Annotated in this window: 45 protein-coding genes and 1 pseudogene (2 of these 46 running past the window's edge); 18 read left to right on the forward strand and 28 right to left on the reverse strand. The window is 55.6% G+C overall.

The window, feature by feature from the left end:
- From JFU37_RS23170 to JFU37_RS23210, 9 genes are all read right to left on the reverse strand, one after another.
- A protein-coding gene (locus JFU37_RS23170) for an acyl-CoA dehydrogenase family protein (RefSeq protein ID WP_201119246.1) crosses the window boundary here: on the reverse strand, positions 1–709 show its 5' portion. Its footprint begins 452 nt before the window's first position; only the first 709 of its 1,161 coding nucleotides appear in the window; it begins with the start codon at positions 707–709; its stop codon lies beyond the left edge, outside the window.
- 51 nt (positions 710–760) lie between these two features.
- Positions 761–1,552 (reverse strand): enoyl-CoA hydratase/isomerase family protein, encoded by a 792-nt coding sequence (locus JFU37_RS23175; RefSeq protein ID WP_201119248.1) that lies wholly within the window; start codon positions 1,550–1,552, stop codon positions 761–763.
- Positions 1,553–2,385: 833 nt separating this feature from the next.
- A complete protein-coding gene (locus JFU37_RS23180) occupies positions 2,386–3,798 on the reverse strand; it encodes an amino acid permease (RefSeq protein WP_201119250.1) in 1,413 nt (470 codons plus the stop codon).
- 194 nt (positions 3,799–3,992) lie between these two features.
- Positions 3,993–6,254, reverse strand: a complete 2,262-nt coding sequence (locus tag JFU37_RS23185) for an ATP-binding protein (RefSeq protein WP_201119259.1) — start codon at positions 6,252–6,254, stop codon at positions 3,993–3,995.
- Positions 6,251–7,024 carry a substrate-binding periplasmic protein gene (locus JFU37_RS23190; protein WP_201119261.1) on the reverse strand — a complete coding sequence of 258 codons (774 nt, stop codon included), beginning with the start codon at positions 7,022–7,024 and terminating at the stop codon, positions 6,251–6,253. The genes JFU37_RS23185 and JFU37_RS23190 overlap by 4 nt, the downstream gene beginning before the upstream one ends.
- Positions 7,025–7,029: 5 nt before the next feature.
- Positions 7,030–7,746 (reverse strand): response regulator, encoded by a 717-nt coding sequence (locus JFU37_RS23195; RefSeq protein WP_201119263.1) that lies wholly within the window; start codon positions 7,744–7,746, stop codon positions 7,030–7,032.
- Between the two features lie 92 nt (positions 7,747–7,838).
- Entirely contained in the window at positions 7,839–8,486 is a 648-nt protein-coding gene (locus JFU37_RS23200) for a TetR family transcriptional regulator C-terminal domain-containing protein (RefSeq protein ID WP_201119273.1), read from the reverse strand.
- A 248-nt stretch (positions 8,487–8,734) separates the two neighbouring features.
- Positions 8,735–9,529: a class II aldolase/adducin family protein gene (locus tag JFU37_RS23205; protein ID WP_201119275.1), complete on the reverse strand. Its 795-nt coding sequence runs from the start codon at positions 9,527–9,529 to the stop codon at positions 8,735–8,737.
- 75 nt (positions 9,530–9,604) lie between these two features.
- A complete protein-coding gene (locus JFU37_RS23210) occupies positions 9,605–10,654 on the reverse strand; it encodes an ABC transporter substrate-binding protein (protein ID WP_201119277.1) in 1,050 nt (349 codons plus the stop codon).
- A gap of 214 nt (positions 10,655–10,868) precedes the next feature.
- Here JFU37_RS23210 and JFU37_RS23215 point away from each other — a divergent pair, with 214 nt between their 5' ends.
- Both JFU37_RS23215 and JFU37_RS23220 read left to right on the forward strand, forming a co-directional pair.
- A complete protein-coding gene (locus JFU37_RS23215; RefSeq protein ID WP_201119280.1) occupies positions 10,869–12,830 on the forward strand; it encodes an oxidoreductase in 1,962 nt (653 codons plus the stop codon).
- A gap of 67 nt (positions 12,831–12,897) precedes the next feature.
- Positions 12,898–13,497, forward strand: a complete 600-nt coding sequence (locus tag JFU37_RS23220; protein ID WP_201119509.1) for a cupin domain-containing protein — start codon at positions 12,898–12,900, stop codon at positions 13,495–13,497.
- Positions 13,498–13,557: 60 nt separating this feature from the next.
- On the opposite strand, the gene JFU37_RS23225 is transcribed toward JFU37_RS23220, so the two are convergent.
- The 3 genes from JFU37_RS23225 to JFU37_RS23235 all read right to left on the reverse strand — a co-directional run bounded on the left by JFU37_RS23225 (position 13,558) and on the right by JFU37_RS23235 (position 16,047).
- Positions 13,558–13,890: a hypothetical protein gene (locus tag JFU37_RS23225; RefSeq protein ID WP_201119282.1), complete on the reverse strand. Its 333-nt coding sequence runs from the start codon at positions 13,888–13,890 to the stop codon at positions 13,558–13,560.
- A gap of 389 nt (positions 13,891–14,279) precedes the next feature.
- Positions 14,280–14,630, reverse strand: a complete 351-nt coding sequence (locus tag JFU37_RS23230; protein WP_201119284.1) for a cupin domain-containing protein — start codon at positions 14,628–14,630, stop codon at positions 14,280–14,282.
- 10 nt (positions 14,631–14,640) lie between these two features.
- Positions 14,641–16,047 (reverse strand): NAD(P)/FAD-dependent oxidoreductase, encoded by a 1,407-nt coding sequence (locus JFU37_RS23235; RefSeq protein ID WP_201119286.1) that lies wholly within the window; start codon positions 16,045–16,047, stop codon positions 14,641–14,643.
- Between the two features lie 258 nt (positions 16,048–16,305).
- Here JFU37_RS23235 and JFU37_RS23240 point away from each other — a divergent pair, with 258 nt between their 5' ends.
- The 3 genes from JFU37_RS23240 (at position 16,306) to JFU37_RS23250 (ending at position 19,065) form a co-directional block, all read left to right on the forward strand.
- Positions 16,306–16,653: a RidA family protein gene (locus JFU37_RS23240; protein WP_201119288.1), complete on the forward strand. Its 348-nt coding sequence runs from the start codon at positions 16,306–16,308 to the stop codon at positions 16,651–16,653.
- Between the two features lie 80 nt (positions 16,654–16,733).
- Positions 16,734–17,675: an NAD(P)-dependent oxidoreductase gene (locus tag JFU37_RS23245; protein ID WP_201119291.1), complete on the forward strand. Its 942-nt coding sequence runs from the start codon at positions 16,734–16,736 to the stop codon at positions 17,673–17,675.
- Positions 17,676–17,763: 88 nt separating this feature from the next.
- Complete coding sequence (locus tag JFU37_RS23250) at positions 17,764–19,065, forward strand: MFS transporter (RefSeq protein ID WP_201119293.1); 1,302 nt, start codon at positions 17,764–17,766, stop codon at positions 19,063–19,065.
- A 56-nt stretch (positions 19,066–19,121) separates the two neighbouring features.
- Here the strand turns inward: JFU37_RS23250 and JFU37_RS23255 are convergent, their stop codons facing one another.
- Positions 19,122–20,147 (reverse strand): GlxA family transcriptional regulator, encoded by a 1,026-nt coding sequence (locus JFU37_RS23255; RefSeq protein ID WP_342214970.1) that lies wholly within the window; start codon positions 20,145–20,147, stop codon positions 19,122–19,124.
- A 431-nt stretch (positions 20,148–20,578) separates the two neighbouring features.
- On the opposite strand from JFU37_RS23255, the gene JFU37_RS23260 reads away from it, so the two are divergent.
- From JFU37_RS23260 to JFU37_RS23275, 4 genes are all read left to right on the forward strand, one after another.
- On the forward strand, positions 20,579–20,788 hold the full coding sequence (locus JFU37_RS23260) for a type II toxin -antitoxin system TacA 1-like antitoxin (protein WP_201119296.1): 210 nt from the start codon (positions 20,579–20,581) through the stop codon (positions 20,786–20,788).
- Positions 20,789–21,076: 288 nt separating this feature from the next.
- Positions 21,077–22,276 carry a tyrosine-type recombinase/integrase gene (locus JFU37_RS23265; protein WP_201119298.1) on the forward strand — a complete coding sequence of 400 codons (1,200 nt, stop codon included), beginning with the start codon at positions 21,077–21,079 and terminating at the stop codon, positions 22,274–22,276.
- Positions 22,277–22,502: 226 nt separating this feature from the next.
- A complete protein-coding gene (locus tag JFU37_RS23270) occupies positions 22,503–23,189 on the forward strand; it encodes a hypothetical protein (RefSeq protein ID WP_201119300.1) in 687 nt (228 codons plus the stop codon).
- 54 nt (positions 23,190–23,243) lie between these two features.
- Positions 23,244–23,981, forward strand: a complete 738-nt coding sequence (locus tag JFU37_RS23275; protein WP_201119302.1) for an HNH endonuclease — start codon at positions 23,244–23,246, stop codon at positions 23,979–23,981.
- A 51-nt stretch (positions 23,982–24,032) separates the two neighbouring features.
- Here the strand turns inward: JFU37_RS23275 and JFU37_RS23280 are convergent, their stop codons facing one another.
- The 6 genes from JFU37_RS23280 to JFU37_RS23305 form a co-directional block, all read right to left on the reverse strand.
- Positions 24,033–24,683, reverse strand: a complete 651-nt coding sequence (locus JFU37_RS23280; protein ID WP_201119304.1) for an OmpA/MotB family protein — start codon at positions 24,681–24,683, stop codon at positions 24,033–24,035.
- Positions 24,680–26,821 (reverse strand): hypothetical protein, encoded by a 2,142-nt coding sequence (locus tag JFU37_RS23285; protein ID WP_201119306.1) that lies wholly within the window; start codon positions 26,819–26,821, stop codon positions 24,680–24,682. Before JFU37_RS23285 ends, JFU37_RS23280 begins: the two co-directional genes overlap by 4 nt.
- On the reverse strand, positions 26,818–28,083 hold the full coding sequence (locus tag JFU37_RS23290) for a hypothetical protein (RefSeq protein WP_201119308.1): 1,266 nt from the start codon (positions 28,081–28,083) through the stop codon (positions 26,818–26,820). The genes JFU37_RS23285 and JFU37_RS23290 overlap by 4 nt, the downstream gene beginning before the upstream one ends.
- A gap of 9 nt (positions 28,084–28,092) precedes the next feature.
- Complete coding sequence (locus JFU37_RS23295) at positions 28,093–29,043, reverse strand: ATP-binding protein (RefSeq protein ID WP_201119310.1); 951 nt, start codon at positions 29,041–29,043, stop codon at positions 28,093–28,095.
- Between the two features lie 511 nt (positions 29,044–29,554).
- The gene (locus JFU37_RS23300) at positions 29,555–30,607 is read right to left on the reverse strand and encodes an ADP-ribosylglycohydrolase family protein (RefSeq protein WP_201119312.1); all 1,053 of its coding nucleotides are present in this window, start codon (positions 30,605–30,607) and stop codon (positions 29,555–29,557) included.
- Between the two features lie 11 nt (positions 30,608–30,618).
- Positions 30,619–30,873 carry a hypothetical protein gene (locus JFU37_RS23305; protein ID WP_201119315.1) on the reverse strand — a complete coding sequence of 85 codons (255 nt, stop codon included), beginning with the start codon at positions 30,871–30,873 and terminating at the stop codon, positions 30,619–30,621.
- Positions 30,874–30,991: 118 nt separating this feature from the next.
- On the opposite strand from JFU37_RS23305, the gene JFU37_RS23310 reads away from it, so the two are divergent.
- Positions 30,992–31,867 (forward strand): WYL domain-containing protein, encoded by an 876-nt coding sequence (locus tag JFU37_RS23310; protein WP_201119325.1) that lies wholly within the window; start codon positions 30,992–30,994, stop codon positions 31,865–31,867.
- Between the two features lie 83 nt (positions 31,868–31,950).
- On the opposite strand, the gene JFU37_RS23315 is transcribed toward JFU37_RS23310, so the two are convergent.
- Together JFU37_RS23315 and JFU37_RS23320 are read right to left on the reverse strand one after the other, a co-directional pair.
- Positions 31,951–32,628 (reverse strand): hypothetical protein, encoded by a 678-nt coding sequence (locus JFU37_RS23315; RefSeq protein ID WP_201119327.1) that lies wholly within the window; start codon positions 32,626–32,628, stop codon positions 31,951–31,953.
- Between the two features lie 200 nt (positions 32,629–32,828).
- Positions 32,829–33,059: pseudogene (locus JFU37_RS23320) on the reverse strand (transporter substrate-binding domain-containing protein); the annotation flags it as partial.
- Between the two features lie 134 nt (positions 33,060–33,193).
- Here JFU37_RS23320 and JFU37_RS23325 point away from each other — a divergent pair.
- The 3 genes from JFU37_RS23325 (at position 33,194) to JFU37_RS23335 (ending at position 36,172) form a co-directional block, all read left to right on the forward strand.
- Entirely contained in the window at positions 33,194–34,531 is a 1,338-nt protein-coding gene (locus JFU37_RS23325; RefSeq protein ID WP_201119331.1) for a hypothetical protein, read from the forward strand.
- A gap of 409 nt (positions 34,532–34,940) precedes the next feature.
- Positions 34,941–35,936 (forward strand): helix-turn-helix transcriptional regulator, encoded by a 996-nt coding sequence (locus tag JFU37_RS31155; RefSeq protein WP_342214971.1) that lies wholly within the window; start codon positions 34,941–34,943, stop codon positions 35,934–35,936.
- A gap of 71 nt (positions 35,937–36,007) precedes the next feature.
- Positions 36,008–36,172, forward strand: a complete 165-nt coding sequence (locus JFU37_RS23335; RefSeq protein ID WP_178114515.1) for a hypothetical protein — start codon at positions 36,008–36,010, stop codon at positions 36,170–36,172.
- 36 nt (positions 36,173–36,208) lie between these two features.
- Here JFU37_RS23335 and JFU37_RS23340 read toward each other — a convergent pair whose 3' ends face one another.
- Genes JFU37_RS23340 through recC form a run of 4 tightly spaced genes read right to left on the reverse strand, consistent with a single transcriptional unit; the run spans position 36,209 to position 49,747 of the window.
- Positions 36,209–40,456: a sacsin N-terminal ATP-binding-like domain-containing protein gene (locus tag JFU37_RS23340; RefSeq protein ID WP_201119333.1), complete on the reverse strand. Its 4,248-nt coding sequence runs from the start codon at positions 40,454–40,456 to the stop codon at positions 36,209–36,211.
- Positions 40,456–42,570: an exodeoxyribonuclease V subunit alpha gene (gene recD, locus JFU37_RS23345; RefSeq protein ID WP_201119336.1), complete on the reverse strand. Its 2,115-nt coding sequence runs from the start codon at positions 42,568–42,570 to the stop codon at positions 40,456–40,458. Before recD ends, JFU37_RS23340 begins: the two co-directional genes overlap by 1 nt.
- Positions 42,567–46,262, reverse strand: a complete 3,696-nt coding sequence (gene recB / locus JFU37_RS23350) for an exodeoxyribonuclease V subunit beta (protein ID WP_201119338.1) — start codon at positions 46,260–46,262, stop codon at positions 42,567–42,569. The genes recD and recB overlap by 4 nt, the downstream gene beginning before the upstream one ends.
- The gene (recC, locus tag JFU37_RS23355; protein ID WP_201119341.1) at positions 46,259–49,747 is read right to left on the reverse strand and encodes an exodeoxyribonuclease V subunit gamma; all 3,489 of its coding nucleotides are present in this window, start codon (positions 49,745–49,747) and stop codon (positions 46,259–46,261) included. The genes recB and recC overlap by 4 nt, the downstream gene beginning before the upstream one ends.
- A gap of 482 nt (positions 49,748–50,229) precedes the next feature.
- Here recC and JFU37_RS23360 point away from each other — a divergent pair, with 482 nt between their 5' ends.
- Both JFU37_RS23360 and JFU37_RS23365 read left to right on the forward strand, forming a co-directional pair.
- A complete protein-coding gene (locus JFU37_RS23360) occupies positions 50,230–50,652 on the forward strand; it encodes a hypothetical protein (RefSeq protein ID WP_201119343.1) in 423 nt (140 codons plus the stop codon).
- A 135-nt stretch (positions 50,653–50,787) separates the two neighbouring features.
- Entirely contained in the window at positions 50,788–51,846 is a 1,059-nt protein-coding gene (locus JFU37_RS23365) for a hypothetical protein (RefSeq protein ID WP_201119345.1), read from the forward strand.
- A 120-nt stretch (positions 51,847–51,966) separates the two neighbouring features.
- Here JFU37_RS23365 and JFU37_RS23370 read toward each other — a convergent pair whose 3' ends face one another.
- The 3 genes from JFU37_RS23370 to JFU37_RS23380 all read right to left on the reverse strand — a co-directional run bounded on the left by JFU37_RS23370 (position 51,967) and on the right by JFU37_RS23380 (position 55,142).
- A complete protein-coding gene (locus tag JFU37_RS23370) occupies positions 51,967–53,016 on the reverse strand; it encodes a YagK/YfjJ domain-containing protein (RefSeq protein WP_201119348.1) in 1,050 nt (349 codons plus the stop codon).
- A 344-nt stretch (positions 53,017–53,360) separates the two neighbouring features.
- Entirely contained in the window at positions 53,361–54,848 is a 1,488-nt protein-coding gene (locus JFU37_RS23375; protein WP_201119350.1) for a YfjI family protein, read from the reverse strand.
- A gap of 6 nt (positions 54,849–54,854) precedes the next feature.
- On the reverse strand, positions 54,855–55,142 hold the full coding sequence (locus tag JFU37_RS23380; protein ID WP_242485794.1) for a helix-turn-helix transcriptional regulator: 288 nt from the start codon (positions 55,140–55,142) through the stop codon (positions 54,855–54,857).
- Positions 55,143–55,768: 626 nt separating this feature from the next.
- Between JFU37_RS23380 and JFU37_RS23385 the strand changes: the two genes are divergently transcribed.
- From JFU37_RS23385 to JFU37_RS23395, 3 genes are all read left to right on the forward strand, one after another.
- Positions 55,769–56,098 (forward strand): hypothetical protein, encoded by a 330-nt coding sequence (locus JFU37_RS23385; RefSeq protein ID WP_201119352.1) that lies wholly within the window; start codon positions 55,769–55,771, stop codon positions 56,096–56,098.
- 67 nt (positions 56,099–56,165) lie between these two features.
- On the forward strand, positions 56,166–57,134 hold the full coding sequence (locus JFU37_RS23390; protein ID WP_201119354.1) for a DUF932 domain-containing protein: 969 nt from the start codon (positions 56,166–56,168) through the stop codon (positions 57,132–57,134).
- Positions 57,135–57,381: 247 nt separating this feature from the next.
- Positions 57,382–57,671, forward strand: the 5' portion of a protein-coding gene (locus JFU37_RS23395; protein WP_201119356.1) for a hypothetical protein. 13 nt of this gene lie beyond the right edge of the window; only the first 290 of its 303 coding nucleotides appear in the window; its start codon is at positions 57,382–57,384; its stop codon lies off the right edge, out of view.

Raw genomic sequence — 57,671 nt, forward strand, 5'->3', positions numbered from 1 at the left:
CTTCCCAGCCCTTGCCGACTTCACCCAGCACTTTTGATGCCGGGACACGGCAGTCGTCGAAGAACATTTCGTAGGTGTGATAACCGCGATTGCTCACACACTTCGGACCACGGCGGATGGTCATGCCCGGCGTGTCGCGATCCACCAGGAACGAGGTCACGGCGTTGCGCTTGCGGCCGTTGTGCTCGTAGGTGTCGGTGACCGCGAAGACAATGGCGAAATCGGCGTGCCCGGCATGGCTGATGAAGTGTTTGCTGCCATTCAGAACAAAGTCGTCACCCTCGCGCACGGCGCGGGTCTTGATCGCGTTGGCATCGGAACCGGCGCCCGGTTCGGTGAGCGCAAAGCAATCGATCTTCTCGCCCTGGATGCACGGCAGCAGGTAGTCGTTGATCTGATCCCCGGTGCAGGCCATGAGGATTTTCGACGGCCGTGCGACGAACACATGCAGCGCCCATGACACCTTGGACAGCTCACGTTCGATCAGCGCCTGGGACAGGTAATCCAGACCACCACCGCCCACTTCTTCAGGCATGTTGAAGGCATAGAAACCCGCCGCAATCGCCTTGCCGCGAATCTGCGCGGCCAGCTCCGGGGAGACTTCGTCAGCGCGATCGACCGCTTCCTCATGGGGCAGCAGTTCCTTGGCGACAAAGCTGCGTACCGCGTCCACCAACATTTCTTGTTCTTGGGTCAGTTGGAAATTCATGGTGCTACCTGTTGTTCGTTCACGGGTTAGAGGTGCGTGGCAACTGCGGGCTTATTGGCCGACAAACCGTGCCGGGCGTTTTTCGATGGAGGCGCGCAAGGCTTCGGCGCCGTCTTCGCTGCGACCACAGAGCAGACCCGCGGCCAGTTCGGCTTGCAGTTGTTCCGGCAGGCTGCGCTCGGCGCCTTCGCGCATGAGTTTCTTGGTCTGGGCGAAGGCGAACGTCGGGCCGTTGGCCAGGCGCGTGGCCAGTTCAGTGGTCACCTCGAGCAGTTGCTCATCGGCGCAAACTTCGCCGACAAGGCCGGCGGCCAAGGCCCGGTCCGCGCCCCACAACTCATCGAGAAACAGCAAGCGCTTGGCCTGTTCGGTGCCGATCAGCTGTGGCAAATGCCAACTGGCACCGGCGTCCGGCGAGTACGCCATGCTGGTGTAGCCGGCCTTGAACCGTGCCGATTGACCCGCGATGCGCAGGTCGCAGCACAGCGTCAGGTCCATCCCGGCGCCAACCGCGGTGCCGTTGATTGCAGCGATGGTGGGTTTTTCCAGGCTGTACAAGCGGCTCATCAAGGCGTGGGCGGTTTCGGTCCAACCGTAGGTTTCCAGAGCGCCACGGGCTTCGGCTTCGGCCCACTCGGCCAAGTCTGCGCCAGAGCAGAAACTGCGACCGCTGCCGGTCAGCACCACGACCCGAACGGCGGGATCGGCGTTGAAGTCGTCAAGCAAGGCGTGGAGGTTTTTCAGGGTCGGGATGTCCAGCGCATTGCGCTGAGCGGTGCGATTGAGGGTGATCCAGGCAATACCGGCTTCGACCTGACTGAGCAGAGAAGATTGAGTAGTCATGCGAATCCTCGAATTATTGTGTTTGGCGTGAGGTGATGCGACTTGAGGCCATACTAAACGAGTGTTCAGTAAGGCGGCAATCGGTGATCTCTAAGGCTGTAACAGCTTAAAATCGAAGCTATGTTGTTGGTTTTAAACGGTTTATTTCTTTTACGGGGGAATATAGGGGAAAGGCTGTTACAACTTTGAACAACTGGGTACAGGATGGTTTTTTTGGGGGGTTGGGGGGCATATCCATTTCATTGGTAGCGGCCGCTGGCGGTTTCGCTTTTACAGCGAGTCACTTTCGAAAAGCCGGAATGCCAGCCCAGACGAAAGTAACCAAAGCGCTTCTGCCCCTTTCGTTCGGTGCCTCGCCTAGGCTCGGCATGCCATAACGAAGGCATTGCTCGGGGAAAGGGGCGGCAGATCTGAAGCCGAAGTAAAGCAACGGCAACGGCAAGATCGGCTCCTTGTATGTGGACCGAGGTAGGAGCGAGCTTGCTCGCGAAGGACGTTAACGATAACGCGTTCTTCCTGAATAAACGCGTCGTTCTCAAGTCCATCGCGAGCAAGCTCGCTCCTACAGTGGATATTGGATCGGCGTGGAGCTTTTGCTTTTCACCACTCATCAGGCCGAGCGTTAGCTCGCCTTCAGCTTTTGATCTTGAGGCACCGCCCCCTCGAGGGCATGCCGAGCCACAGCGAGGCACCGAACGAAAGGGACAGAAGCGCTTTGGTTACTTTCGTCTGGGCCGGCATTCCGGCTTTTCGAAAGTGACTCGCTGTAAAAGCGAAACCAATAGCGGCCGCACCCAAAAAAAAGGATATCCCCCCTATCAAATCGCTTACACCTAAACCCCAGACAAACCAGGTGCCAAATCCGCCTGACGCTTACGGTGAATCAGAAAATAAGCCCCATAACACACCGCAATAAACCCAAACCCCCAATACAGAGAAGGACGCTGAGTCTCATCCAGCGCAAGAAACACAAACAATGAGCAGCACAACGCAATGCACGTCAGCGGCAACAGCGGAAACCACGGCGCCCGGTATTTCAAGTCGCTGAGCTTGCCGCCATCACGCAGGTAAGCCTTACGGAATTTGTACTGCGCCAACGCGATAACAATCCAGGTCACCGTGCCCGACATCCCGCTCACCGCCATCAACACCATGAACAGCGTGTCCGCCGCGACAAAACTGGTCATCAGCGACACCAGCGCAAAACACAAGGTAATGCTCAGAGCCCGCAATGGAACGCCACGCTTGCTTAATGGTGACAGGCTTTTCGGCGCCATGCCGGTCTTCGACATGGCCCACAGAATACGCGTCGAGGCGTACAGCCCGGAGTTACCCACCGACAGAATCGCCGTGAGAATCACGAAGTTCATCAGGTCGGCGGCGTAGGGAATGCCGACCATGTCGAACACCTGCACGAACGGACTTTCCATCAGCCCGGCCTGCTGCCACGGCACGATCGCCGACAACACGACGATCGCCAGCACATAGAAAATCAACACACGAAACACCACATTGCGAACCGCGCGCGGAATGCTTTTTTCCGGCTGATCGGTTTCGCCAGCTGCCACCCCCATGATCTCGCAACCCTGGAAGGCGTAGACCACGGTCATCATCACCGCGAACACCGCCGACAGTCCGTTGGGAAACAACGAGTCGCCGATCAGGTTGCTCATCATCGGCGCCGGCGCACCGCTGTTCAGCGGGATAGCACCGAAAATCACCAAAACACCGACCACGATGAAACCGAGAATCGCCGCGACCTTGATCCCGGAGAACCAGTATTCCGCCTCACCGAAGGCCCGGGTCGCCAACGCATTCAGGCCGAACAACACCACCACGAACAGCGCGGACCAATACCAGATGGGAATCGTAGGGAACCATCTCACCATCAACATGCCCGCCGCCGTGAATTCCAGACCCACGGTGGTCGCCCAGCTCATCCAGTACACCCAACCGATCATGAAGCCGGTGGCCGGTCCGATGAATTTGGTGGCATGGGTTTGAAACGAACCGGATACCGGCATCTGCACGGACAATTCGCCGAGACATACCATCACCAGATACATCAGGAAACCGGCGACCAGGTAGGCCAGAATCGCCCCCACCGGCCCGCCTTGGTTGATCGTCACGCCGGAGCCCATAAACAGCCCGGTGCCGATCACGCCGCCCAGCGACAACATGAAAATGTGCCGGCTTTTCAGGGCGCGGGTCAGTTGGATGCCTTTTTGTTCGGTAGTGTCGTTCATGTCCGCACCTCAGTAGTCAGCGAGGTGCGCGGCATGGCGCAGGGAAGGATGAGCTTTACGGCCGTTCATTATTATTATCTCCAATAAGCTTCGAAGACCGCGCTTGTGGCGGTTGCGTCGATTATTGGAAGACCATGTAAGGTCCCGTTGACCGTAAAGATCGAAGTTGTAAAAAGTCGTAACGAACTTGTACGTCAGGTGTGCAACAGGTCCGCCAGCGTCTGTTGCGAACGCAGCAGTTGTTCATGAAGCTGCGGTGCCAGTCCCCCCAACGCCGACTCATCGTTGACCATCGCGGCCTCTTCCAATGCCCTTAGTACGTTGGCCAATGCGCGAAAACCCAATGAGTCGCTGCTGCCCGCCAAACGGTGCGCCAGGTGCGCAACCTCGGTGCAATCGCCGGCCTCGATCGCTTCGGTGATTGCTTCGCGATGCTGCAGGATCGAGTCGCGCAACACCGCCAGCAATCCTTGAAGTTTCTGTTCACCGAGCAAAGTGCGGTGGGTGTGTAACAGTGGCCAGTCCATCGTCTCGTCATCGTGCGGCGGAGCGGGCATCGCGGATTGTCCGGCCAGCGCCTGTCGCAGAGTCTCGAGCTTCAGGGGCTTGGCGAGAATACCGTCCATTCCGGCGTCCAGATAACCGCGCACCAGTGCTGGCTGCACGCTCGCGGTCAGGGCGAAAATCCGGCTGTGACGGTTCGGACCTGCGGTGCCGCGAATCAGTTTGCACACGTCGACGCCGCTAATGCCCGGCAGATGCACATCCAGCAGGATCAGATCGAAGGTCTGCACCGAGCATTGCGTCATCGCCTGTTCGCCATCTTCAGCGAGCCAGACCTGATGCCCGTCCCGTTGCAGCAAGCCACTGACCACGTCACGGTTCAGCGCCACGTCCTCGACCACCAGAATATTCAGTGCCTGGCCGGGTTCGCTGCTCGGCGCCACACCCGCCACACCGGTCGCCGGTTGCAACGTCAGATCGAACCAGAAACAACTGCCCCGCCCGACTTCACTTTCTACACCGATCTGCCCGCCCAACTGCTCTACCAGATGCTTGCTGATGGCCAGCCCGAGCCCGGTTCCGCCAAACCGTTGCGCCACCTCTTCGCTGGCCTGGGTGAAGCGTTCGAAAATCTTTTGCTGCATCTGTGGGGCAATCCCGATGCCATTGTCCTTCACACGCCAGCGCAACCGCTGCCCGGTTTGCCCGGGGGCTTGAGCCAGCACAACCACCTCAACGCTGACATGGCCGCCCTCCGTGAACTTGATCGCGTTGGCCAGCAGGTTACTCAGCACCTGACGCAAGAATTGTTCGGCGCCGTGGTGCAGGCCGGCGACCTGTGGATCGATACGACAGTGCAACAGCGTATCGTTGCCGAGCGCTCGCGGCTCAAGCAGCGTCAGCACTTCGTCGATCAATTGGTGAACGGAAAAGTCGACCGGTTCAGGGTGGCTGACACCTTCCTCCAGTCGCGCGAAATACAGCACTTCATTGAGAATCGACAGCAACCCTTCGCCCGCCTTGTACAACGCCTCCAGACGTTTGCCCTCGCGCTCATCCAGTCGGGCATCGCGCAGCAGTTCAGCCATGCCGAGAATGCCGTTGAGCGGCGTGCGCAACTCATGGCTCATGGTCGCCAGGAACCGCGACTTGGCGAGGTTGGCCGCTTCGGCTTCGTCCTTGGCGCGCATCAGGCTGGCGGTGCGGCGCTCGACCATTCGCAGCAGTTCATCGCGATTGTCTTGCAGCGCCAGTCGATCGCTTTCCCGACGGTCAATGTCATTGAGGATCGCCCGGCGCATATCGTCCAGGGCATGCGCCACGGTGTCGATTTCGTCCTCGTTGCCGCTGCGGCTTTTGTCCAGGTGCAAGGGCTCGTGCCAGTCACCGGCGGCGATGCGCCGGGCGAACTCGGCCATGACTTGCAGGTGACGCGTCACCAAGCGGTAAAACAGCCCCGACAACGCCACCGCCAGCCCACACAGAAACACACTCATCCACAGTAGGCTGGTCAAACCGGTGGCGTATAAACGCTGATGCACGGCGCCGAGGTCGGTGCTCACTTCTAGCTGCCCCAGATGCCTCACGGGACCTGATGGCGGCTGATAGTCCAATTCAAAACGGTCGATGCGCAACGGCCCCACCGGGTCCGGATTACCTTGCAGCACATCGAAATCGGGGCTGGTCAGTTGAACCCGCGCAACGTCGGAGAAATCCACCAGCCCCCGTAATTGCACATTCAATTGTTCCTGGTTCAAGTCCCACAGGCTGCGTTCGAGACTGGCCAGGTAACCGGCGCGAATCAGCTCCATCCGCGAGTCGATGTCGCGCATCTCGCGGCGGTATTCGAAATACAACTGCACGGTGCTCGCCAACACGGTGAAGCACAGGCTGAACAGCAGAATGAACAGCAGTAGACGCCGCAACAATCCACCGGGCCGAGCGCGAATCATTGCGTATCCGCCGGCAGGTTGATCATGTCGCGGTAGGTGACTTCACTTTCGTTGAGCAAACGGTCGACCTCCCCGCTATCGACCATGCGCTTCAACTGCGCGTCGATGTCCGGCATGCGGCTCGCCAACGGCGATTTACGCGAGACGGCAACCCGCAGGTAGTCAACGCTCAAGGAAGTCGGCAACGCGACGATGTCTTGCGCCCCCGGCAGGTTCTCGACGTAAAGCTCCCCGGTGCGTCGCTCCGAGGTGATGAAGTCGATGCGCCCGCGAATCAGTTTGCCGAAGTTCTGGCGGCTGTCAGAGACCCATTCGATGTTCTGGTGCTGCGCGACGAAGCGGTCGAAGTCCACGCCATAACTTTCACCGAACAACAGCCCTCCACGGTAATTGGCCAGGTCCTCCAGGCGTTCGAATGTCACCGGACGCTGACGGTTGACGAACAACGCGACCTCCTCACGCAACACCGGCACCGTCGAAAACACCATGCTCTGTTCCCGTTGCGCGGTACTGTAGGCAAGCACGACATCGACCCGGCCTTCGGCGGCATCCAGCAGGCAACGTTTCCAGTTGCCGAGCACGATGATCTCGACCTCGTAGCCCAATCGCCCAAAGAGGCTTTTCACCACACTCGGTGCCAGACCGCGCACTTGCTTGCCGTCGCTCCAGGAGATCGGCGGGTACACCGGATAGTCGCAGTAGCGAATTTTTTCCGCCGCCATCGCGCTGTTCGCGACCAACGCCAACAACAGCCCGAACACACGCCGCATAGATTTCAGGCCGCCACACTGGCGGTGAACAGATACCCGGCGCCGTGGATGGTGATGATCAACTGTGGCTCGGCGGGGTCGTCGTGCAACTTGCGCCGCAAGCGCCCGACCAGCACGTCGATGGAGCGATCGTTGGGCACCCATTCGCGATTGCGGATCTGATCCATCAACTGATCGCGGCTTAAGGTGTGGCCGCTGTTGCGCAAGAACACACTGAGCAACTGGTACTCGCCGTGGGTCAGCAGGGTTTCGCTGCCGGTGGTGTCGATCAGGCGGCGGCGGTCGGTGTCCAGCGCCCAGTCCGCAAACTGTTTGACAGGCCGGGAGACAGCCGCCACCGGTTGCGGTAACTGCGCGTGACGAACCCGGCGTATCAGGTTTTTCGCCCGGGACACCAGCTCACGTGGATTGAGGGGTTTGATCACGTAGTCATCGGCGCCGCACTCAAGGCCGACGATACGATCGATTTCATCGTTACGCCCGGTGATCAGAATGATCCCGACTTCCGAACGGACCCGCAGCTCACGGGTCAGCGTCAGGCCGTCCTTGCCGGGCAAACGGATATCGAGCATCACCAGATCGACTGTCTGGCTCGCCAGAAAGGTTTCGGCCAGCTCCGCCGTGGCGGCGCAATGCACCTCATACCCTTCCTGGGACAAGTAGGCGTGCAGCAGTTCGCGAATCAGCGGATCGTCATCGACGATCAGTACCCGAGGAGTCATCGCTTGGTGTCCCGCGTATGCCCGAAGGCGTGTTTCTTATTAGAGTGATTGACCGCATTGGCGCAAGAGAGTATCGACAGCTGAACGATCGATCAACAGCCCGTCGTCTGGATGCAAAACCGTTGGCGACCGCCCGCCTGCAATCCGTCGACCCAGGCTTCGCAAATCTGAATGCCTTGTTCCGGGGTGAAGGTTCCGGGGTTGAGCCCCGACTCCAGCCACAAACCGTCGAGCAATGCGCTAAGGCTGATGGCGGCCAGATCGGCGTCGAAGTTTTCCCAGCCCTCCTCCTGCGCCAACTCGGTCAGCACCTTGCGCAAGATGCCGCGATACTCGCCGTAGGAGTGCTCGTGCGCGAGATTGATCGACTCCGCCGTCCTCACCGCGCCCCAGAATGCCAGCCAGGCATCGATCAATTGCGGGTCGAGCAATTCGGCGGAAAACGACCCTCGGAAGAATGCCGACAAGCGCTCGCGGGCGTTGGGCGCGGCCTGCGCCATGGCATCGCGCAGCAAGCTCATGACCCGACCGGTAATCGACCTATAGGCCTCGGCCACCAGTTCATCCTTGCCGGAATAGTGATGGCTGATCAGCCCGACCGACACCCCGGCCTCGGCGGAAATCTTGCGGATGGACGCGCCCTGGAAGCCGTGGCGCTTGAGGCACACCAGCGTCGCCTCGATCAGGTTGGCCTTGCGCAGCTCCGGCTCCATGCGGGAAAAACGGGCTTCCTGACTCATGGGCGACACTCTCCGTGGATCAATCGTTAAGGGCGCGGCAGTGAAGTCCGCGAGTTGAACGACTGTACAGCAAGAGTGTGGCAAGTCTCCAGTCAGTCGCACGTCTGAGGGACCGTGTTGCCTGCCTTCGCGAGCAAGCCCGCTCCCACAGGGATCTCCAGCGTATGCAGCATGTGTGTACGACACACATCAACTGTGGGAGCTGGCTTGCCTGCGAAGGAGCCAGCCCACTCACAGAAAGATTCAGGTCAGTCGCGATAACCCGGCGCAACACGGTCAAGCAATCTCAACAAAGCCGCCCACGCCAACTGCAGACCATCCGGGTCACTCAACTGCCCCTCCTCCAACGGACGGCCAGGATCGTTGAACTGGCGCTCGGTGTGTTCACACACCTCGACGGGCGGCAAAACCAGCTCACCGGCAGCTTGCGCGGCCAACTGGATTTCGCAGGCTTTTTCCAGGTAATACATGCGCAAAAACGCCTGGCTCACCGATTCACCGACGGTCAGCAAACCGTGGTTGCGCAGCATCAGCACCGACTTGTCGCCGAGGTCCTGCACCAGACGCTGCTGTTCGCTCATGTCCAGCGCCACGCCTTCATAGTCGTGGTAGGCGACCCGACCGTAGAACTCCATGGAAATCTGGTTCACCGGCAACAATCCGCATTTCAACGCTGCGACTGCGCAACCCGATTTGGTGTGCGTATGCAGCACGCATTGCGCGTCGTCACGAGCGCCGTGAATGGCGCTGTGAATCACGAAACCTGCCGGATTGACCGGATACGGCGACGGCTCCACGGTCCGACCATCGAGGTCGATCTTTACCAGATTGGACGCAGTGATTTCTTCGAACATCAGCCCGTACGGATTGATCAGGAAGTGATGCTCAGGCCCCGGCAAACGTACCGAGATGTGGGTAAAGATCAGATCGGTCATGCGAAAGTGCGCGATCAATCGATAACAGGCCGCCAACTCTTCACGCAGGCGCTGTTCGGTTGCGCTGCGCTGAGGCGTCGCGCCAAGGTTCGTGACGATCTCATTCATTGTTTTGGTTCTCCAGGCTGATCGACTGCGCGTCACAGTAAGGCCGGACGCGTTATCGCGTCCAGCCGATGGCAATTACTTGCTGGCCCAGGCGTTGAAACGCTCTTCAAGTTCTTCGCCGTGATCGACCCAGAACGCTACGTCCATCGACAGCGCGCCTTTGAGGTTTTGCGGCGCGGTGGGCACCCATTGGGCGAGTTTGCTGTCCAGTTTGGCGGCGGCTTCGGTATTGGTCGGGCCATAGGGGATTTGCTCGACGTACTTGACCTGAGCGTCCGGCTGGTTGGCAAACGCGATAAAACGCTTGGCCTGATCGACATGTTTAGAGCCTTTGATGATCGCCCAGTAATCCATGCCGTACAGGCTACCCGGCCAGACCAGCCCGAGGTGGCTGCCGCTTTGCGCGGCGGCGGCCACACGTCCGCTGTAGGTCGACGTCATCACCACGTCCCCGGCCGTCAGCCACTGCGCCGGTTGCGCGCCGGCTTCCCACCACTGGATATAGGGTTTGAGTTCAGTCAGTTTGGCGAAGGCACGGTCGACCCCCTGCGGCGTGTTCAACACCGAATACACGTCTTCGACCTTCACGCCGTCAGCCAGCAAGGCGAATTCCAGGTTGTACACCGCACGTTTGCGCAAGCCGCGCTTGCCAGGAATTTTCTTCACGTCCCAAAAATCGGCCCACGAGGTCGGGGCCTGTGCCAGCTTTTGCGTGTCGTAGGCAATCGCCACGCTCCACACCAGCGCCGCCGAGCCGCACGCCTGCGCCGCATCGGGAATCAACTGCTCGGCGCGGCCCAGGGTTTTCCAGTCGAGCTTTTCGTACATGCCTTCGTCGCACCCGCGCATCAGGTCCGGGCCTTCGATCTGCACCACGTCCCAATCGGCGTTGCCGGTGTCGACCATCACTTTGATCCGGGCCATCTCGCCGTTGTATTCACTCTGAATCAGCTTGCTGTGATCCGCGACGCTGAACGGCTGGAAAAATGCCACATCCTGGGCTTTCTGGCCGGCACCGCCGTAACCCACCACCACCATGTCCGGTGCTGCCTGAGCGCTACCCAGGCCCATGGCCAGGGACAGCAACAAGGGATAAAAACCGTGCTTGAGCGTGTTCGATTTCATCAGTGGTTCCTCTTGCAGGTGCCACTCGACGAAACGCCGCGTGACCCTTTTTATTGTTGTGAGGTTCGCCCCAGGTTCGGGCGCAAAACAATCTACTGCGAGCGCCAGTAAAAAAACAAGTTGATTTTTTACTAAGAGTAAATTTCTATAGGTAAATAATAACAACGCCGAAAACCCGGTCTTTCGGTGTCAGCCTGCCTGGAGTACCCGCATCATGCCGACCTCGTCCCCCGCTTTTGCGCACCTGTTCGAACCCTTGCAGCTGCGAGGCAAACGGCTGAAAAACCGTATTATGTCCAGCGGTCACGACACCTCGATGCCCACTGACAACCTGGTCAACGACCAATTGATCGCCTATCACACCGCGCGGGCCGAAGGCGGTGTCGGGCTGATCGTGTTGCAAGTGGCCGGGGTGCATGACAGCGCGCGGTACACCTCCCATGTGCTGATGGCCACCGACGACGCCTGCATCGAGGGTTACCAAAAAATCGCCCAAAGCTGCCACGCGCATGGCACGGTGGTGCTGTCGCAGATTTTCCATCCGGGTCGGGAAATCATGGAGTCCAGCGATGGCCTGCTGGCCGTCGCCTACTCGCCTTCAGCCGTGCCCAACGAGCGGTTTCGGGTGATGCCGCGTGCGCTCGATCAAGCGATGATCGATGAGATCGTCGCCGGTTACGGCGCAGCGGCCCGACGCCTGTATCAGGCCGGGATCGACGGCGTGGAAGTGGTCGCCAGCCATGGTTACCTGCCGGCGCAGTTCATCAACCCACGGGTCAACCGTCGCACCGATGGCTACAACGGCGACCTGGAACAACGCCTGCGTTTCCTGCGCGAAGTGATCGCGGCCGTGCGCGCCAACACCGATGAACACTTCATCATCGGCCTGCGCATTTCCGCCGACGAACGCGATCCCGAAGGGCTGACCGAGGATGAATCCCTGGCTGCCGTGCAATCACTGCAACCGTTTTTGGATTACGTGCACATCGTCGCCGGAACCTCGGCTTCGTTGGGCGGCGCGGTACACATCGTGCCGCCCATGGCGATCGAAGCCGCGTATCTGGCCAAGGAAGCCGGAACGTTCAAGGCTGGCCTGTCGATTCCGCTGTTCGTCACCGGGCGCATCAACCAGCCGCAGGAAGCCGAGTTGATTCTGGCGCGTGGCCAGGCCGATGTGTGCGGCATGACCCGCGCATTGATCTGCGACCCGCAAATGCCCAACAAAACCGACACCGGCCATGTCGAAGATGTGCGCGCCTGCATCGCCTGCAACCAGGCCTGCATCGGTCACTTCCACAAAGGCTTGCCGATTTCCTGCATCCAGCACCCGGAAACCGGCCGCGAACTGATCTTCGGTCAGCGGCAACCGACCACCCAGCGCAAACGCATCATGATCGCCGGCGGCGGCCCCGCCGGGATGAAAGCCGCCGCCGTGGCCGCCCAGCGCGGACACGACGTCACCCTCTACGAAGCCAGCTCGCAACTCGGCGGCCAGGTATTGCTCGCGCAGTTGTTACCAAAGCGTGCCGAGTTCGGCGGCGCCAGCACCAACCTGCAACGCGAAATGGAACTGGCCGGCGTGCGTGTCGTGCGCAACACCCGCGTCGATCGGGCGCTGGTGGAACGCGAGCGGCCAGACATGGTAATCGTCGCCACCGGCGCCGAGCCTTACTGGCCGGCATTCGAGCGCGGCGGTGAATTGCAGGTCGTAGACGCCTGGCAAGTTCTGCGCGATGAGGTACAGATCGGTCGTTCGGTGGTGGTCGTCGACTGGCGCTGCGACTGGATCGGCCCCGGCATCGCCGAACGCCTGGTGCGTGCCGGGCATCAGGTGCAACTGGCCGTCAACGGCACCCATTGCGGGGAAAACCTGCCGCTGTACGTACGCGATCAACTGGCCGGCGAACTGCACAAACTCGGCATCCCAATCACGCCCTACGCCCGCCTGTACGGTTGCGACGACAACACCGTCTACCTGCAACACACCGCCAGCGGCGAACCGATGCTGTTCGAAAACATCGACACGCTGGTGCTCTGCCAGGGCCATCAACCCGTGGACACCCTCGGCGCAGAGTTGCAAGGCCTGGTGGAGTTCCGGCGTATCGGCGACTGCCTCGCACCGCGCACCGCCGAAGAAGCGATTTACGAAGGGCTGAAAGTCGCCTGGGAGCTTTAAGGCTGTTTATACTCCGGGGTTTTACGCAAACCCCGGTTCGGAGCACGCCATGAGCAACAGCAGCACGATGCCGCCTGCCAACAGTGCGCCCACGCAAGACAGCGCCACGGCGGAACCGCATTTTCTCGGCACCCGCATTCGTGGCCTGCGCAAACGCCGGGGCATGACCCTGGCGGAATTGGCGCAAATGAGCGAGCTGACGGCGGGCTACATCAGTCAGCTTGAACGGAATCTGGCTTATCCCTCCATCCCTGCCCTGTTCAACATCGCCCGCAGTCTGGGCGTGACCATTCAATGGTTCTTTGCCAGCGAGGCCCAAACGACGCCCGAAGACGATGGCATCGTCGTCCGCAAAAACAGCCGGATGAGCGTGCACTACGAAGATGGCATCGTTGATCACCTGCTGACGCCACAGCCAAATCGTCAACTGGAGATGCTGCACTCGCGGTTTCCGCCAGGGACGTATAGCCAGCAGAGTTACAGCCATGAGGGTGAAGAGGCGGGGTATTTACTGTCGGGGAGTTTTGAGTTGTGGGTCGGGGATCGGCATTTTCAGCTGAGTGAAGGGGATAGTTTCAGCTTTTCGAGCCAGGAACCGCATCGGTATGGGAATCCTGGGGAGGTGGACGCGGTGGTGATTTGGGTGATTACGCCGCCTACGTTTTAAACGTGTGCCCGCGAAAAAAAGTCCGCAGCGCAAAATCGCTGAGGATCTGAGAAGCCCTGCTCACTGATTTTTCTGCTGAGTTGAATCGTCAGATGCCAACGTTAGTGGCTGTTCCGGTGTTAGCTCCACATCGCTCTCAATTTCTGCCTGAGGTTGAGGAGTGACCGGGGCAAAAAGCGCCACGAAACGGCGGACAACCCATTCAATCAGTGAAAGGACTCCAAAGGTGACGAAGCCAAAAATCAGCCCGACGCCCACAATGCTCAAAGGATGAATTTGCACTGCGTCGGGGCTTTCCAACATGTATTGAAAAGCCTGAACAGCCACCGTCAGGCAGGCCGCAACGGCTGCCAGCACCTTCACAGATAACCAAAGCCGTCGCCATCTGGTCATGCATCCTCCCGTCATCCGGTGATTTGCTCTGTATGCATGATAGCTAATGAGCTGGTTGTGCCGTAATTCTTGAGTGCCCGGCTGCTCACAGGCATTCGTCATAAGGCTAGGGAAGGATCAAAAAAAATCCCAGTTTTGGCCCTAATGCCGTTCAATTGTAGGAGCGAGCTTGCTCGCGATGGACTCAAGAGCGCCGCGTTCAGCCAATAAACACGCGTTATCGTTAACGACCATCGCGAGCAAGCTCGCTCCTACAGTGGGGCAGGCGTTGGGCCGGGTTTAACAAGGTGGTCAGCCTGAGCGAGAAGCCCTGCAGGTTTACACTTGCAGGGCTTTTCTCGTTATCGGACGAGGACTCCATGAGCACGATGACGCTGCTCGGTATGGAATCAATCCCCCAGGATCAGATAGGTTTTACGTACCGTTTCAGTGATTTCCCAAACGCCATGGGTATTCGGTGCAAAGTAGATCGCGTCACCTGCCTGGAAGGCTATGGGATCGCCGTTGTCCGGGATGAATACGCCCTTGCCTTCAACAAAGTAACTGTACTCGGCCTGCATGATCTGCCGCCTCAAACTGCCCGGTGTGCACTCCCAGATTCCGGTTGATACATTCTGCGAGGCGACGTCCTGGTCCAGCGCCGTGCGCGTCATGGGAATCGTTTCACCGACAGGTTTGCCGGCAGGGATCGGAGCGCAAAACTGGGCGTCGTTCTGGAGTCGGATCAAAATAGGTGTCATGTAAATTTCCTCAAGATTTATCTTCAAGACCCGCCGGCGCAAAACCGGCCATCAACACATCCAGCCTGTTGGCTTTGTTGCCGCTGATTTCAGCCCGCTCTTTGCGGATGACTGCGTTGCGAACCATGGAGCCGCCAATAAAACGCACAGGCTCGGGAGGGAATGCCTTGCAACGGCGTCCAACCAGCGCGCAGCCGCTCCATTCATCTTTTCTGCCAAGCGCCAGGCTGGCCAGGATGCGGCCACCGATGCGACTGGGCCCTACCCCGTTTCCACTCCAGCCAATCCCGTAGTGGATGTTGTCGCAACCGTTCAGGTGGTTGAACACTGGGAGACTGTCGTAGGTACGATCAATCGGGCCTGACCAGGAATGGGTCACTGCAACGTCATTCAACAGGGGGTAGGTTCGACGCAAATCCGCTTCAGTGAGGCTTATGCCCTCTTTATCTTCGCTGAACAGGGGTCCCATTTTTGACCCATAGGAAAGAGAGCCAGTCCCTTTCCCGAAGGCAATCCGCCCATCTGGCGTGGTGCGGTAGTAGTCCACCATCAGCTGTGAATCGGTAATCGCTTCAGCGCCACTCCATCCCATATTGACCAGGCGATCGTTGATGGGCTGAGTCACCACAATGGAGCTGCCCACCGGGACAAACAGCTTCGCCAATTCAGGTATGGCCGATGACCAGGCATTGGTTGCCAGCACGACACGCTTCGCATCGACCCGGCCATGTGCCGTGTGAATCCCGACGTCGTCGCCCGGGTCAATGGCGGTAATCCCGCTGTTTTCGAATATTTCAACGCCAGCGTCCATCGCCACCTTGCGCATGCCACGCACCAGCGCCGCAGGCTGAACGGTGGCGTTACTGCGCTCCAGCACGCCGGCCAAATGAACATCCGAGCCAGTGCGTTTTGCCACTTCGCGGCGAGATAACCGCTCAAATGGCTTGGCGCCCAACTGCTCACAGGCTTCAAGCGTCGCGTTCCAGGAATCAATGTGCGCCGGGCATGTCGCGGTCCATAGCCAGCCTTTCTGTTTGAACGATGCGTCCAGCTGATGACGCTCACAAAACTCGCCCAATTCCGAGATCGCACGTTCGGCGCTGCGTGCCAAAAAGGTCGCTTGTTCAGTGGAACAAAACGAAGTGAGCGACTTGATTTTGGGCCACCAGGACATCACGAAACCGCCATTGCGCCCGGACGCCCCACCCCCGCAGACGTCTTTTTCCAAAACGATGACACGGCAGTGCGGCTCATACTCTTTGATGGTCAGCGCCGTCCATAACCCGACAAATCCGCCGCCGACAATCACGACATCAGCCGAATGCACGCCGTGAAGTGAATCAGACGGCTGGAGCGCAGGTTCAACGGACTGCAACCAAAAGCTTCTTTTCAACGGTGGGGTGACAGGGAATTTCATTGGCACGTCTCGTTTCAGGTGATCGTCTGATGGATCTTGCGCATCGCCATTTCGGTCGTAGAAAGCTATCCCGGACAATCTAAAAAAACAACGATATTTTTACTGGCGGTAAATTTTCAGATTATTTTAAAGACCTGCCGATTTCTCCTGTTTATCGTCATTTTCTTCCTAGCCCACTGATCGCAGCAGCCCACACACTTTGCGGCAAGACCCGCCGCAGTGGCCTGTGGCTATTAAATCAACAAGAAGGAGGTCGGTATGAACATCGAACGATTGGGCGTAAATGCCCGCTACAGCCAGTGCGTCATCTGTGATGGAAAGATCGAAACATCCGGAATCGTCGCTCGTGACCCAAGCCTTGGCATTGGCGCCCAAACCCATGACGTCCTGCAGCAACTGGAGGGCATTCTTGCCATGGCGAAAGTCGACAAGTCCCGCCTGACCAAAGTGCAAATCTGGCTCGCCAACACCAACGACTTCTGCGCCATGAACGAGGTCTACGACGCCTGGGTTGACCGTGACAATCCGCCGGTCCGTGCCTGCGTCGGGTCTGCACTGGCAGATAGCCGCTACCTTCTGGAAATCCAGGCCACGGCCATCGGCTGAACCGCACGCTTGCGGCGCCTTTTTCCACACCCCCCGCGCCTCCCCCGAAAAAACACAATTGATGCCTTTAGGAGCTGTCGATGATGCATGACGTTGTATTCCTGGACCGTGACGGTTTTGCAGAAAGCGTGGAGATAAAGGAATTGCCGTTCGCGCACCGTTGGACGAGTCATGGCTACACGCCGCCAGAGGCAATGGTTCCTCGATTGGCTAACGCCACCATCGCCATTTCCAGCGGCGTGCCTTTGTCGGTGCACCAACTGGAGCAACTGCCGTCACTGCGGATGATTTCGCTGGCGATGACCGGCACCGACGTGGTGGATCTCGACTATTGCCACCAGCGCGGTATCCATGTCAGCAGCGTTCCGGGTTACGGCACGCATGCGGTTGCCGAGCACGCGTTGGCGATGATCTTCGCCCTGATGCGCAACGTGGGCCGCTACCACCAGTTGCTGATGAGTGTTCGCGAACAAGGCAAAAGCATGAGCAACGCCTATTTCGATTACCCCATCCGCGATCTGCGCGGCAAGGTACTGGGCATCATTGGCCATGGTCCCATTGCACAACGCCTGGCGGAACTGGCCACGCGCCTGGACATGATCGTTTACTTTCATGATCGCGACGGTCGCTACGTCGGTGAACGCTATCTGCCGCTGGAACAATTGCTCACAAGCAGTGATGTGGTGTCGATCAACTGCCCACTGACGCCACAGACCCGACACCTGATCGGTCGTGAACAGTTGGAATGGATGAAGAACGATGCCGTGCTGATCAATACCGCACGGGGAGCCGTGATCAATGAACCCGATCTGATAGGCGCCTTGCAGCAGGGTCAGATTGCGGGTGCGGCACTCGATGTCGTCACCCATGAGCCGATTAGCGTCGATGACCCACTGCTGCACCTGGCAGCCACACACAACCTGATTCTCAATCCGCATGTCGCCTGGAGCAGTGCCGAGGCCATGCAGGGACTGATGGATGCCGCGCTGGAAAATGTCACAGCGTTCGTCACCGGTCATTGAACCCGATTACGACGTCCTGACCGTCGTTTGCTTCACCCTTGTAAGCCCATAACCCAATAAATAGAAAAACAACAGGCAGGTTATTGTCATGCAAAACGTCGAGATAACGAGTACCCGCTCTTTTGATGAATCGCCTATTCGCCCATTGCATATCAAGGCCGCCGTGGGTGGCGTCGGAGGCCAGTTCTGTGACGGCTACGTGCTGGGCATCATCGGTATTGCCATCAGCCTGGCAACCATTCCATTGGGCCTGGATGCTCTGTGGCTTGGCTTACTCGGAGGCGCCGCACTGATTGGTCTGTTCCTCGGTAGTTTACTGACCGGGCCGCTGGCAGACCGATTCGGCAGGAAGCATATCTATCGCTGGAACATGGCGCTGTTCTGCGTCGTTTCCATCGCCCAGTTCTTCGCCCAGGATGCATCACAACTTTTAGTGCTCAGGCTCCTGTTGGGTTTTGCATTAGGCTCCGATTTTGTTGTCGGCGTATCGCTGGTAGCGGAGTTGGTGCCACAGCGTTTCAGGGGACCGTTACTTGCGTTGATGGCCGTTGCCTGGACGCTCGGTTTCACGATCTCCTATGTCATCGGCTATATGCTGCAAACAATGGGTGATGATGCCTGGCGGTGGATATTGTTCAGTAGCGCAGTGCCTTCCCTGTTGGTCTTTCTTGTAAGACAAGGCACCCCCGAGTCACCGCTGTGGCTAATGAAGAAGGGGCGCCAACGCGAAGCTCGCGAGGTGGTCGAGCGTCTTGGCGGTGGCGATCTGCCCAGGATCGAGCAAAATGTGGTGAAAGCCTCCTGGAGCCAACTGTTCAGTCGTAAATGGCGTCGCAACACTTTGGTCGGCGCAGTGTTCTATACCTGCCAGGTCATTCCTTACTTCGCCATGAGTACGTTCATTCCGCGCATTTTCACAGCGTTGAAGGTGGAAGACAGTTACACCGGCGGCCTGGTCTACAACATCTTTCTGCTGGCAGGCTCAGTGATCGGGCTGATGTTGATCAACCGGCTGACACGTCGGGCGTTTCTGATCGGCACGTTCAGTATCAACGCGATTGCACTGTTTATACTGGCAACCTGGAGCGGCATGCCTGCGGTCTATGTGGTGGGTGTGTTCGCGATCTTCGCTTTTGTAATGGCGGCGTCCGGGGTGCTGGAATTCGCCTATACCTCAGAACTGTTTCCCACAGAGTTACGCGCATCCGGGGTAGGCCTGTCGGTGGCCGCCAGCCGCATTGGTGCGGCCTCCTGCACCTTTCTCCTGCCAGTGGTAATGGAGCGCTTCGGCACTTCAATGGCCATCGGTGCCTGCGTGGCGGCCCTGGTTATCGGTGCACTGGTCTGTCAGCGATGGGCCCCCGAAACCAATCCTCGCTACGTTAGCTGACCCCTGCTAACACGGCTTGCTACTACAGCGGGAGTAGCAAGCCATTTGCCTTCGAGCTAAACCAATCGTTCAGTCTGATGCCGCAACTTGCGGAACAGATGCGGTGTTTCGCCATAGGCCTTGCGGAACTGCTGAATGAAATGTGAGGCGTCCGAAAAACCGGTGGCGTAAGCAATCTGGGTGACATGCAGACTGGTGTCGCTAAGCAACTTGCGTGCATGCTGCAACCGTAACTTGCGCCAGTATTGCGCAGGCGGTTGATGGGTATTGAGCATAAACCCGCGATGCAGCTGACGCTCACTACAACCCAGGCTGGCGGCAAGTTGCTTAAGCGTGCAGTGGCTGTCGAAACTCATCTTCATATAGTCGATGGCACGTTGCACCAATGGATCCTGATAGACATGGGGTACGGTTATTTCGCCGTTGCGCTGAATTTCCTCATCGTCAACCAGCAAGTACTCCAGCCCCTTCTGAGCCCGGCGTTTTCCACAATGGCGGCTGATGATCTCCGCGGCCAGTTCAAAAGCGGTTCCGCCCGGACACGTAAATATCCCTTCGTCCTCGATATAACTCTTGTCGACGACGATATGGGTGTCAGGAAACATCGCTGCAAATTCGTTGCGCACCGTGAAGTGCACCGCGCAGCGTCGACCTTTGAGCAGGCCTGCAATGCCAAGGGTGAAGTAGGAAGCACAGAGCGCGATAATCGGAACGTTTCGCGCATGCATGTGGTGAATGTAGGCGAGCAACTCCGGCCCTGGATTCAGCACACCCGAAAGCAGGCCGCCCGCCAGCACCACATAGTCGTAGTGGGCGTCCAGGTCGAGGCGTCTGGTCGGAGCGATCGGCAGTCCGCAACTCGCCGTCACTGGCTCACCGCTTACGCTTAACCAATCCCATTGACAGAGAATTTGTCGACTGTCGAAAGAGCGGTCTGCGGCAAAGCGCAGCGAGTCGACAAAACCAGCCACCGGGGTCAGGGTGAACTGATCGATAAGCACGAAGGCCACGCGCAGATCAGGTTTGGGGGTCGCCTGTTCCGGAGCGTCATCCGACAATTCAAAACGGCTCTGAGTCTTCACGCTATTTACTCCAGAAGCACCCGGATGCCAGCCTGATCAATTGAAGGCTTGGTCGAAATTCGTGTGATGGCGGTAGCAAGGGAAGCCTCACTACGGGTTGCGCTGGTTTCGAACAGAACCATTGGTCCTGTCCGCAGCAACGCGATGCTACCGCTTGCTAACAGGCCGGTGCAACTGATGATCGGGCAGGCTCCGTGTCTAGTCCTGAAACAGGTTTACACCTGTTTCAGGACTAGACAAATGTCAGTGCATCCGAGAGTCGAACAGCACTTCACGTTTAACGAAAAGGCGAACTCTGGATTCGTCTGACATCCCGCTCCTGATTTTTCGGCTCGTCTAGCGGGATGGGGTTTTGCCCTTAAGCTCAGCAACGCTTGGGCAAAAAAGCCTTGGCTACCGAAAACCATCTGCATTCAAAAGGAGCTTTCCCAATGGCTAGAGATAAAGCGAAAGACGACAAACACAGTTCGGCGGCCTTTGAGAAGGCGGAAGAGGTGATGGAAAAACATCGGCGTATCGAAATGTCGAAACAAGCCTATGCCCGAGCGCTGGAGATCCTTAACGAAGATACGACTCCAACGCCTGGGTTACTGAACCTGATGAGAGGGAAGCATGGGGACAAAAGCGATCCCGGCTTGTGAAATCGACAACAATTTGCAGGCGCGTTTTGAGTCTTACCTCTATCGGAAACGAAAAAGCCCCGTAACTTTTCAGCTACGGGGCTTTTTCTATGTAATGGCGGAGAGATAGTCCGCCTAATCGGCATCCAAGAAATTCCAATCAAGTCCTTCAACCCTAGGAAATATTAGGCTTTAAACCTAGTATCAGTCCATATCTGTCCGACACCACCCCATTGCTTCCCACCACAAGTGGGGGAACAAATGGGGGAACTGTCGCGAGCACCACGAATTCCTTCACGGTGAAAGCTCATGGGAAAACTAAATCCTAAACAAGTCGATAACGTAACCGAGCCTGGTACGTACGAAGACGGCGAAGGATTGCGCCTGGTAGTAAAAGCGAGCGGAAAGAAATCTTGGGTACTGCGGTTTCAGCTTGCGGGCAAACGCCGCGAGATGGGTCTGGGTGGCTTTCCTGATGTGACGCTCAAGGAGGCGCGGTCGAAGGCCATAGACCAGAGAAAACTGCTTCAGCAGAAAATCGACCCACTCACGGAGCGTGACGCCACTCGCCTTGCACTGCAAAAAGCCGAACAAGCTCAGAAGGCTAAAGCGATAACCTTCAAGTCGGTGACGCTCGATTACATCGCAGCTCACCGTGCAGGCTGGAAAAATGCGAAGCATGCTCAGCAGTGGGAAAACACCTTAACCACCTACGCCTTCCCCATACTCGAAAATTTGAACACCGAGGACGTGACAACCGAGCATGTGCTACAGGTTCTCACCCCTATATGGCAGTCGAAATCAGAAACAGCTTCTCGTGTGCGTAACCGCATCGAAATGGTACTCGACGCGGCGAAAGCAAGAGGTCTGCGTGAAGGAGAAAATCCAGCCAGATGGCGCGGACATCTCGATAAGCTGCTTCCACCGCGCTCTAAGGTCAAGGTTGTCGTTCACCATCCGGCGCTGCCATGGGCCGAGATGCCAGCCTTTATGAAAGAAATCGTGAAGCATGATGACCTCAGCTACAAAGCCATGCAGCTGACCATCCTGACAGCCTGCCGGACCAACGAGATTCTAGGGGCAACGTGGGCTGAGTTCGATTTGGATAAAAAGGTGTGGAAAATACCGCCTCACAGAATGAAAGCCGCCAAGGAACACCGAGTACCACTGAACGATGCAGCTTTGAGTCTACTCAAGAGCTTGGCTCAGGTAAGGAGTGATTCCTACGTATTTCCTGGAGCAAGAGAGGGGAAGCCTTTATCCAACATGTCGATGCTGATGGCACTTCGCCGAATGAAACGAGAGGACCTGACCATGCACGGATTCCGCTCAACGTTTCGCGATTGGGCCGCTGAGTCGACGAATTATCCTAGGGAGGTGTGCGAACAAGCGTTAGCGCATGTGCGTCAGGACAAAGCCGAAGCTGCATATTTTCGGGGTGATTTGTTCGATAAACGACGCGCACTTATGACCGATTGGGCAGAATATGCCTACGGTTCTGTTCCTTGAGCCAGCTTTGATTATGCTCTGCCATTCTGACGCAAAGGCAGCCCAGAGACATCGCAGAATGAGTTGAAATGAGGCACCCAGCGTGATCGGTGGCAATACCCGCCAGGAACGGCTCTTAATTGGATGGCGTCGCCATATCGTTCCCCCAGAATAGTTCCACCTCTGAAAATTTACACACAGATTCACGCAACTATAGTGGTCAACTAATCCCGGACAGAGGTTTCGCATGACGGAAGAAAACAACGGCTCCGCACTGATGAAACTTGTTGAGGCGATTGCCATTACGCCCAAGGATGCCCGAGAACTAGTCGCTCAGTATGAAAGCCAGGTCAGCAAGGCACAGCCGGATGCCAGCGACGAGCGCATCCAGACCCTGGTTATTGACAAGATCATCGAACGCTACTCCAAAATGGCAGCGGTATCCGGCGGCGCAACGTCCTTGGCCGGCGTCATTCCAGGAATCGGTACGGCAGTGGCCATGGTCGGAGGCGGCGCAGCGGACGTTTCGTTATGCATGAAACTGCAAATCGATATGACGATGTGCCTTGGTATTGCGATCAACAACAAAATGTCCAATGAAGACGCCAAACACATGTCCTTCGTCATCGCGCTCTGCGGATCGCTAGAGCAAATGGCTTCAAACGGCGCCACCAAGGTCGCTTCGAAGGCAGCTGTTAGGGTTGTCAGTGAATACCTCAAAGGCGCCACACTTCAGACCATCAAGCAGCTTTTCAAGCAGGTGGGCATCAACTTCACTAAATCTGCAGTCTCCAAAGCCATTCCATTCGGAGTTGGAGTCGTGATCGGCACTGCAGCCAATTACGCGCTGACTCGTTATGTGGGGAGCGTGGCCCGGGATGTATTTTTGCTTCATGTTGAGGGTAGTAAATCCGGTGAGCCCATCAGTGCATGACCCAAGAGGTTGAGCTGATTCGATTGCAGTACCTGGCAAGCAAGCATGGAGGCCATGAAGATGAATAGTGAGCACATCGATATTTCCATAACCGGTGGGAATCTGCGCAGAGGTCATTTCTATATCCCCCGAACGTCAGCTATTACACCTGCCGATACCTGGGGTGGGAGAAACAAATCTGAAGCAGCGCCGCCGGTGACAGTTCAATTCGAAGGTACGAACGAATGGGTGTCCACCGATATCGACGGCACCAAGAGGATCTTCAGATACGCCCGTGGCGAGACAATGCGATTCTTCAAACACTACGGCATAGCTGAGGGTGAAACCATCAGACTTGTCCGAGTCGCGGAGCGCTCCTTCCATGTCCGCTATGAAGCCGCCTCTTCATTATTGTCGATCAGCAATGAAGAGCCCCTGGGCCCTGTCGAACGGCGGCTGGTCGCGGTTTCAAGACTGGTGCGGGACTCCGCCATCGCGTTGGAAGTCAAAAACCTGTATGGATGCAAGTGTCAGGTCTGCGGGGAGTCCGTACAGACATTCGCAGGCCCTTACGCTGAAGCGGCACACATCCGCCCGTTGGGTGCGCCCCACCATGGCCCGGACATTCAAAGTAACCTGTTGTGCCTGTGCCCAAACCACCATGTTATGTTCGATAACGGCGGTTTTGTGATCAATGACGATCTTTCATTCGGCGGCATTAAAGGCAGACTTCAAGTCAGTCCGACACATCTGATTGATCCGGCCAACCTTGAATACCACCGGTGGTTTTGGGACGCGATAGCTCTATCCTGAAATAAAGAATAGAGCTGACTCATCCAGTGATTGGAAAAGCCGGCCCAGGGATCAGGTCCTGGGCACCGGCCGATTAAGAAACTGAACCTCTACCCTGCGGTTTTTCTCATCCCCCGGCTCTACGCCTGGCAACGGCTGCGAGTCACCAAACCCCGCCACAATGACCCGTCTTGCTTGCTGTTCATTCAACACTTCGATCAACAACTTGCGCGCCTCTCGGGCCCGCGCGGCGGAGAGGGTGAAGTTGTCATCATAGACCGTGCAGAACTTCGCGAAATCGATCACAGGCCTTGTGACTTGCACGTTATCCGTATGCCCTTCCACAAACACCTGAGCTTGAGCCGAGCCATTGACGAACTCCGCCACTTTCGGCCCCAGCCGAGACAGTGCATGTCGGGCCTCGTCTGTCACACAGGCGCTGCCACGGGCAAAGATTCGGTCACGCAAGGTGATCTTCGAACCGACCAGGTCAAAGGATACCAGGCCGGACTCGCCCTCCTCGTCCATGGTGCTCTGCATCGACTTCAGCATATCGACCATGCGTTGCTGTTCGGCCTGAGCGCCCTGGTTTTTCTCTTGTTCACGCTTAAGTGCCGCGAATTTGTTCTGCAACACCGATAGCACCAACAACAGCATGACTACGGCCATGACCCCTGCCATCAAATCGGAGATCGAGATCCATTCATTCGGTTTCTCTTTCATGCCTCTTCCAAGTCTTCAACGGGTTTGAAGGCTTGCACACTGTCATTGATGCCGTTGGCGACTTCGACCAGTTGTGTCAGTGATTTTTGAATACTCGCAAACTCTTCCTGAGGCCGAAGAAGTCGATTGGACAACTCGTCTATAGAGACCGGCATTTTCAGGATGGCATCAGCCGCACTTGAGTAACGTTCATTGTGTGTCAGGGCCGTCAGTAGTTGATCAATTCCGTTGGACACATTGGCAGAACTATTGCCAACGCCCTCAGCGATCTGTTGCAGAGTCACGGGAAGTGTTTCCAGAGATTGGGCCACTTTATCGAAGTTCTTCGTCAGACTCCCCATCTGCCGCGTACTGCTGGCTACGGATTGCAATCCTTCAGCGATCCGATCGCCTATTGATGCCATGTTTCCCGTCATTTCTGTGACATTGGCGCTAAGCGCATCGCTCATTCCGACGAATTGAATGCTGGTTCTCTTATGTACCGTCGACGCATCATCAATGTTTTTGGCAACCACCTCCATCGCCGTATTCACCGTCTCGGACATTCCGCCAATCGATGTGGATATGTTGTCAGTGGCCTGACGCAAGTCGCCAGCCATACCAACCATGTTCTGTTTAAAACCATTGCTCATGACCTCAATGGTTCCGCGCAGATCCTGCTTCACCGAGACCATAATGTCCGCCAGATTGTTCGTCGCGGCCTCCATCTGAAGCGCCATGCCTGACAGATTGCGGGTGAAATCTTCATTCATCCCGGTCATCACGCCGTTGAGGTCGGTTTTAACGCCCTCCAGCACCTCTGTCATTTCGCGGCTCAGTTTATCCACGACAGCCTTCAAGCTGGTTGCAGCGCTAGCCACTTGCTGGGCTGCTACGCCCATAGTTGCGCCTGCGTGTTGCAGCGCAATCTGGTTCTCTTGGCTGCTTTGCGTGAAATCGCTCAGCAACTTGTTCGACTTGGCCGCCAAGCTAACGATACTAATCAGCGGCTCCAGACCTTTAACAATCAGCACATCGCGGGCAGCCTCTTGCTCAGCTCGCTCACGGTTACTCGCGTTAAGCGCAATCTGGTTTTCAAGACTGCTTTGCGAGAAGTCGCTCAGCAGCTTGTTCGACTCGGCCGCCAGACTAACGATACTAATCAGAGGCTCCAGACCTTTAGCAATCAGCACATCGCGGGCAGCCGCTTGCTCAGCCTGCTCACGGTTACTCGCGTTAAGCGCAATCTGGTTTTCAAGACTGCTTTGCGAGAAGTCGCTCAGCAGTTTGTTCGACTGAGACGCCAGGCTAACAATACTAATCAGCGGTTCCAGACCTTTAGCAATCAGCACATCGCGGGCAGCCGCCTGCTCCGCTAGCTCACGGTTACTCGCGTTAAGTCCGGAAAAGCCAGCCGCGACGATCTCGAATTTTTGCAGCCAAACCGCATTGCGCCTTTCAGCCAACTGCTGAGCCCGAATGTTCTGGCGGGACATTTCTGCCTTCACATCTTCGGTCTGTGACTCCAGAGCGGTGACAACCAATTGGGAAGACCCTGTCAGCGATGCTTGAAGCTTTTCCTCGCTGGCAAGCTTCTCTTGTATGCGCATGGCGCGGGCCTTACCGAGTTCGCCTTTCATCTTGTTGATGCACCATGTTAGCCGGCGCTCTTCAAACCCACTCCAGGACTCCCACACTTTGAGCAAGATAAACGCGATAATGCCCCAAGTAGACGTTTTGAACTTCGTACCCAGGCCTTGCATCATCGCCATCAGGTTCTGCATGGAGTCATCCATCGCACCTACAGACGAACCACTGCTCTGCAGGATCGAGGATGCCTTGTCCAGCGCGAGGCCAAGGCCTAGAAACGTCCCCAACAGACCAATGATTAACAATAGGCCAGGCATCATGCTGGCGAGTTTTTCCGCTGGTGTAGCAACCGCCTGGCTTAGTTCGCTGATAGAGCCATGCTCGACCTCCAGACCGGTCGCTGAAGAATCGAGCGCCTCACCTTCCCATTTACGCTGCCAGGATTTGGCATTGGCTTTGAAGCTCACCGACAGGATGGACAGCGCCACCCCTAGTGCGATAACCGAGAAAAAGGTGATCTGGATGGGCTCCTGACCGGGAGTCAGGAACTCGACGATGTCCTTGATCACACCGTCACCTCGACTTCCTTGAACGCTGCACCACGCGCCTTGCAGTCAGCCTTGAAGATGTTCGCAAAGTCAGTGATGAGTGCGCGCTCATCCGGCGTCAGGGATGTCCACGAACGTCCGTTCTGAGCGCACTCGATCAGCAGCTTACCGACTTCTCCGCCTTCCTCTGCCAGGTACTCGCGATCTTCCTCAATCAGTGTGATCTCATCCTTTTCGAGCAACTGCAGGAAGCCCTCAGAAGCGTATACATAGTTGCGCTTCTCCCGCGCAGCAGTATCAAGAGCCTGCAACGTCTGACTGTCTTTGTCGGTGCTAATCACTAGGTTGGAAAGAAAGACTTGCTCCTCCGCAGTCAGCGGCTCGATATCCTGGCTCAGCTCCAGGCGCCGGCGCATGACCTTGTCTTTGGCAAGCTCTTTGTTCAGAACGGCCCACTGTTGCTCGATGGCGTCGACATCCAAAGCCCAGGCAATGATCATTTCTTCGAACACGAACGGCACCAGCGGCTTGCCGAACAGCTTGATGGTCAGCAGGTCCAGACGCTCGGTTTGTGATTCGCTCAAATGAGGCTGCTCGGAAATCAAACCAGCAGACACTTCAATGATGAAAAATAGATCGGGATCGACATTCTCAATGGACTGCAGGTTGTCCATGATTTGCTCATAACCGGCCAACAGCTTTTGCGCTGCGCGGATGCGCAGGTAATGTTCAAAATCAGTCACTGTGCTTTGGCTGACTGCACGGGCGACCCTGGTTTTTACCAACAGATAGTTGTTAACCAGTTCGCTCGCCCTGAGGGCCTTCTTCTCTTCTTCAGGAACAATCGACATGGCCTCGGCAATGTCTACGGCATTCCGCTCGGCTGTTTGGATTTCAAGGTCATCAAGTATTTTCGTCTTGATTTCCCGCGCCATGCGGATGATCCAGTCAACGGCTTTCTGCAGGTTTTCGGCAATCGGATGCTTGTCCAACTGCTCAACGAATGCCAAAGCCCGCTCCAACCCCAGCGCCAGCGCTTTTGCCCAAGGCCAGGGTACCGTCTTAGCTGCGACTAAAAGCCCTGCGCGAACCTTACTAATGTAGGGCTGCACAGTGCGCCAGACCTTCTGCACATCACCTACGAAGGTTTCGGCTTCGTCGGCCAGCCAACCTATGGCCTTGGCAGCCATTTCCTTGCCTTTTTTCACCACACTAGACGCGACCGAAACGACGGCTGACACGGCCGAAGAAATCCCACTGACCAGCGAACTGAACCATCCCATAACTGCTCCTTAATTGACGCCCAGCATCTTTCTGGCTGCGTCCAATTTAATATTTCCGTTAGAACGTTGTTCAGCCGTCAACTCCACGATCGTGGTGCGCATCTGAGCAATCGCTTCTTCCAAATGACGAAGTAAAAGAATGGGCTCACCTTGCTCCAGCAAGGGTTTTGGCAATGCCAAACGCATGCAGCTGCGAATTTCGCGACCAGAAAAGCCGTCCGACAGTTCGGTAAGAGCCTCAAGCAGTTCGTCGCGCGACGCCTCGATCGGGATACCTGCTACCAGCATCTTTGACCAGATAGAGCGACGCTCCTCAGCCCCGGGCAGCTCGAACTTGATATGTTGAGAGATTCTGCTAACGAATGCCGCGTCGTAGTTTTTGCCAAAGTTGGTGGCAAATACGACAACTCCCTCATGCCGCTCAAGCTCTATTAGCAACGTCGAGCGCATGGCATTGACTTCGTTATCAATGCCCTGGGTAACTGAAGATAGCCGTTTGCCCAGCAAGGTATCGGCTTCATCGAAAAACAAGACTGCGCCTTCGGCAAGAGCTGTTTTGAATACTTGCACAATGTTTTTCGAGGTATCGCCCATGAACTTGCTTTCAAGGTCGGAGATGCTGATGAACATCAACGGTTTACCTAGGCTACCCGCCAATGCTTCAGCAGTGAGCGTTTTGCCGGTTCCCGGCGGACCATAAAAATTCAGCACCACGCCTTTGCCCGCGGGATCGACGCTTGCGAAGCCCCATTCAACATAAATTTTCTGAAAGTACTTTATCTTCGCAAGCGCCTCCTCGAGCTGCCGGCGAATCGAGGCACCAAGGACCACGTCATTGAGCGTATAGCGAGCAGCAATAGCTTGATGGGCTGTGGTTTTTTCATCTACAGGCTCGGGAGATTCAAGCCCTTCCCTGAACTGTTGCCGTATGCGGCTGTACAAATATTCCTTTGAGGACATGAACATTTAATCCGTGTTGTTCACGACAGACCGGACTCGAAGCAGATTTGAACCCCTGCGTCCGACGGTCCTGAAAAATGGGGAAACGCCCTTTATGACCGAGGTCAGGACGGATTGAGTTCTTTCAAAAAACTTATCTGTAAGGCATCGACCTGGATCCAAATTCCTTGAAGCATTTATTGGTCTAAACCGGCTGCGACACCACCCGTGCCAGGCCAAATAATGTCATTACGCTATCAACCCTGTATAGCCTGACTTTGGTCAAAGTCGCCTTGCCCGCGATAACAGCTCCGCCAGCGTCCTCTCCAGCCATCCCGCAGGTCGCATCGTTAATGCCTCACTCCCACATTTCGGACACTGCTTAAACCACTCCCCCGGCCGTAGAGCATCACTCTGAGGCGCCACTGTCTTCTTCCAACCACACTCACAGCACACAAACGTAAAAGGCCTAGGTTTTATCGGCATCGCTGATCTCCGGAATACTTGTTCACACTTATAGCCATCAGCTCGATCAAAAACCGGGATACCTACGCTCGATCAGTTGATCAAACTCCCCGCCATACCCACAAAAATCCCGAGGTACTCTTTCGATATCCTTGGCGACTTGTTCGATGACGTCGTGCAATTCCAGCTTTTCATACCAGCGTGCCGGGATCGCGGCCGTGCCATATTGAATGCCTAGTAGGTGCCCTGCGATCAGCCCGGTACTGTCACTATCCCCGCTGTGGTTCACGGCGTTAATCACGCCTTGTTCGAAGGAGTCGGCGCTGAGAGCACACCACAACCCAATGGCCAGGGCTTCTTCCGCCACCCATCCCGCGCCGAAATCGGCAATACGTTGCGGTGTCGGGCGATAGCCCTCGTAGAAAAAGAACAACACGCGTTCGAGCATGCTGCGAGTTTCTTCCATGCCCACTTTCTGCCCATGCTTTGCCAGGCTTTCTGTCACTGCATGTTCCAGACTGTCTTGTCGATCGACCATGCGCTGGAGGATGTCGGCGAACAGTCCTGCCGCCATATATCCCGTAGGATGCCCGTGAGTCAGGCGGCCGGATTCGGCGGCGTATTCAAAGGCGTTGGCGAAGAAGGCGCAGGGCGCGACGCGCATAACTGCACCGCAACCTTTGCTGTCATTCTCTGCCGGCATACCAAGTCGGGTGCTGGCCTGGAGGGCGTTCAGACAGGTAATGCCAGGCCCGCGACGGGACCAGAGGGCGAGCTCGTCAATCAACCAGCCGTCTGTGCTGATAAGTACTGCGGACTGATGGTCCTGGGTCATCAGCCAACGCAGCAGGGCATGATGAATAACACTAGGCACGTGACAGGTACGTCCCGAGCTACCTCGCACATAGGCCCGCAGCAGACCTTCGGCGGTGAACAGCATCATTTGCGTGTCGTCGGTGATGGCGCCAGTGATGCCGTAAGCCGGGCTGAAATCGACGATTCCGCGAGGACCGAATTTCGCTTCGATGGCGGACCACTCAAGGTACTCCACCGGAGCACCCAAGGCATCGCCAACAGCACCACCCAGCAGACAACCTTTGATTCTTTCGAGTCTGTTCATGTCATGCCCCCTCACGCAGCCGGTACCATTGCCTGCAAAATCACCAGCTTTCCCTCGAGCTGTTCGACATGCGCTTTCTCTGCTCGCAAGGCCGAACGCAGCTCTTTATTTTCCATTTCCCAGATGCTCGCCCAGCGTGCAGTCTTCTGACAGCCCAGCATCATCTGCCAGATTTCGCGCAGCTTCAGGGTCTGCATCAACAGCAACAGCAGGATCGCTCCCAACAACATCAATGCACCTGTGGAAACCACGTCCAACGCGTTCATGTCCGCCTCCTTGGTGAGTTCGAGTTATCTCGAAGACAGGCACACGATATGTAGTGTTACACGACAGGTCTAGAATGTAGACTTATACAGGTAAAGTATTCACGCACATGGAGGGGACATGAAACGTAAGCAATCCATCGAGCAGGTTCGCTGGGACCTGGCACTTCGCTATCGCTTGATAGAAACCGTTGTCTGGTGGGAAGGCCGGCTGACCACGGGACACCTGATCCAGAGCTTCGGCATCAGTCGGCAACAGGCGTCGAAAGACATCAACACCTACATCAATGAACATGCGCCTAAAAACCTTACATATGACAAACAGATAAAGGGCTATGTGCCGAGTAAGTTGTTCAAGCCGCTGTTCATCGATGACAGCGCCAGCGCCTATTTGCACCTGCTGTATCAAAACAATGCGCGCGCGCCGCACATCGAGGGCCTGGCCCTCGCTTATGCCCACACCAAGGTGCTGGAAGTACCGGATCGCTCGATCAAGGCGGAGATCCTTCGGCCGTTGCTCAAGGCCTGCCGCGACCACCTTCGCCTAGACATAGACTATGTGTCGCTGAATAGTCCGGACCCCGAGGGCCGCACGATCGCGCCGCACACCCTGGTGTACACCGGTATGCGCTGGCACGTTCGCGCCTACTGCGAGAAAAACCGTGAATACCGCGATTTTGTTCTGAGTCGACTACGCGGTGTGCCGGACGTGCGGGATGATGAAACCGAAAACGGCATCGATGGAGATGATGTCTGGAACACCGAGGTGGCGGTGATCATCAAGCCCGACGAGCGCCTGACGCCGGTGCAGAAGGCGATCATCCAGACTGATTTCGGTATGGTGGATGGGCAGCTAGAGATTCCCAGTCGCCAAGCGTTAGTGAAGTATGTGTTGCAGCGGTATCAGATCGATCCCAAGAATCTAGACCCAAAGCCGGAGGCGCAACAGATAGTGGTGGGGAACCTGAAGGAGTTGAAACCCTGGTTGTATGACTGAGGGAGTCAGGCACACACCTCCATTCCAGGCAGAGCGTTCCCTGAGTTTGCGCATTGCAGCGCAATACTCAGGGGCCGAGCGTGTCAGAAGTCGTCGTAAATCGAGTGGGCCTGGGCGAGGTCGTTCTTGATTAGCTGGAAAAACCCACGCTCCACATCCGCCACCCGGTATCTCCCACCGTAGTAAGTCGAACTGATGCAACGACACTCAGAGCGCCACAGATCGTACACCTGCTCGTTGGCTTGGGTAATTGGAATGCTTGTCGGATATAGGGTCAGTCGATCCAAAGCCCTACTGATTGGCCGCATCTGTTTCTTCAGCTTACTGATCTGCAAATCCAGCACGCAATACTCCTGAGGGTTCAGGAACATCAGAATCTTGGACACGAAAGAGATATTTGAGTAGCTGGGAAACCCGAGTCGCTTGAGCGCAGCCAACGAGGGGGTACCTGTGCTAACCAGGCCATTGAACGAGGCGTAAGGAGCAAACGAGCCAATCAGTGAGTTAAATTTTGCGAATCGGCTATCTCTGTAACCGGCCGTCCCGTTTCCCCAATAAATGATATTGCCCAGGCCTTGCTCAATATCGGTAGGCACTGTCGAACGCAGTTGGGTCTGAATGATCGACTCCAGTTGCTGAATACTGCTCGCTACCTGAGGGTTCTGCTGTTTCGGCAATGCGTGATCGTAGTAGTCCAAAGGGAAGCTATAGGTATGGATGGAGTGCTGCAGGGCCTCTATCTGGGTCCGGTTTAACGGCATAGGTTGTTCCTTTAAGGGTCAACAGAGGGCAGCGCCAGTTGCGCCAAGGGCGTTACCGATGAGAAACGTATCGACACGAAGTCATGCTTCTTGAGTCTGCTGTATTGGATGAATGATTGCTTGAACTCGCTTTAGGTTCCGGATGTCGCAGCCGGTCCGCGCTCGGGAATCACATCAAGCCTTTTCCTCACACTCATCTACGAAAGAATGCCGTCGAACTTCCTCGCTTTCAGCCCCGGGATGACGCTGCCCCTGGGACTTTCCATCGACACGCATTTGACCTTGAGCTGGGCACAGATGGCGCTGCCGAAATCAATCTCGAGCCCCACTAGATTACCGTCGGGAGCCTTCGACTCGGACGGCGCGTAACTGGAATCAACACCGAAGCGAATGACAGTCCAATCCTTTGCATAAGTTGGGGCCAATCTCATGCAGCTCAGCGAATAACCGGAGCAATCGCACGGTCAGCGCCTTTTCACGCGTAGGAAAAATGTCACGACAGGAATTGTCGCAAGCTTGGCGATAATGGAGCTTCACTGCAAAAAACCGATCACAGGGGCCTCTCATGACGCGCAATGACTACCTTACTAATCCGACCGTAAAAGATTTCATCGAGTGGCTCAGCGGCAACCTGGACAACTCCACGATTCGTCATCAGTACCTGAATCGACAGAGTAAGACCTTGTGGTATTGCGACAGCCTTGCCGACGCTTACTCGGTATACCAATGGCAACATCCTGCAATCAAGCGCCTGCAGGTTCCGGCAGGTAAAACCGCAGTGAGCAACGATGTAGCTCTCAGCGCCCTAAAGGCCGACCTACAGAAGGCGTTGGCACTCGCCCCAGCGGTCAACGATGGAGCGTGCTGCCAAGCTGCTATCGACGTGATGATATGGGGCGGTGTACAGAGCAATAACGTTACCTGGCTCAATATGAACGTGCGCGGCTTGGCAGCTACCCTATCAGCCACCCGTGACGCCATCGACGCCGGCGTAACCGACGTCCCCATCCTTCAGGCCAAAGACCTCCGATTCAACGCAGGCATGACCAAGGTCTACTCGCTGGTCTGCAAGGACTTTGTCATCTATGACAGCCGTGTCGCAGCAGCGCTTGGCTGGGGCGTAGTGATGTACTGCAAAGCTCGAAAACTGAAGACTGTGCCGGAAACTTTGACTTTCCCATGGGCACCAGCGAAGGAAACCGGTAAGCATTTCGTGAAATCCCGAAACCCATCCGAAGGAAAGCTTCGTTTCCCCCGCCTGAAAGCAGGTTCCCACCATGCGGAATGGAACATGAAAGCAAGCTGGATTCTCAGCAGTGTAGTTGCCCATCCAAACGCTGCTACGAGCGCATTCCTAGCCAATGACGGAACCAACGTTGATCCACTCCGCCGCCTGGAGGCCGCTTTATTTATGATCGGGTATGATCTTTGGAATTACCCAGACGAAGACCAAGAATCAACTCAACAGTTCGAGCAGGATCTCTCATGGATCGATTGCTGCACACCCACTCGCCGCAAGCCCTTCCGTTACAAGCTCACCGAGGAAGGTTTCAGCATTGAAGGAGGTCCATACTTCCCTATCGGGGTCGTAAACAAAACATTGGGCAACCTCCAGAAAACCTTCGGCATCCAGCCTTTCCCGTTAGCGAACAAGGCCGATAACGTACGCAACGGCGATAGCGCCAAAGGGATCGGAACCGCATACCACCACGCTACAAGCGGACGTGGCAACATCCCCGACACCAGCAAGTTGGCGGCGATTCTCGAAAGTCTTGGGGTATTCACTGTAAATCACAGCACCAAACTATGGTCGCTGAACGCTGACCTGTTAGCTACGAACGTCGACGGGCAGCCCGACATCGCGCCGGTCATTCTGCGTACGATGGATGAGGACTGCCATTGAGCCATAGCCAGCCCAGGTCATTCAGAGCATCAGGGTCTGAAGCCATCGCATCACCACACAGAGATTCATAGTGGACTCGTAATCTGCCAGGTTCGACCATGCCGCGAAGCGGAATGGCGGCCTTGATTTGATAGTAAGTCGCCAGGCAAAAATCGTTGGCTTGGCTGATCTCAAAAATCCGTAGTGAAGGAATACCGATGCCGGCCTAAAGGGCCAGCACGTCGTCCGGCTCGAAAAACCGGATGCCATTGACCATGGGCAATATGCCCTCCAATAGATTGAACACCAGGGCGTCTTTAGTCATGCTCATGTCCTGATCGGCGAACTTATTGGCCCGACCATTCTCCAGACAGGCGCGACACCCCGTATCGCATAGCAATCCAAATAATTGAAAGGCAGGGATATCGCAGTGGAACAACTCTTTCGTCAGGAAGTGCTGCTAGGTTTGCTACCCCGCATGGAAAGCGCCATCGACACAAAAACCATCCATGAACGCCTCGAAAATCAAGGAATATCTGTCGACCTACGCACCCTACAACGTCATCTACGCGAGTTGGAGAAACGCTTCCCTCATGTAAAAAGTAAACCTAAATCACCTAAAGCCAAAGCTAGGATCTGGTGGGCAGACAGATCACTTTCTCGCCTAAGCCTGCTACCGACCGATGCGATGAGCCTAGTGATGATCATGGACCACGCCAGTCGGTTTGGTATGGCGGCCCAAGTCACCAATCTTTCGGCACTGCATGAATATGCCCGGTCTTTGATGCGTGAAGCCCGGCCGTCTCAGGACTGGTCTAAGAAAGTCATCAGCAATACCCGCTTCATCACTTTAAGGCCGGGCAAAGTAGACCCTCAAGTGCTCGAAACCCTTCAAAAGGCGCTACTTGATGACTACGCTGTTGAAGCTCAATACCTCAAGCGCGGCGCACGCGAAGCTAAGTCCTATCGTCTTCTACCGCTCGGATTGTCCTATCAAGATTCCAACATTTACCTCTCCTGCGTATTTGCGAATCAAATAGACACCCCGCCAGTGGCCTTGCCACTACATCGGTTCATTTCAGTCACAACAATTCCAGAAACAATAGCAGCCCCTGAAAACTACGATATCAACTCGGTTAGCGCACAGCGTAGCCTGATCAGCCTTGCGTCGGATGAGCCGGTACCGCTACGTCTGCTTTTAAGCCAAGAGATGTTCGAGCGACTAGCGGAAAACCCACTCACAGAAGATCAACAACTGCTCGATGAAAATGGCTGCCGTACGATGGTAGGCAGCACCCACCTAAGCCAAGGTCTAGAGCTTTGGCTTCTCAGCCAAGGTGACAATCTTGAAGTGGTCGAACCGTCTATCCTGCGCGAGAAAATGGCAGCCACCGCACAAAAAATGGCGGCGCTTTATTTGAAATAATTAGAATACGACATAGCGTGTCGCACGTTGCGTAAAGACTCTTCTCTTACCAAATCCAAGGAGTCTTGACGATGAAAACCTACAAAGCCTTCATGCAACGTGTCACGCCTAACGCAGGTCCAGCGGCCAACTTCACCATCACAGTGCAAGCCATCACCTCGGCCATGGCAAAGGTGACGGCTGAAGCCCAATACCCCGGCTATAAATGTCCCAACAGTCCGGTGCAGGTGCGCTGAGAAAACCAGCACACGGGGTCGTGGGCTGGCTCAGTATCATTCCTTAAGCACAAACATCCATTCACCTGGACGTAATCCATCGTTCGCTAGTGTTTGCAACGCGTCGCTGTGCTTATCAAAGGTATCCATCACCTCGGTGACATCTTTTGATTTTCCATCACTTGAGACCAGCCAAAGTCGCCAACCGAGGTCTCTCTGGCGATATTCCAACGCGCGCCGTCTTTCATTGTCAGACACGAAGAACCTGCCGCTCTTCAATTGAGCGACTCGTTTGACCTCGACCTGCAGAAAGCGTCTGTCACGTGGAACCAGCACATCGAATCCGGCGTTACCGACGTAATCGGCGACGTGAAGCAAGCTGCGCATTTGCTCTTCGCGGGTTATCAGTGTCGCGCGCCGCTGACCTTCATCCCCAAGAAATGCCAGAGGCGCCGCCAATGCCTGGTGAAAGCCTTCCGGGTCCTCTTTGAACCAACGCATGGCTTCATCTACGCAATGGTCCAGAACGGCCTCCTCGGCCCGTAGCCCACCTGTGGCCTTGCGCCGGGCATCACGAATGAAATGGTCCTCATCCTGAGGAGCATCGTGGGCAATCATACTGACGCTCGTTGCACTGAACGATTTCAAGCCCAACTTATCAAGAGCTTCGGGCAGCGCACTCAGGACCAACTTCCCGCTCGCAAATGCCAGAGCATCCGCTGAGGGCGCCTGGTCCTGGGGCTCAATATCCAACCGACGATGCAAGATTACCTGGGGATCGAAATCCATCATTTTCAGATGTTCGACCTCATCTGGACGCGCAATTTTGATCTGTTCACTCAATCGCTCCAGCAACCCCTCTGTCCATTGCTCGCGGTGCTTCTCAGCCGCGGCAGCCAGTGCTGACAAGCGATCGGCCATATCCAGCTTTATCGCATTGGCGCCAGCAAAATCCACAATGGGGCAGAGTTTAGTTATCCCGCCCAATGCTGCCGTTACGTCATCCTCCGAAATACTTCTGGCACTCAAAAAAGTCTGAGGCTTGACCACCATGCCCGGAAATGGGTCGTGCTGCAGCGTCCCAATGCTCTCCAACACTTCACGAACGGAAGCGACCCACTGTAATCTCTCCTCGGCAGTCAGCACCAAGGCGTCGACTCGCAATTTGAATTCGGCAACTTCCTGATCGGAAATACCGTATTCACGCCGAAAGCGCTGGACCGCTCCCGACACGCGCCCATCTTCGTCGACCGAACCCGAAGCACTGCTCCAGGCGTGCAGCCCATCCTTGAACAGTGCTCCGAAAGCCCGCTTTTCCGATAACAACTGACTCAGGGGATGTGCGCATTCGATGAGGGGTAGATGGGAACCATCGAACCAGAGTTCGTGCGCCCCCTCCGGAGCGACGTATTCAAAGACATCTCCGACCGAATCTTTGCCCAGACATCCGAGCCTCCCATCAAAGGACCACTCGATCCACACATCGTCGTGGTGCCTGATAATCAGCCTGGCAAAGTTCTCCAATGCCTTGCTGGCATCGAAATCGTTATACGCCGCGCTGGCAGCCGCCATTAGGTCCGGTATGGCTAGGTGCAACCTGCTGCGAAGCATCGAGGCCAGATAGTCATTGCTATCGCCCTGCTTGCTGACTTTTGCGGTAACCGGAGTGAAGTTTTTCAAACCATAGTCAGTGGCCTTCTGTTTGCTCAGTTTTCTGACAACCCATAACTTGATGTCGTTGAACGACAACAACGCTGTAGGGTTTTCGCCGGTGTCGTGCCAGATACCGGCCGCCGCAGAACCCCATGCTAGGCCCTGTTGACGCCCCGCTTCGCCAATGACCCGATAGAGCAAGGGCGGCGTCAGGTTTTCGTGCTTGAAGGACAGATCCACCAGGTTCCGATACAACTCGCATAAGTCGCGGTTCGCCATCGAGTCAAGGGTGCGCGGTTCAATGCCCTCCAAACGTTCAAAAGCGGCGCGCACACGCCCAGCACTATTGGCTTCCAGCGCATTGGCAATCCCCAACTGCATGTACCAGGTCGCGTCACTGGCTCGATCCGCCTCCAGTCGCGGCAAAAGCCTGGTCGTAAAACCGCGACTGGCCAGTTGGCGCCATAAATCCAACGGCGCATACGGACCATGACCTGTCACGCCATCGTGGATCAAGATACTGTCACTGCACTGCAGCCAACGGCATCGCTCAAGGGCCGCCAATAGATGGCGCCCTTCTTCATGCGCCAGGAAGGCGGAAAACAATGGCCAGCAAGCGATGAGATCCGTCATCGTCTCGACTGGCAACTCATCGGGTAGCACGACCGTTTGAGGGTCAGATAAAGGAATAGGCCCGATCCCTAGCAGCAGACAGACATCATCGACCGAGGGCAATGACTCTATGTCACTCACTACCTCGGCTAGCCAGCGTTCATCTAGTTGCGGCCATGGGCCGTTGGTTCGTGCACAAGCTTTCGCTGCGTGCCAACTCCCGTCCAAAACTTTTACCATAAGGCCGGCCAAGCTCTCCCCTGGGTTGACCGAAGTTTCCTTGCCCACAAAGCGCCAGGCCGCGCCGACACCGCGCTCTTTCGCACGGCGCAGCAGAGAGCCGACACCGCCTGTGCCTTCATGGCTGGCCAAGCCTACGGCGGCGCTAATTAGCGCGACATGGTCGTCTTCGCTCTCACCAGGACGTAGGTGCGCGATTATCTCCGGTCTCTCAAACTCAATCAGGCCCTGCTGCGCCAGAGACATATCCAATCCAGGGGTGAACGTCGTGACAAACGTACGTTGGCGCATAATCACTGGCGCCAATTCGTTTTGGGTTTCACGGCCAGAACTACGGTAGTAGATGCGATCGGCATCATGGCCGCGCCGCTGCCCTTGTGCGCCAGGAACCAAAGGTTGCGCCCGGGAGACGGATACCATCGCCGCCAACTCCTCGCTGACAATCGGAATGACCCCGGCACCGCTGGCTTGAATCCGTTCTATCAAGTACAAACGATGCTTTGAAAGCTGACCGCGACCCAGGTTTCGGTAGGCGTAATCAGCCCAGGCTTCGAGCGCTTCGAACAGCTGCCGATAACGCCCGACGGGCCATGTCCGTTGCGATGGGAAGCTCAAGCGAACCATCGCTTCAAACACCTCGCCATTTCCTTTCCAGAACAGCGAAGACACTTCACGTTTCAAGTGCGGGCAAGTACAAGCATGCGGATTGGCATACTCCCAGAATGTTTCGGCCAGACAGACCTGTGGCATTTGCCAGAGCTCGACAATGCACTCAGCGGCCAGTCGAACCAATGTGGCATTCCACCCAGCCGGATCAGTCGCTGGTAGCGAGCCATCCAGCTTTCGCAGCGTCAGGTGACGGCGAGAATTGCTAAGGTAAAAGTCACCATGAATCTGAACACCAAAACCAGCAGGCTGCTCGGTGGGCAGGTAGGACCAATATCTAGAGTGGTTAGGGTCATTGGGCGCCAGCACCCGTAAATCTGCGACGTCCAGATCCAACCCAGTGCTCACGCGCACCTCGTCGGGAAACGCCATCTGCCGCTGAGCCATTGCCAGGTAGTCTTTATCCCCAATGACGTGGGTGATGTCCTGCCCCGCGACACTCAGAGTAATCCGCAAGCCAGGTACTGCCCGTAGCTGCAGAAAGGCGAGCGGTCCACGACGCAACTCCGCGATGGACTCCTCGATGCTGGCGATGACCTCAGGCTTGCTGATGCCCTGCAACCGGATCAGCGTGACATGCTCCAAATGGAACTGCGGCTCGGCGGACAGCATCAACGGCACGTAAAAACTGGCCGCATCCTGGTTAATCCAGCCATCCACGGCAGCATCGAACCGAGCGGGATGTTGCAAATACATACCCCACCAGCTGCCGTTTTCAGCGCGGCTCCATACCTCGACCTGACTGCCAGCACCAAACACTGAGCGAAAACCGACGCCTTTATTCCCGATGCTTTGCGCGGCCGACTTGCTGCTTGAGTGCATACTCAGCAATGCCTGAAAGTCGGAACGCCGCCCCTCCAGACCTTGTGTCGTAACCGCCCGGCCATCGTTGGCAACCTCCAGTACCCGTTGTTCCTGATCCCAACGAATCAGAATGTTCCCAGTCGCGCGATCAAGGGCGTTCTGCAATAGCTCGTAGACGACCCGCCCCGAATAGTCCTGCACGACCGCTTTTTCCGACCCCAGATCCCGGAGCCGAGAACTCTCCGGGAGCTGCCGATGTTCTTCAAGGTGCGTCTGTAGCATTGCTTGCACTTGAGCGGGATCACGAGGTAGTCCCAACGTGGTCGTCATCACTGGATCCCTTTGGCCAACTCAGCCTTCAAGTGCAGCGCCAGCCCACTCAGGCGTTGCACGTTCCTGCTAACCGCCTCTTCAAATACGCCTGCACTGGCCTCGACCAGGCTGAACCATTTTTTAGCGCGAGTGATACCGGTGTATAGCAACTCCTTCGTCAGCACAGGGTTAAGCGCATCAGGCAACACCAAGGCGGTGTGGTTGAACTCCGAGCCCTGGGATTTGTGTACCGTCATGGCGTAGACCGTCTCGACTTCAACCAGGCGGCTAGGTAATACGAAGCGCACTCCGCCAGTGCCATCATTGCGCGGGAACGCGACTCGCAGATGAGTACTGCCGGGGTCACTGGCGTCTGGTGTTGGCAGGCTGAGCGCGATACCAATGTCGCCGTTCATCAATCCCAGGCTGTAGTCGTTGCGGGTGACCAGCACCGGTCGACCTTCATACCAACCATGGTCGTTGGTGATCAGGCCTTGACGCTTGAGCTCGCCTGCAACCCGCTGATTCAATCCTTCGACGCCCCATGGGCCACGGCGTAGCGCGCAGAGCAGACGGAATTCGTCGAACGCGACGAGAATCTTGCCGGCCCAGAGTTCCCACACGTCACTGTCCCAAGCGGTCCCGGGTACAGGCCGCTGGCTGCGAAGCTGTTCTAGATAGTGGCGATAGCCCGGTGGCGCTTTATCCCCGCCAGGATGACCTTCGACGATCAGTCGCGTTAACGAACTGTCCTGCTCGCCACGCAGTTTGAGGTTGAAGAGTTGCTCGGGCGGTTGCTCGAGCAGCTTTCGGGCTTCGCCCGCATTCTTTTCGTTGACCAGTCGCGCCAGGCGGCCGATACCTTGGTTGGCATCGAAGCGCCGCGAATAGCGCAGCATGACGGTTTGCTGAGCAAGCGGATCGCCTGGCGCCTCCTCAGCTTTCAATCCTGGGGCATCAACTGTCTCGCCGGTGTTGGTGCTGAGCCAGGTGCCGGTTTCAGCGGTATAACGACCGGCTTCAGCATCTCTGCAAAGATCGCCGAGGACAGCGCCAGCATCCACTGAGGCCAGTTGGTCTTTGTCACCGAGCATAATGAGCCGCGCTTGCAGCGGTAGCGCGTCGAGCAGGCACGCCATCATTTCCAGGTCGATCATCGAGGCTTCATCGACCACCAGCACGTCCAGCGCCAGGAGATTGTCCTGGTGATGAATGAAGTTACGCGAGTCGGGCCGGCTGCCCAGCAGGCGATGCAACGTAGACACTTCGATGGGAATCGCCTGACGCACGTCATCGGTCACCTGCAGCTCGATAACGGCCTTGCCGATCGACTCTGACAAACGCGCAGCAGCCTTGCCTGTAGGCGCGGCCAGTCGGATACGCAAGGGCTTGCCTGCATGAACAGCCGGGGTTTGTAGCAGCCCCAAAAGACGTACCACCGAAGTGGTCTTGCCGGTACCGGGACCGCCAGTGATCACACTGAAATTACCGCGGGCGGCCAGAGCACAGGCCAGTTTTTGCCAGTCAGTAAAACGCTTGCCGTTGATCTCGAAGGGCTGTGGAAACAACTCGTCGAGCCGTTTGGACAAGTTGTCAGGGGTGATTGGCGCCTGAGTTAAACGAAGGCAAAGAGCTTTGGCGATATGTTGTTCGTAGTTCCAATAGCGGCGCAGGTACAGACGCTGACCGGCCAGCACCAGAGGCCGCTCGGGAAAACGCAACGAAGTATCGCGATCTTCCACCAACGTGCTGCCCGCCACGGCAGCACGCCAATGGGTGGCATCAATGCCGCTCAGCCACTGCGAGGGTAATTGGCCGCCCTCCTCACCCTCCGGCGGCAGCGACAGAACGAAATCCGGCGCTTGCAGTGTGGCTACCAAATCGAGGCAGGAGTGTCCCCGTCCCAGCTGATGGCTGGTCATGGCGACGGCCAGCAAAACACTGGGTTGAGCCTGTGGATCCTGCTCCAGCACGAAGGCCGCGAATGAGCGGTCCAGGGCTCGCAGCCAGCCGCGGCCGACCCATGATTCCAATTGTCGCAGCAGATCACTGCTACTGGCCTGCACCACACTAATGGCAGGTGCGTCAGTACCGCGCTGGCTGTCGCTGAGTTGTTTGAGGGTCACGCTCATACTGCCACCTCCGTGTGCTGGCCCATGAAAAGTTGGTCCATCTGCTCGATCAGTTCGCGCGGCGGCCGCTCGAAGTGCACGCCCTGAGTTGCGGACTGATGCCCGCGGACGAACAGGTACACCGCGCCGCCCATATGTCGGTCGTAGTCATAGCCACGCAAACGAAGTTTGAGTTGGCGGTGCAGCGCCAGCAGATAGAGACATGACTGCAAGTCGTAACGTTTGCCAAGCATGGTCTCGACCATTGAGTCGGGGTTGTAGCTTTCATCGCTGCGGCCCAACCAGTTGGATTTGTAGTCAGCTACGTAGTAGCGACCCTGATGTTCGAAAGTCAGGTCGATAAAGCCTTTGAACATACCGTTCAGTTGCCCCGGCGCCAGTACAGGTCGCGGCTGACCATTCAATGTGTACTCGCACACCAACTTGTCGAGTTGCCGGACATTGACCAACTGGCTGGAAAACCAGAACTCCATCTCCACCTGATAGGTGCTCAATTCCGCGAGGCTAACGGTATTGCCGTCAAAGCGCAGTGGTGTCTGCAAGTAGGAAGTAAGCCACCCTGAAAGCGGCTCGATCCAGATTTCCCAGTCGCGCAAATTGCAGCGGCGAGCGACGGTGCTTTGGATCGTTTCGGGTTTGTTCAAGACCTTGGCGAAGCCTTCCTTGCCGGCCCATTCAAACAGCCCATGAAGGAATGTGCCGGGGCCGGCGCCACGAGGAAAGCCGTGAATACCAGGGCCCGCCGGTAAGACATCGACTGAATCGTTGATGGCCTGCCCCTCTTCCTTGAGATTAGCTTCGATTGCTGTGGCGGGTTCTAGCCACGGTCCCGATTCCGCGCCCATCAACTGGTTGCCATCTGCAATGGACAAGGCCGAGTAACTAGCGATCCACCAGTTTGAGGCCGGTTTGTGGAGAGGCCGCAGCGCTGGGCCAAGATCTGGTTTTTGCGGCGGTTGGTAGCACGCCATAGTCACTTCGGGTGAGCCTTCGCAGACGATGTGTTCGCAAGTGCCTTTGAGGGCTTGTAACAGTGAATCCAATTGCGCGGCGGTGATTTCATCTCCACCGGACAGCAGATAGCCGAGCCCTCCCTTGGATAGATCAGTCTTCTTACCATTTGACCGCCCCAAAGGGGCGATCCCCAGCCAGGTGGCATATCGGGCCCGAGTCAATGCGACGTAAAGCAAGCGCATTTCTTCACTCAGACGCTCGTCGTTCGCCTTTTCATAGGCCTCCTCGGCCACATCGGATTTACCCAGGTCGATGCACAGCTCGCCGTCATCCTCAGCGTGAAACATCGGCGGCGACTTGCTGCGACCACTGAGTTCCGTCGCACTGCAGATGAAGGGCAGCAACACCAGTGGGTACTCCAGGCCTTTGGACTTGTGCACAGTGACGACCTTGATAAGATCAGCATCGCTTTCAAGGCGCAGGATCTCTTCTTCATTGGACGCTTGCAGTTGCTCGGCCAAATGACGGATAAGTGCGTTCTCACCGTCCAACTCAGTGGCGCTGCGTTGTAGCCATTCAGCCAAGTGCAGCAAGTTAGTCAGGCTGCGCTCACCACCGGTTTCCCGCAGCAGACGTGCTGGAACCTTGAAGTCCGCCAACAGCCTGCGAAGCATCGGCAGCACACCTTGTTGTTTCCAAAGCTGGCGATACTCACGAAAACTCTGTACTTGCTCTTCCCAGTGCAGCTCGTTGTGATTGAGCCGCTCCAGGGCTTGCCAATCCAGGCCTATGCTGCGCGTCGCCAACGCGGCACGCAGCAAGCGATCAACCGAAGGTTCCGCGCAAGCACGTAAAACGTAGAGCAGGTCGCGCGCTTCCTCGCTGTCGAACACCGAGTCGCGATCAGATAGATATACGCTGGCCAAATTACGCTGGGCCAGCGACTTGCGGATGACTTCGGCTTCGGTTCGGTTGCGCACCAGGATGGCAATATCGGCAGGGCGCAATGACGTGAAACGACCATCGTGCTGACGCAATCCTGCCTGCTGCGGACCGCTCGGCTCAAGCCAGGCTTGAATTGCCGAGGCAGCGGCGTCGGCCATCCCGCGGCGATAGGTGTCGGCATTGACCATATCGCCCTCACCCGCCAGGCTCCACAGCGTCAATGCCGTTTGCCGTTGTCCGCCGACTTCCAGATAGTCTTCTCGACCTTTGGCATCTACGCGATGAAACGGCACAGGATTCGATAGGCCCTTTTTTGCGAAGCGAAAAGCTGCGCGCTCATGCCCCTCAGCAAACTCGAAGCAACGGTTGGTTGCCGTAACCATCGCCTCGGTGGAACGGTAGTTGGTACCCAGAGTGTAATGACGTCCGGAGGTCGCTTCGCGAGCGCGCAGATAGGTGTAGATGTCCGCACCACGAAACGCATAAATCGCCTGTTTCGGATCACCGATCATAAACAATCCACTGTCTTCAGCACTTTCAGAGATGCGGTAGACGGTCTCAAAAATCCGGTACTGAACTGGGTCGGTATCTTGGAATTCGTCGATCAGTGCAATCGGGTACTGCTCGCGAATGATCGTCGCTAGACGCTCACCCGAAGGGCCCTGAAGAGCCGCGTCAAGCCTGTTGAGAAGGTCATCGAATCCTATTTCGGCACGGCGTAGTTTTTCGGTATCGAAGCGCTCGCTGATTTCAGCCAACGCGTGCAGCAGCAATTGGGCACGGATGTTCTGCTTGGCCGCCTGGTGGTCGATCAGAGCGTCGATTGCCTGAAACGCTTCATGCTGAGAAGGTTGTGCTCCGCCTGTCAGTACGAAGCGGGTCTGGCCGAACTTGCTCAGATTTTTCGGTGCCTCCTGCCCCAAGCTCCAGTGCTCGAGAGCCGCCAGCCAGCCATTGAACACTGGATCTTCTTTGACCTTACGGTAACTGTTCCCATTGAACTTACCTCGCATACCCTGCAACAGCGTTTCGATCGCCTGCCGATCCTTGCGCCAGGCACTGCGAGCCGCATGCTCCAGGGTACTGGCGCTAGCATTCCAGTCGGCAGGGGCCTTGAGAAGAACTCGCAAGGCTCCCGGAGCTGGTAGATCTTTACCACCATGCATAAAGTTCGCATCGCGCCGCGCCAGCAAGGATGACAGCGCCTCACCCAGCGTCTTCGGCCCTTTGAAATACTCCGCGATGACCTTCGCCTCGCTGATCGATAAGCCGTAGTAATGTCGCCGCCAATAGTCCCTCACTACCTCGGCCAACAATTCGCTCTGATTGGTTTCCAGGGTCTGGGTGAATAGGCTTCCGCTGTCGAACGCATGCTCACGCAACATCCGATAACACCAGCCATGGATGGTCGAAACAGCAGCTTCGTCCATCCACTCACCGGCGAGTTGCAAGCGACGAGCGCACTCCGGCCATTGATCCGCCGGATAGTCAGCCCGCAATAGTTCAAGCAATGAGTCGTGCTTTTTCAGCGGTTCGCCGAAGCAGTGCGCCGCCTCGCTGAGGCGCAACCGAATACGATCGCGCAGCTCTTGCGTAGCGGCATCAGTGAAGGTCACCACCAGAATTTCCGGCGGATTGAGCGGGCGCTGGAATGCGCTCTCGCCACCGTGCCCCAGCACCAGGCGCACATATAACAAAGCGATGGTGAACGTCTTGCCGGTACCGGCACTGGCTTCAATCAGTCGGCTACCATGCAGAGGGAAGGTCAGGGCTTCAAGGTTTAACGGGGTCATTGGTCGCTCCCTGCGTTAGAAGATGGAAGGTGTCTGAACAGCGGGCCATAGAGCCGCTCGGCAAAAACAGTGAATCGCCCGTCGGCGCACAGTGCATCGAAGTCCGAATAAGCACGACGCAAGGCAGCGGAACTCTCCACCTCACCAGTGCTCATATAGCCGCCCTCGAAGGCTCCGCGAGCCTCTTCCAAGGCTTTAGCCTCGTCACCGTTCGCTTTGGTTAACCAGGCGAAAGCGGTCTTGCAACCTACCGGCAAGGGTTGGCACATACCTTCGCCCCACAGTTGCAGTAAGGTCTGCAAATGCTCTTGAGCTGTGGACTTTTCCAGCGCGGGGAAAACAACATCACCGTTGAGACTGACCAGAATCGTGGTGCAAGGCTCAGCGCCCAGCTGCAAAGCCAAGTGCCGTACCCACGGTCGAACAAGGTTGTGCCATCGATAACTGTCATCAGTGCACAGCTTTTTGCTATCCAGTTGCACATACGCCAGCTGTCCTTGAGCGTTTCGGCGCATGCCACCCAGCCAGTCGGTAAACCCCGGAGATGTGTCCGTCGGCTCGCACTTCATCTCGACTTGCCCAGGCTCTAACTGACTCCACTCCTGGAGCCTAGCGTGGTAACGAGCGAGCAGGTCTGGAAGCGGGTCGGACAGTTTGGCCGCGCTCAGCGATCCGAATCCTGCCAGAGGTAACTTACCCTCCCGCTGCAGGCGTTGAACGTGATGATCCAGTTCAGTGATCGTCTGCTCAGGCTGGTACTTTTCTTCCACCCAACGCTTAAGCGCCTGGCTCAATGCATCCTGATGCTGCCAGTTTTCCAGCGCATCGAGCTCGAACGGTTCTTCGTCACGGCTCGTCAGTTCATCACTATCGAAGTGCACTTTAAGGCGCTGCTGGAAGAAGGCCGCTACCGGATCACGCAGGAAACCTGACAACTGTCGCAGGCTCAGCGCAATGTCCTGCTGCAACGGTGTCAGCTCGATCGTCGCCTGAGCGTCATCAGCGACGGCATGAACCTCGCGCCACTCGTGAGAATAGGTAAATAGGCCGTCAGGGCCAGGCAAGTGGGCGAAGTAAGAAGGGCTGAACGGCTGCAGCGGGTGGTCCAGCGTTAAGGCTTTGTTCAACGCTCGCGAATCATCCGGGTTGCCGTTCAACCTCCAGCCAGCAGACAGATGATCACGCAACTGCCCGATCAGCACCGATGGCACCCGCTCGCTGTTATCGCGAATATTGCGCCCCACCCAGCTGACGTACAGCTGCTCTCTGGCCGACAACACCGCCTCTAGCAACAGGTAGCGATCATCCTCCCGTCGTGAGCGGTCGCCGGGACGATAATCGTGACGCATCAAGTCGAAGTCGACATGCGACTGTTGGCGGGGGTAATCACCGTCGTTCATACCCAACAGGCAGACCACCTTGAAGGGGATCGCCCGCATCGGCATCAACGTGCAAAAATTCACGGCACCTGCCAGAAAGCGCTGGGACAGGCCGCCTTGATCCATGCCCACCAACCAGGTTTCGTGGACGACACTCAGCGGCACTGGCTCATCGAACTGAGCCTGATCACAGGTTTTCAACCAGTCCTCGAGCAACCTCAACAACTGATTGACGAGCAATTCGTCCGCCTCATCCACAGGCAGAAAGAAAACCTTGAGTAGCGATTGCAGCCGCTCGACCCAGAGCTTGGGCGGGGCGGGCTGTTGCAGGTCGATCCGGGCAATTTCCAGATGATCGAGCAGTGTCAGCAGCGGCCCTGCCAGTGCGGCCTCCAGACCGGAGACCTCGTCATAGGGTTCGATCCCATCGAGAGCAGGACCTTTGCCAGCCGCATAGCCTAGCAGCATGCGCCGCAGGCCGAAACGCCAGGTGTTCTGTTCAAGCCCAGCGGGCATGTCCAGACTTTCGCGCTGAGCGCCGTCCAATCCCCAGCGGATGCCGGAGCCTTCAATCCAGCGATGCAGAATCGGCAGATCGGCCTCGGCCACCCCGAAACGAGCCCGAAGCGCCGGGACATCCAGCAAATCGAGAATATCGCTGACGGCAAAACGACTTTGCGGCAGCTTGAGCAGATGCTCCAAGGCAATCAGCAGCGGCTCGCGACCGCGCTGTCCCTGGTCGGCCAACGTGAACGGAATATAGCGTGGATCCTGGTACGGCACCTGACCAAACACCGCTTCGATATGCGGCGCATAGGCATTGATGTCCGGCACCATAATAATCACGTCACGCGGGCTGAGCTCTGGGTTGGCACTGAAGCGCGCGAGGAGCTGATCATGGAGAATTTCTACTTCACGCTGAGCGCTGTGGGCGACATGGAAACGGATGGAGCGATCGCTTTCGGGCAGCACCGGTGCCCAGTTTTCTCGGGATTCACCGAGGGGACGAAGCTCGAGAATATCGTCTTGCAGCTGCGCTAGCAGAGTGGGCGCGTCCTCTTCACTGAACAGATCGATTCGCCCACCGTTAACGTCATCAAACAGATGCCTGTAGCTGGACGGGTCATCGTAACTGTCGAGCAGGTTGATGTAGTCACGCCCCTGCTTGCCCCAAGCCGCCAATAATGGCTGGCTCTGCTGATGAAGCGGATCGGTACCCGAGACAGAGCCGGAGACCTTGTGCTGCTGACGCTTGTACTGGTGAACCAACAAATCCTTGTCCGGAACGATATCGATCCAGTGATGACGACAAGGATTGTGGACGCAAAGCAATACCTGGCTGAAGCGCGAGAGCATCGCCAAGGCTTCAAGGACCTGTGCGGGCATCGAAGAAATACCGAATACCACTACCCTACGCGGTAAACCCACTGGGGCTTGCCCAACGACCTGCAAACGGGAAATAAAGCGTTTGTGCACTCCCGCGCGGCTTTGTTCGAGAGCCCCCTCGCCCACGTCAGCCAGTAACTCCCGCCATAATTCGGCCTGCCAGAGGTTGTCGGCATTCAGAGGGCGGGGCGCACCATTGATCTGCCGGAGCTGATCACGACCGGCCGCCCAGTCCTCCAACCAGTCGGCGCGGTAGACCTGATATTGATCGAACAGATCGGCCAGACGCTCCGCCAGTTGATGACGCTTGCGCAGGTCATCGTCCTGCTCCAGGAAACGCTGCAGGCTTTGGAAGTTTGGCTTGGCTAGCAGATGAGGCAGCAACCGCATCAGACGCCAATTCAGCGGTGTCTTGTCGAGCGGAGAGTTCTCGGGTGTGGAATCAGCGCCCAGCACTGAACGATAGGCTTGCCACAAAAAGCTTGCCGGCAACTGCACATCCAGCGCAGCGGCAATTCCGCAACCGCCCGCTTGAGTGTCTTCAGCTAAGGCAAGCTTGAGCCATTGCGCAATGCCGTTGCTATGTACCAGCACCACCTCGTTTTCCAGGGGAGCCAGTGGATAACGTTGCATCCAGCTCACCGCTAGGGCACGCAAATCATCAAGTCGGTTACTGTGGATAATCATGAAGCCGGGCTTCAACGCGTCAGCGTCCTGCATGAAATCACTCCTTCAAATGTAGAAATGCCGCGCCAAAGGCGCTGAATGCCAAAATGCCAGTACTGTAAGTCGAATACTTCAGGGATAACAGCGTCGTGATCTGTAACTTCAGAGCCTGTATTTGTCCAAATCCCGCTGTTGGGCGCACCTGGTTGATGCGCCGAAATGACGCGTAGCGATGACCAACGGCAATGGCCTGCCTGAATCGAAATCTTGATGCAGGGCGACCTACAAGAAAGGCCATATGTGCGTATTGGCAGACGATATGTCGCTAAATACGACATGGGAATAGTGGGCGGATGTACAGGTCAAGTTTTGGAGCAGGTAACGATGATAAAACCGGATAAACGTGCGCCAGACTAGGAAAATGGCAACCGTTACGTGCGTTTTATTGACAGTTTACGAGCCAGAAGCCAAATGCCATCATCGAGGTCTATCGAGAGGGCTGCAGGCCCTTTGGCTCATTAAGGAGATACAGGCATATGGACAATTCTTTCTACCCAACGGAAAAACGGTCCAAAAAACCATCCCTGTTTTTAGCCATCGATATGTGGGGGATCGAGGGGGAATATGCCGATGGGAATTGGCACGGCCTAATCCATGAGTTTGCGCATAATTGGAGCGCGGCCCATCCGCAGCAGGACACCGCTACACTCTGGTCGAGCGTTCAACCTTGCGTGTTGTTCAATAATGGGACTTCATGCTACCTGGCTGGTAGTTCGAAACTACCTGATGGTTTTTTCTCGCAACTTGAATCGCATCTGCGTGCCCGGATCGGTAATCACGCGCGTATTGGGGGCGAGATCTTGGTTGATGCAGAGGAATGGAGGGTGTATCTGCACTTCGAGAATGGGCGTGTGTGGGAAAAGTACAATGGCTACGAGTGGCGCGAGCTTGCCATCTAGACCGGGGCGATAAGCCAATGAACCGCCCGCGAGCTGGTCTAGATCAATTCTCTATTGGCCGTGATGAGCTGCAGAAAAATACCTCGCAGCATCCAATTACGGGTAGTTATCAAGCAGAACCAGCGGACCTTTCGTATGAAAACCTTTGACGATAACAACCGTAAAATTCACTCAGTTAATGAGGTAGTCGATAAACTTGGCATTGCCCCACAGGAGCTGGTTGATCTTGCCTCGACGCTGAAATGCATCTTTTTAATAGAGATCCCTGACAATACTGAAGTGCATCTGAAGGGGGACAAACTCACGAAACCGTCGACCTCATTCGCTGAGGCAGCGAGACGCGGTACGCGCACTGATCAAGACACCTCATTAGAAATTAATCCAGAGGTAGAGTTTTTTTGTCTCGAAGCATCTGATTACAGCTCTATTCTCCAGAGAGGAAAACTCCGAAAGAAAGAGTTCACGTCTGTCGCGCTACTCGATAAAAACACGAAAATAACGTACCTGGGCCCAAACCAATATGTAAAGCGTTATGTAGCGGGCAACGACAGCCCCGCGTATCGAGACGGTACTTTTTTCTCATGCCACCGACAAGATGCGACTAAACACCCCCTACTAGAAAAAACAATTACCATCCGATTTGACGACATACTCATCAGCACCGAAGACTTTCAAGCAATTAGAAAAGAGCTGAGCAACAAAGAACCTGCATACGGAAAGTTCAAGATAGAGGAATGGACATCAACGATGCTGGCGCAACTGAACGAAGCGTCCACCCTATTCTTCGCCTCCACCAAGCCAAATTTGACTTCGAATGAAACAATTAAAGAAATCGAGACGTGGTTGAGAGCTCGATGGGGAAGAGAGGATGCAGGAGACATCCTGGTGAAAGAAGCGGCAAAAGCAATACTCCCAAACAAAGTCGACACAGAAATGAAATCAGAAGTAAAGATCAGCGATTACATTTTAGGAATTTGCAACGATTACACCTCAACGACTTTGACCATAATTAATGAGGCGGCCTTCCACAATTGGACGGAGATGAAATCCAAAAATGGAAAATACAAGCAAGACAAAGCCCTAACAAATTTACTCCATGAGAAATACAAACTTAAAGGACGGCTTATTAAAGCAGCTTCAACAATAATTCGCCCCGACGAAAACAAACGGATAAAAATGACTTCTCCATACTGAAATACCTGTCTTACTCTTGATCCGTCAACATGCAACGACCAGCACATAATATTCTTACAAAAACAACCATGTACGTGCCCCCAGGGCAGACACATGGCTTTCCTAAAGACCTGATGTTCGTCAATCAGTTAAACTACGCGGTCTGCCCAGTTTAACACCCTCGAATTTCGGCATATTCCCTCTAAAGAAAGACCTGCCACAACTCGACGAAAACCTCAACCAATAATCAGTCTTCACCAGATACGCCGCAACCTTAGTTTTCAAATTTGAAATGAGAACGGTGTCAAACCAGTTTATCACTCCTATCCCTAGATACCGGTACGACCATTTCTTATTATTGCAATTTAAATATCGTCCGTTCCCTTTCGTTATTTCCCGCCGCCAATGCTCTCCAATCAGCTTGGCTAATACGACATCCTCTCGATAATCCGCTCCGCTATAAAAAACTAACAAATGAAAGTGAAACCCCTTGAGATGCCCGTATTCCAGCTTACAAGCAAACCCCAGCATGCCCTTTATCGGTATACCTTTGTGTAAGTCCCCCTGTAGCTTGGCCCAGTGGGCCCTTACCTGAGTCAGATAACGCTGCAAATTCTTACGATCATTAAACAAACCAGGCTCGTATGCCAGATCCAAACGGATAACCACCATCCTAGAATGCTTTTCAAACAGAGCGTCAATGTACTGTTCAAGACTTTTAGCTCGTTTATTTTTAGCGTTAACAAATGTCTTTATTATTTTTTTGAACTCACTACCAGCAGCTTCTTGCCTAAGGTGATCAACCAAACTGTTCATGACTACCACCTCCTTCAGAACCTCCCGAGATGAAATTTTAGCGGTAGATGAAAGCAGTAACAGACTATCGAACTTTTCAGCACACTCAAACAGTAACGCGACATAAGGATTCAGATCATACAGAGGGAAATAACAATGAAACTCTCCTGAGCCATTTTTTAACGCCAGCAACAACTGTTTACCCAAAGGTGTTGCCTGGAACGCAAGACCACGGCGCGTAAGAACAACAGCAGAGAACAGTTGCTCTCCACTACTCAGCACCTGTACTACAACAGGTTCAATCTGCTTTAGCTTCTCGAATAAGTCTTTCTCCTCTGTCAACACCTCTCCAGATGAGTCTGGAGAGTAATCGTCTAAGTCATCCGAATACATCATCCCAACCTCAGCTACTATCCACTCCAATAAAACTGATACCCGTACAACCCAACACCTCCGTCAGATTAACCAACACGAACAAGCCAACGATAGTTAAACACTGCCAAGCCTAATAACCGCCACCTTCACAGCACCTTACAGCCTTACAACCTTACAACAACTCTAATAATCTTGTATTTGATTCTTTATAGCCCTACACAGTTACACTCTATAATTAAATAATACTCCATAATTGACCAGCTCAAAAAACAAACAATAACGCTAGTGAACACTATAAAATCCTGTCAAACACATCGCTGTATTTAAAATAAGTTAGTACCCAAAAAGCCGGAAAACAACTAAAACTATATTTGATTGAATGACGCCATTTGCGGCATCGGTTGATGGTGTTGGAGCCATGGCGTCACATCTATATACACAGAGCCCTCCATAACACCTAATGAAATGCGTTCGTTATTACGAAGCACTTCCAAAGCACGATCCAAGCGGTCCTGCTTCCGCAGCTTATACAGGCCATGCTGAAGAAGATGGTTTTTACGGACTAAATGGTTCCCCGAGTTCCGGAAACGGTTCAGCCAATTATCCAGCTCACACGCATCCAGCTGCTCTTGCGCAGGAGGCATGAAGAGTTTGAGGAAGTCGTCCGAACACGATTCACAAAAATAAATGGCGGTATTCAGCGTGCTTAATGCGATATTACCTTCGAGCTTTTCGAAGTAATGAAACAAAGCCGCTACTCTGGCGATGTTGTCTGCCAGCTTTGACGCATGATCCCCAGCACCTTCAAATTGACCGCTTGGACGGATGGCCATCTCAATGGCATTTACAATTTCATGCCAGCGGTCAGAAGCTTCGGCGCTGAATTCTATTACCTGTTTTTTTTGTGTGGGCTCTTCCAGCAAAACGACATTCTGCTGAAGTAGCTCAGTTAGACGCTCGACGAAAAGGTCGCGATGCTCCCATGACGCCGTTGCATTGAGGGGCACGCGGAAGCCCTGAGTCGACAGGGGATGACAAACCAAGAAACGTGCCCACAATCCCGCACCACGGGACGTTTCGCCTCGACGTTTCATGTAATCGCTGACAGCACTCTCTTGCGCCATGACCGACACGGTTAGGCGAGCCTCGTTCAGTACAAAGCTCTTGGCAGTCTTACGGTCTACGGTGATGGAGTCACCGCTCCAGATGGCATTCATCTTTGACAAATCGTTCAGGACCCGACCACCTAAAATCCCACCGCCTTCGCTGGATGTCAGCCCAGCCGTTGGCAGGTTTTCGTGCAGCCCTAGAAACAGAGCCTCAGAAGTGGAGTCTTCATAAAGGAGCTTAAATTCCTTAGGCTCGACAGGCTGGTTCTTTTGGTGCGCCAATAACTGCTGCTCTTCGTCTTGGGTCGGCTGTCCTTGGTCTGCCTTTTTGTTGATGCCTTTCAGCATCGCCTTACGTCGAGTCACCCAGATATCGTACTTAACTTGCCACTGCTGCACTTGGCTTTGGTAAATAAGGCTGTGTTGCTGCTGGAAAGCGCGAACCGGCCTGAGAAAAACATTTTCCACCGTGGATTTGCGCTCCCCCGAGTTGGCGATAGCCAGTAACATCAATGAGGTTGGCACTACCTGTCCATTCGGTTTACAGACATCCACCAGCCCCTGCGACACGAGAGCAATCGCTGTTAGCGCACTCGTAAAAATGAGCGGACGAGGAGCCATTATATTGTTTTGAGCTTCGTCAACTGCCCCTCGCAGTAAGGGCAAGTCCATATTAAGCCAGAGCAGCTGAGACGATATACTCATAGCCGGTTTATAGTTGAAGTGCATGTCAATGTTCATCATGGTGCACTATGCGGCCGAGACATTGCGCTTGCCGACCTTGCGGTCAACTTTTGCAAATAAATCAGGGCTATTGGAGCGAGACGAATTCACACATTGTTCAAGCCATGCGTTTACTTCTGCATCCACCCAGCGCACAGCCCCATTACCAAGAGGGACCTGCGTGGGAAAGTTTGGATCATATTGTGTCGATTTCGAATCAAGTTTCCCATAAATGGTGGAACGAGATAATCCCGTACGCTCAATGACTTGTTTCAAGCGAAGCATAACCAGCACCGGGGTGTTTTGACTGAGCATCTGTTTGGACTCCTTAGGATTAACTGGAGCCCATCCTAGGTAACGAATTTCTAAAACTGAATTCCGTTAGCGTAACGATTGCTAACGTTAGGGACTGGCGACGCTCACACTTGGCGCAGGTCCCGTTACGGCGGAGCTTTCTGGAGTATTTAGGTGTCGAGGGAGCTGAGCGTGACAGGGTGGCGTAACGCCCCATCTGGCAGGATCGAAGCTGGAGGACAGAGCAGAAACAGTGACGGGGGATCGTCACGCAACTGCTATTTCTGCTACGAGTAGCAGAAATAGCAGTAAGTTCAGACCGCCCCTTCCTGAAATATTCTCCCTCCGTCACCGTAACGCCTCACCTTCAGGACCAGAAGTACTCTCCAACTTTATGCCTGAATGAGTTCAAAGCGCAGAGCATTGTGCTTGTGTTACATGGTCACAATTTAAAACCCAATACTTGCTAAAACGTTGATGGCGTAACACTTCGATACAGCCCCGCAGCCTCGATATAAAGCATGGTTCAAGCATTGCAACTAAAAAAGCCCACTGAAAATATTTTCAGACCTATATCACCTAAATGAACGCTCAACCATGAGCGAATCATTAATCGTTTGCGCGTGAAATAAAAAAGGAACTTCTGTATGTCCAACTTATGCCCTAACTGCAACTCCGACCGAGTGGTCACAAAAAATATTGGAAGAAAAACGGGGGGAGTCATCGGATCTGTGAGTGGCGCGGCTAGTGGAGCCGCTGGAGCCTTATCAGGCGCAGAAGTAGGCGCGACCCTTGGTATCGCCGGTGGGCCCGTTGGCATCGCTATCGGAAGCATTGCTGGAGCTATTTTCGGCGGACTGTTTGGCGGAGCCGCAGGCGGCATTGCTGGGGCAGCGATTGGCGAACAAGTTGATGAAAAGATCTTGGATAACTACCAGTGCTTGCACTGCGGTTACACGTTCAGTACCAAAAACTAAGTAACAAATGCCAGGCGCTGTTCTGCTCCAGAACGGCTCCACCATCCATTATTAAGCAGGAATCACCATGGCCCACTTCATTGAGCAAATGGCTTACGTTGGCGCTACTCCCTGGCATGGCCTGGGCAGTCAGCTCTCCCCCAATCAACCGCTGGAAATCTGGCAGAGCGAAGCCGGTATGAACTGGCAGATTCAGGAAAGCCCGGTTCACTTCAAAGCCGATAATGTCGGCGACCTCGGCACCATTCACTCGTTTGCAGAACAGAAGGTGCTCTTTCGCTCCGATACCAAAGCTCCACTGTCGGTGGTCTCGCAGCGCTACCAGGTTGTCCAACCCCGTGAAGTCCTGGAGTTTTACCGGGACCTGACCGAGCGTTCGGGTTATGAGCTGGAAACCGCTGGAGTACTGAAGGGAGGTCGTAAACTCTGGGCACTAGCCAGGACCGGACAGTCAACCGCTCTTAAAGGTAATGACGTGGTCAACGGTTACTTGCTGCTGGCCACATCTTGTGACGGCACGCTTGCCACTACGGCAACACCGACCACTATTCGTGTGGTCTGCAACAACACGCTGACGATTGCTATCAATGGTACCAGCCAGGCGATCAAGGTGCCGCACAGCACTCGTTTCAATCCGCGAGCTGTTAAGCAGCAGTTGGGCATCACCGTTTCGCAGTGGGACGACTTTATGTACCGCATGCGCACACTCGCCGCACGCCCCGTAAAAGCCCAGGAAGCCAAGGACTACCTGCGGAGAGTGCTGTGTGACGTACAGTCGGGCACCCCAGAGCTGACTGGGCTCTCAAATGAACGGGCCTTAACCAAGGTACTGAGCCTGTACGAGGGGCAAGGACGGGGGGCGGAACTGGAGGCGGCTAAGGGCACGGCCTGGGGCTTACTCAACTCGGTCACCGAGTATGTCGATCACGAGCGTCGCGCACGGAGCAACGAGTACCGCATGGACACGGCGTGGTTCGGTCAAGGAGCTGTCATCAAACAACGAGCGCTCAACACTGCCCTTCAACTGGTAGCCTGAAGAGTCGGTCCCTTTAAAGAGTTTCGCCGCATCGGTTGGCAATGTTTTCAAGCGGTAGTGTGTTGCCCTCAACACATCCGATCATGAGCACCCATGAGAGGAGGCTCAAGCCTCTTCTCAACTCAACGAAATAGTCAGTGTTTAACCTTTTCTCCTCACAGAGGCTTAATCGCAATTCTACAGCCTCATCCAGAGCGCGGCGTCTTACGTCTGGTATAATTCTGCCGAACTCACAGACAAGATCCCTATGAAACTCCTTAACACCTACGAAGATCGCGATGACGCCGAAGATGCATCGCAAAAACTCATCGGCGAGAAACGACTAGCCAGCGAACGCGATGCCACTGTGGTTATTTACAATCTGTTTGGCATTCCGAACTGGGGCAACTTCCACCGTCTAGGCATGTACAACCTCACTGAGCTCAAGCTCTTACTTGAGAGTCGGGCAGATTGGCAGTTAGCTGATCAAGCTCGTTATGTTGAAATTATCACAACACTGAAAACCGTATCCAAAAACTACGGCATTGAGGTTCCAGC

It is taken from the genome of Pseudomonas sp. TH41, from assembly GCF_016650695.1.
Lineage (GTDB): Bacteria > Pseudomonadota > Gammaproteobacteria > Pseudomonadales > Pseudomonadaceae > Aquipseudomonas.

Excerpts from the sequence above, each read along its gene's own strand:
- JFU37_RS23175 (WP_201119248.1), bottom strand. The coding sequence starts at position 1,552 with ATGACTACTCAATCTTCTCTGCTCAGTCAGGTCGAAGCCGGTATTGCC.
- JFU37_RS23180 (WP_201119250.1), bottom strand. The coding sequence starts at position 3,798 with ATGAACGACACTACCGAACAAAAAGGCATCCAACTGACCCGCGCCCTG.
- JFU37_RS23185 (WP_201119259.1), bottom strand. The coding sequence starts at position 6,254 with ATGATTCGCGCTCGGCCCGGTGGATTGTTGCGGCGTCTACTGCTGTTC.
- JFU37_RS23190 (WP_201119261.1), bottom strand. The coding sequence starts at position 7,024 with ATGCGGCGTGTGTTCGGGCTGTTGTTGGCGTTGGTCGCGAACAGCGCG.
- JFU37_RS23195 (WP_201119263.1), bottom strand. The coding sequence starts at position 7,746 with ATGACTCCTCGGGTACTGATCGTCGATGACGATCCGCTGATTCGCGAA.
- JFU37_RS23200 (WP_201119273.1), bottom strand. The coding sequence starts at position 8,486 with ATGAGTCAGGAAGCCCGTTTTTCCCGCATGGAGCCGGAGCTGCGCAAG.
- JFU37_RS23205 (WP_201119275.1), bottom strand. The coding sequence starts at position 9,529 with ATGAATGAGATCGTCACGAACCTTGGCGCGACGCCTCAGCGCAGCGCA.
- JFU37_RS23210 (WP_201119277.1), bottom strand. The coding sequence starts at position 10,654 with ATGAAATCGAACACGCTCAAGCACGGTTTTTATCCCTTGTTGCTGTCC.
- JFU37_RS23215 (WP_201119280.1), top strand. The coding sequence starts at position 10,869 with ATGCCGACCTCGTCCCCCGCTTTTGCGCACCTGTTCGAACCCTTGCAG.
- JFU37_RS23220 (WP_201119509.1), top strand. The coding sequence starts at position 12,898 with ATGCCGCCTGCCAACAGTGCGCCCACGCAAGACAGCGCCACGGCGGAA.
- JFU37_RS23225 (WP_201119282.1), bottom strand. The coding sequence starts at position 13,890 with ATGACCAGATGGCGACGGCTTTGGTTATCTGTGAAGGTGCTGGCAGCC.
- JFU37_RS23230 (WP_201119284.1), bottom strand. The coding sequence starts at position 14,630 with ATGACACCTATTTTGATCCGACTCCAGAACGACGCCCAGTTTTGCGCT.
- JFU37_RS23235 (WP_201119286.1), bottom strand. The coding sequence starts at position 16,047 with ATGAAATTCCCTGTCACCCCACCGTTGAAAAGAAGCTTTTGGTTGCAG.
- JFU37_RS23240 (WP_201119288.1), top strand. The coding sequence starts at position 16,306 with ATGAACATCGAACGATTGGGCGTAAATGCCCGCTACAGCCAGTGCGTC.
- JFU37_RS23245 (WP_201119291.1), top strand. The coding sequence starts at position 16,734 with ATGATGCATGACGTTGTATTCCTGGACCGTGACGGTTTTGCAGAAAGC.
- JFU37_RS23250 (WP_201119293.1), top strand. The coding sequence starts at position 17,764 with ATGCAAAACGTCGAGATAACGAGTACCCGCTCTTTTGATGAATCGCCT.
- JFU37_RS23260 (WP_201119296.1), top strand. The coding sequence starts at position 20,579 with ATGGCTAGAGATAAAGCGAAAGACGACAAACACAGTTCGGCGGCCTTT.
- JFU37_RS23265 (WP_201119298.1), top strand. The coding sequence starts at position 21,077 with ATGGGAAAACTAAATCCTAAACAAGTCGATAACGTAACCGAGCCTGGT.
- JFU37_RS23270 (WP_201119300.1), top strand. The coding sequence starts at position 22,503 with ATGACGGAAGAAAACAACGGCTCCGCACTGATGAAACTTGTTGAGGCG.
- JFU37_RS23275 (WP_201119302.1), top strand. The coding sequence starts at position 23,244 with ATGAAGATGAATAGTGAGCACATCGATATTTCCATAACCGGTGGGAAT.
- JFU37_RS23280 (WP_201119304.1), bottom strand. The coding sequence starts at position 24,683 with ATGAAAGAGAAACCGAATGAATGGATCTCGATCTCCGATTTGATGGCA.
- JFU37_RS23290 (WP_201119308.1), bottom strand. The coding sequence starts at position 28,083 with ATGGGATGGTTCAGTTCGCTGGTCAGTGGGATTTCTTCGGCCGTGTCA.
- JFU37_RS23295 (WP_201119310.1), bottom strand. The coding sequence starts at position 29,043 with ATGTCCTCAAAGGAATATTTGTACAGCCGCATACGGCAACAGTTCAGG.
- JFU37_RS23300 (WP_201119312.1), bottom strand. The coding sequence starts at position 30,607 with ATGAACAGACTCGAAAGAATCAAAGGTTGTCTGCTGGGTGGTGCTGTT.
- JFU37_RS23305 (WP_201119315.1), bottom strand. The coding sequence starts at position 30,873 with ATGAACGCGTTGGACGTGGTTTCCACAGGTGCATTGATGTTGTTGGGA.
- JFU37_RS23310 (WP_201119325.1), top strand. The coding sequence starts at position 30,992 with ATGAAACGTAAGCAATCCATCGAGCAGGTTCGCTGGGACCTGGCACTT.
- JFU37_RS23315 (WP_201119327.1), bottom strand. The coding sequence starts at position 32,628 with ATGCCGTTAAACCGGACCCAGATAGAGGCCCTGCAGCACTCCATCCAT.
- JFU37_RS23325 (WP_201119331.1), top strand. The coding sequence starts at position 33,194 with ATGACGCGCAATGACTACCTTACTAATCCGACCGTAAAAGATTTCATC.
- JFU37_RS23335 (WP_178114515.1), top strand. The coding sequence starts at position 36,008 with ATGAAAACCTACAAAGCCTTCATGCAACGTGTCACGCCTAACGCAGGT.
- JFU37_RS23340 (WP_201119333.1), bottom strand. The coding sequence starts at position 40,456 with ATGACGACCACGTTGGGACTACCTCGTGATCCCGCTCAAGTGCAAGCA.
- recD (WP_201119336.1), bottom strand. The coding sequence starts at position 42,570 with ATGAGCGTGACCCTCAAACAACTCAGCGACAGCCAGCGCGGTACTGAC.
- recB (WP_201119338.1), bottom strand. The coding sequence starts at position 46,262 with ATGACCCCGTTAAACCTTGAAGCCCTGACCTTCCCTCTGCATGGTAGC.
- recC (WP_201119341.1), bottom strand. The coding sequence starts at position 49,747 with ATGCAGGACGCTGACGCGTTGAAGCCCGGCTTCATGATTATCCACAGT.
- JFU37_RS23360 (WP_201119343.1), top strand. The coding sequence starts at position 50,230 with ATGGACAATTCTTTCTACCCAACGGAAAAACGGTCCAAAAAACCATCC.
- JFU37_RS23365 (WP_201119345.1), top strand. The coding sequence starts at position 50,788 with ATGAAAACCTTTGACGATAACAACCGTAAAATTCACTCAGTTAATGAG.
- JFU37_RS23370 (WP_201119348.1), bottom strand. The coding sequence starts at position 53,016 with ATGATGTATTCGGATGACTTAGACGATTACTCTCCAGACTCATCTGGA.
- JFU37_RS23375 (WP_201119350.1), bottom strand. The coding sequence starts at position 54,848 with ATGATGAACATTGACATGCACTTCAACTATAAACCGGCTATGAGTATA.
- JFU37_RS23380 (WP_242485794.1), bottom strand. The coding sequence starts at position 55,142 with ATGCTCAGTCAAAACACCCCGGTGCTGGTTATGCTTCGCTTGAAACAA.
- JFU37_RS23385 (WP_201119352.1), top strand. The coding sequence starts at position 55,769 with ATGTCCAACTTATGCCCTAACTGCAACTCCGACCGAGTGGTCACAAAA.
- JFU37_RS23390 (WP_201119354.1), top strand. The coding sequence starts at position 56,166 with ATGGCCCACTTCATTGAGCAAATGGCTTACGTTGGCGCTACTCCCTGG.